The organism is Limnobacter sp. (assembly GCF_043511195.1).
Taxonomy (GTDB): domain Bacteria; phylum Pseudomonadota; class Gammaproteobacteria; order Burkholderiales; family Burkholderiaceae_B; genus Limnobacter.
Map to the genome: position 1 here is coordinate 2,926,729 of NZ_CP121330.1, position 57,671 is coordinate 2,984,399.

The following is a 57,671-nucleotide window of genomic DNA, read 5'->3' on the forward strand; positions in this document are numbered from 1 at the left end:
GTGGTGTCCAACCCCGAGTTTCTGAAAGAAGGGGCAGCGATTGACGACTTTCTGCGCCCCGACCGAATTGTGCTGGGCACCGACAACACACCCACCGGCCAGCGCGCCCTGCGCATGATGAAGTCGCTGTACGCGCCATTCCAGCGCCACCATGAACGTTTGATGTGCATGGATGTGCGTTCAGCCGAGTTGACCAAATACGCCGCCAACGCCATGCTGGCCACCCGCATCAGTTTCATGAATGAACTGGCCAACCTGGCTGAAAAAATTGGCGCCGACATTGAACAAGTGCGTGCGGGCATTGGCTCAGACCCCCGCATCGGCTTTTCTTTTTTGTATGCAGGCTGTGGCTTTGGTGGCTCCTGCTTTCCCAAAGACGTTCGTGCCCTGATTCAGACCGGCGAAGAAGCGGGCGAAAACCTGTCGATTTTGCGGGCGGTGAACCACAGCAATCAGCGCCAAAAGCGTGTGCTGGTCGAGAAGATCATCCAGCGCTTTGGTGAAGACCTTAGCAACATGACCTTTGCCATGTGGGGGCTGGCTTTCAAACCCGAAACCGACGACATGCGCGAGGCCAGCAGCCGCACCATTGCTGCCGAACTGGTGCTTCGCGGTGCGAAAGTGCAAGCCTTTGACCCCGTGGCCAATGAAACCGCCCGCCGCGCCATGGAAGAAGACCTGGCCACATTCAGGCAAGACGGCCCCTTGCTGGGTGAATTTGAAATCGCCAAAACCCAGGAAGAAACCCTGTTCAATGCCGACGCCTTGATTGTGTGTACCGAATGGCGCATGTTCAAAAGCCCCGACTTTTTGATGTTGAGCCGCACCCTGCGCCAGAAAGCCGTATTCGATGGCCGAAACCTGTACGACCCCGCGCTGCTGGCCGACTACGGCCTGATTTACGAAGGTGTTGGGCGCAGGGCCGAACCTGCCGATCAGGGTATGCCCGTGGAGCAAATGCGCTTGGCGTCTTAAAATTTAACGCCTTTGCCTTTATCATTGCGCAAGAGACAAAACAAACAATCATCCACCCAGGACGAGCGCAATGATCAAGGTAGCCATCAGCGGCACAGGGCTTTTCGTACCCAGCCAAACCATCACCAACGATGAATTGGTGGAGTCGTTCAACGCCTACGTGGCGAAATTCAATGAAGAACACGCCTCTGAGATTGCCAGCGGCGAGCTTCAACCCCTGCAGCCCTCCAACTCGGCCTTCATTGAAAGCGCATCGGGTATCAAGCAACGCTATGTGATGGAAAAGGAAGGGGTTTTGAACCCGGACCGCCTTCACCCCTATTTCAAGGAGCGCCCGAATTCTGAACTGTCCATGATGGCTGAAATTGCTGTGGACGCTGGCCGCAAAGCGATGGAAGACGCAGGGCTTACGGCTGCCGACATTGACGCGGTAATTTGTTCCGCATCCAATATGCAGCGCGCCTACCCGGCCATGGCGATTGAAATTCAGGAAGCCTTGGGCATTGAAGGGTTTGGATACGACATGAATGTGGCCTGTTCATCGGCCACCTTTGGTATTGAACAGGCTGTAAACGCCGTGCGCAGCGGCACCGCGCGCGCTGTGTTGATGGTGAACCCCGAAATTACATCGGGCCACCAGGCTTGGCTGGACCGCGATTGCCACTTTATTTTTGGCGACGTGTGCACAGCGGTCATTGTGCAACGCCTTGAAGACGCCAAGCCAGGCAGCTGGGAAGTACTGGGCACCAAACTGGCCACCAAGTATTCCAACAACATTCGCAACAACTTTGGTTTCCTGAACCGCTCGGAAGACGCAGATCCAAACGCACGCGACAAGCTGTTTATGCAAGAGGGCCGAAAGGTGTTCAAGGAAGTGTGCCCCATGGCCGCCGAACACATGAGCACTCATTTGCAAAGTCTGGGCTTGAGCTCGGCCACCGATGTACGCCGCTATTGGCTGCATCAGGCCAACCTGGCCATGAACCAGTTGATCGCCAAGAAACTGTTGGGCAGCAGCGAATTCACGGCCGACAAGGCACCAGTGATTCTCGACGAATTTGCCAACACCGCGTCTGCAGGTTCGGTGATCGCATTCCACCGCCACAAAAATGACTTGACTGGTGGTGACGTCGGCGTGATCTGCTCGTTCGGGGCAGGTTATTCGATTGGCAGTGTGGTGGTTCGCAAGACCTGAACGCTGCATGCTGTGATGCGCGTGCGTGGCCAAGCTTCGGTGTGGGTGCCACATCACCTTGCCTCAGCAATGCTTCTGATCCGGCTTGATGCCTCTGGCTTGGGGCATGCGAAACGCTTAAGCGTCTTCGCATCGATCCTGCGGATCGCCCCTCGCTGCGAAGCCGCCGGGAAGCCTTGCAAAGCCGGCAAGGCGGTGAAGCACCCAAACCTTGCTTTACGCCAGCCTTGTACGCGCCGCAAGTCACCTGCCTATTTGCTAAGCTAGCTCAGGAGGCAATGCCCTCGCAGCGCCGATCAAGAAACCCTGCCCGTTTGAATTCAACCGCCACGGTCGGCCAAAGGCCGGCACCGAGACTCGGCTCGCCCTTTTGCCGAGCGAGGTGAGTCAGGGTGAATCTCAAAAAGGGAAATACAGGTTTTCTGGCGAGAGAGGGCATGCGCTTGGGCTAGCTTAGCGACTGCAAGTAGACCCTCGCCAGCGTAACAAACTGTTCACGCGCCGTATGTCTTATCCAGGTACCGCAAAATGTCGTTGGACTCGTACATCGCCACACCCGTATTCGGGTCGATCAAATAAGGCACCTGCACCTTGCCAGTGTTTTCTGCCAACCAAGTCCGGTTGCGCGTGGTGCCTTTGGGGCCTTTGAACAGCTTGTCGCGGAATACAGGAGGCCCCATATCGGTCATTGCTCCTTTGGGCGCATTCTTCAACAGATACGGAATTTCCAGTTCGCACAAACGGGCACGAACAGGCTTGGAATAGGGGCTGGACTCAAAACTGTAAAGCACCAAAGGCTCAACTGGCGCTTTGGATGGACGGGCTTTCATGCCCTGAAAACCGCCAATTCGGTACTGAAATGAACTGGCCAGCATCGATGAACCCACTGCCACTTTGCGCCCAAAGCCTTGCTGGCTTTTCAGCTTGCTCTGGTAAGTTTTGGCCAGGTAATCAATGATATTGGCGGACTCGTTCATTACCACGCCCGTGTTCTCATCCACCAGCATTGGAAACTTGGTACCAGGCAGCGCCTCGCGCGCCTCGCCGCGAAACCGCTTGCCACCTGCAGGGCATGGCAAAATCATCACATCCAGATCCATCTCGCTCAAAGCCTCACGCACCAGTCGGCAGTAAGGGCTGATCTCGATGTCATACAGTTTCAATGTTTTTTCTGGTGCTTTGCGGGCACGGGCCGTGATCCCCGTGCCGCGCCAGCCACGCGCTGTGCCAGCCAACAAGTTAAAAATTGCGTCGATATTGGTGTTCATAGAGTGCCTCTGTCTTGGAATTGTTCGAAATTTGTCGTTATTTTGTGCGCGAACGTGTCCGCAGTGTAGACGAAACCCCCTAGCCCGCCGCATTGCTTGTTACTATTTTTTCAAACACACCTGCACCGGAGAAGAAACTTGAAAAAACTGCTGCTGATCAACGGTCCCAACCTGAACCTGTTGGGCACGCGCGAGCCCGGTATTTATGGACACATGACTTTGGCTGACATTGAAAAGGCCCTGAAGAATATCGCTTTCACCGATGGCTTCGAATTGATGACCTTTCAAAGCAATCACGAGGGCGCCCTGATTGAGCGCGTTCACAAAGCCAAAACAGAAGACATCTCAGGCATCGTCATCAACCCGGCCGGTTACACACACACCAGCGTGGCCCTGCGCGACGCCCTGGCAGGCGTTGCCATTCCGTTCATTGAAGTGCACCTGTCGAACATTTACAAACGTGAGAGTTTCCGCCACAACAGTTATTTCTCGGACTTGGCTGAAGGCGTGATCTGCGGGCTGGGCTGGCAAGGGTATGTGTACGCCTTGCGGCACCTCGCGTCCAAGTAAGTAAAGCGGGGGCATGGTGATTTCCGGTTCAATTTTGTAAAGATCAGTTAACAGCTGAACAAACAGCCCCAGACTGTGGTCTGATGGGCACTCAACAAGAAAAACGACACCATGAAGCACCACCTCAAACCCCTGCTGCCCCTTGCATTGGCACTGCTGCTAGGCGCTTGTGCCACCGTTGAGTCCAAGAAGCCAGAAATTGACTCTCGATTTGAGAACGCCACTTTCAAACCCTTGGTCAACCCAAATGCGGTGCAAGCCCCGGCAGATTGGTGGGCAGGTTTTTCCAGCGAACAACTCAACACACTGATGAAACAGGCGCAAGCCGACAACCTGAGCCTTGAAGCCACCGCCGCAAGGCTGCGCGCAGCGCAAGCCAGCCTGGATGCCGCACAGGCCAGCTTCTTTCCTTCTCTCACCCTGAATGCTGGTCGGCAAGAAAACACAGTGAAAGGCACCAGCATTCAGGGGCAAGCCACCAACAACCGCGGGCTGTTTACATCGGCCTCTTTTGTGGCCAGTTATGAAATTGATCTGTGGTCGCGTGTGCGTAACACCGCCCAGGCTGCTCAGTTGCAACTGCAAGCCACACAATACGAACTCGACGCCGCCAGAATAACCATCGCAGGCCAACTGGCCACCACCTGGTCTCAATGGGTTGCTGCAGACCAAACCGTGCGCCTGTTTGAGCAAGAACTGGCCAGTTTCAAGACCAACCTGAAACTGGTGGAATTGCGTTTTCGCCAGGGTAGCGCGCTTGCCTCCGATGTGTTGCAACAAAGGCAACTGGTCGAGTCAGCACAAGGCAACCTGGCTCAGGCCCAGTCCAATCGCGACGTGTTGCTTAACAGCCTGTCACTGTTGCTTGGGCAGCCGCCCAACAAAATCAGCCTGAACCGCGAGAATCTGCCCACCCTGCCCCCATTGCCAGCAACCGGCTTTCCAGCTGAATTGCTTAACCGCCGTCCGGATGTTCAACAGGCATGGTCTACAGTTTTATCCACCGATCGAAACGTGGCGGCCGCCATTGCAAACCGGTTTCCACAACTCAGCCTGCGTGCCAGCTTTAGCGACCAAACCCGGGATTCCGATTTGTTGTTCGACAACTGGGTGCGCAACTTGAGTGTCAACCTGGTTGCCCCCCTGTTCGACGGGGGCGCACGCTCGGCCGAGGTAGCGCGCCAAAAGGCCTTGCTGGATCAAGCTGTTGCCCAATATCAGGAAGCGGCCATCAATGCGCTGGCCGACGTGGACAATGCACTGATTCAGGAAACCCGACAACGCGACGCAATGGAAAGTTTTCAACGCCAGCTTGAGTTGGCTGAACTCAGCTTGAACCGCTTGTTTGCAGGCTACCGCAACGGCACAGTCGATTACCTGGCCATTCTGGATGCGCAGCAAAGCACCAGTCAGCTAAGGCGGAATCTGGTGAATGCACAACAACAATTGGTGGGCTTTCGCATTGCCTTGTACAGGGCTTTGTCGGGCAGCATTCCACAAACTAAAGCAGCAGGGTAGTCATGAGCCAACAAACTTTTTTCAAACGCAAATGGGTGCAAATTGGCCTGGCAGTCGGTGTGGTGACACTGGGTGTTATTGGATCAGAAATGTTGGTGGCTACAGCCCCCACGGCCAGTCGCAAGCCGCCGGAAAAAACTGCACGGCTGGTGACCACCGCACCTGTCAAAGCCGGGGACTACAACGTGACTTTGCTTGGATACGGCATCGTCGAACCCGAGCAACAAATTACTTTGCAAGCCAGGGTTAGTGGCGCAGTGCAAAGCATTGGCCCAAAGTTTGTTCCAGGCGCTTCATTTAAAAAAGGCGATGTGCTGGTGCAGCTGGACGACACCGATTACCGCATTGAATTACAAACAGCCCAGGCTGCACTGGCCCAGGCACAGTCGACTCTCACAACCGAACAGGGTAACCAGGTGGTGGCGCAATCCGATTTCGAATTGCTTGGCATGAATGTCGATGAACGTGAACGTGCACTGATATTGCGCAAGCCGCAGCTGGAAGCCGCCAAGGCCACAGTTCAATCGGCTCAAGCTGGCGTTGATCGCGCCAAAGTCAACCTGGAACGCACTGTGTTGCGTGCCCCCTTCGATGGTGTTGTGGTAAGTCGTGAAGCAAGCGTGGGCGCGCAAGTCAGCGCCACCACCGCACTTGGTGTGCTGGCCAGCAGTGAGGCCTACTGGATCAATGTGGCAGTACCCCAGTCGGATTTGAAATGGATCAAGTTTCCTGAAGGCAAACAGCCCGGCTCCACCGTGTGTGCCAGCGATGCAAGCAGCAGCGAGCAAGGTTGCCACAAAGGCAAGGTGCTTAGCTTGCAAACCAGTGTTCAAGACAGCGGGCGACAAGCGCAGGTGCTGGTGGAAGTACCACGCACGCGCGAAAAAAACTTGCAGCCCTTGCTACTGTCCCAGTATGTCAAAGTGCGCTTCGATGGCATTGAGCTGAACAATGTGTTCAAAATTGAGCCGTCCTCGGTGCATGACAACAAGGTGTGGGTAAACGACGGCGGCGAACTCGACATTCGACCGGTCAACATTGCCTTCCGTTCAGCCGAGTATGTCTTGATCGATCAAGGTTTGAAAAACGACGACGAGATCGTCACATCGAACCTCGGTGCACCCGTGAATCGCATGGCCATTCGAACGAATGAAAGCACGAATGAACGCACCAACGAGGCCGCCAAATGAATGCCGCCAGTCGTCGTCGGGTAGACCGTTCAGGCCCACTGGCCTGGATGACCAAAAACACAGTGGCCGCCAATATCTTGATGTGGGTGTGCCTGATCGGCGGTGTCTTTGGTTTCATGAACATGACCAAGGAAGTATTTCCAGAATTTGAACTCGACCTGGTCACCGTTTCAGTGGCCTACCCAGGCGCCAGCCCTGAAGATGTAGAACAAGGCATTGTGCTCGCTGTTGAAGAAGCCATATCGGCCATTGAGGGCATTGTGGAAGTCAACTCCACCGCCAATGAAGGTGCCGCAAACGTGCTCATCGAGATTGACGAATCGGAAGACGCACAGGCTGTGTACGATCGAATCAAGCAAGAGGTGGATCGCATCACCACCTTCCCTGGCGATGCTGAAGTACCCAATGTGTCGCTGACCGCACGCAAGCGTGGCGTGGTCACCTTGGTGGTACATGGCGACACCGATGAATTGTCACTGCGCAACCTGGCCGAGGAGGTGCGCGATGGATTGTTGCAAAATCCGGGAATCACTCAGGTTGACCTCAGCGAAATTCGTGAACAGGAAATTCATGTTGAAGTACCCGAAGCCCGACTCAACGCCTATGGCTTGACGCTGCAAGGTATCGCCGACAACATTCGGGCCAATGTGGTTGAGGTTTCTGGCGGCAGTATTTCAACTCAAAGCGGCGAGATTTTGTTGCGTGTGTCGGAAAGACGCGATTTTGCCAAAGAGTTTGCGGCGCTCCCAATTGTGTCGCCCGTCAGTGGTACGCCTTTGAAGCTTGGCGACATTGCCAATGTGCGCGACGGCTTTCAGGATGTGGACAAATACGCCACCTTCAATGGCAAGCCATCCATTGAAATTTCAGTGTCACGCATTGGTGAACAAACCCCCATTGGAATTTCCGAAGCCACGCAAGAGGCACTGGAGCGAATTCGCCCCTTGATGCCCGAGGGTGTGGAAATTTCAGTGGTCAGCGATCGTTCAGACACCTACAAACAACGGCAAAACCTGTTGGCCAAAAATGCCATCATGGGATTGATATTGGTCATGGTCTTGCTCACCATTTTCCTGGACTGGAAACTGGCCTTCTGGATCACCATGGGTATTCCGATCGCCTTCCTGGGCGCCATGTTGCTGCTGCCCCTGTTCGGCGTCACCTTCAACATGATTTCCATGTTCGCCTTCATTGTTGCCTTGGGCATTGTGGTGGACGATGCCATTGTTGCAGGCGAAAACATCTACGAGTACCGGCAACAAGGCATGACCCTGCTGGATGCCTCCATTCAAGGGGCACGTGATGTGGCCGTGCCGGTCACCTTCAGCATTTTGACCAATGTTGCTGCGTTTGCACCCTTGCTGTTTGTACCTGGTTTTTTGGGAAAAATATGGGGTGTTATTCCGCTGGTGGTGTGCACGGTGTTTGTGGTGTCGTTGATTGAAGCCACTTTCATTTTGCCGGCCCACCTGGCCAACAGCAAAGAAGGTACGGGCAAATTCCACAACTGGCAGCAAAAGTTTTCCAAAGGGTTCAGCCGGTTCATTGAACTGCGCTACTCCCCGATTGTTCACAAATGTGTGGAATATCGATACCTGTCCATGGGCGTGGGCATTGCACTGATGGTATTGGTCATCAGTTGGCCAGTCAGCGGTCGCATGGGCTTTGAGCTGTTTCCCCAGGTAGAGTCCGATCAATCCGAAGTGCGCGTACAACTGCCCTTGGGCAGCACCAATGAACAGGTCAATCTGGTCCGGGACCGAATTGTGGCCAGCGCCCTGAAAACCGTCGAGGCCACTGGCGGTGAGCGACAAAGCACAGGCATTTACGCCAGTGTGAATGAAAACAGTATTACGATTAAAACCTACCTGACACCGCCAGGTGTACGCCCCGTGCCCACAGCGGAATTCACCGAACAGTGGCGGCTTGATGTTGGCAACATTCCCGGCGTGGAAACCATTCGCTTTGCCGCCGACTCGGGAGGACCCGGCAGCGGGCCAGCCTTTACCGTGCAGTTAAGCCACCGCAATGTCGACACCTTGCGCCAAGCCAGCGAGGCTTTTGCGCGTGAACTGGCCAACTACCCCATTGTGTCTGAAATTGACGATGGTTTTCAAAATGGCAAAGAGCAATTCAGCTTCACCTTGAAGGAAGAAGCGCGCCGTTTGGGCCTAAGCTCCAACGAAATTGGCCGACAGGTGCGCGCTGCGTTTTTTGGTTCAGAAGCATTGCGCCAGCAACGTGGCCGCAACGAGGTCAAGGTGCTGGTGATGCGCCCGGAAACCGAGCGATCGGCACAAACCGATGTCCGCGACCTGTTGGTTCGCACACCACAAGGCACGCTGGTTCCCCTTCACTCGCTGGTAGTGTTTGATGACACCCGCGCGGTGGCCAACATCACCCGTCGAGATGGCCGCAGAACCATCTCGGTGACCGCCAACGTGAATCCACGCAACCAGGCGCAGCAAGTACAAAACGCCACTGTGCAAGAATTGATGCCCAAGTTGATGGCCGATTACCCGGGCTTGAGCTACAGCTTCGCGGGTCGCCAGCAAGACTTCTCGGAGGCCTTGGCTGGTTTGGGTAAAGGCTTTTTGGTGGCACTTCTGATCATTTATGTATTGCTGGCCATTCCATTTAAAAGTTACCTGCAACCATTCGTGGTGATGCTCGCGATTCCATTCGGAATATTTGGTGCCATTGTGGGTCACTTGATGATGGGCTATAGCATCAGCATTGTGTCGATGATGGGTATTCTTGCTTTGGCGGGCGTGGTCGTGAACGACTCGCTGGTCATGGTAGACCACGCCAATGAAAAAGTGCGTGGGGGCATGACACCGTACGATGCCATTTGCACCTCGGGCGTGCGGCGCTTCAGACCGATTATGCTGACCACCATTTCAACCTTTGGTGGCCTGGCCCCCATGATTTTTGAGACCTCGCGCCAGGCAAAGTTCATGATCCCAATGGCCATTTCACTGGGCTACGGAATTTTGTTTGCCACTGCCATTACACTGTTGCTAGTGCCCTGCCTGTATTTGATGGTCGACGATATACGCCGTTTGCTGGGCACCAGCCCGGGCCTTGAGCCCAATGAAATCGATTTGACCAAACTGGAAGAAACCCGCACCACATGAATTCAGGTCTGGACAACACCGAGTTTTTGACCACCAAGGAAGTGGCTGAACTGTTGCGCATCAAGGAACGCAAGTTGTACGACCTGGTCAGCGCACAAGAAATTCCCTGCGTCAAAGCCACTGGCAAATTGCTGTTTCCAAAAGCGGCGTTGATGCACTGGATACGCACCGGAGAATTACAGGCTGCCGACGCAACAACACCATTGCGCCCCAACGTGGTGACCGGCAGCCATGACCCACTTCTGGAATAGGCCATACGCGAATCGGGATGTGGTTTGGCCACGCAGTTTGATGGCAGCTTGGGCGGGCTCGATGTATTCGAAAACAATGGTGCCGTGGCCACCGGCCTGCATGTTTTGAGTCCAGATGACGAGACATGGAACACCCATGCCGTTCAAGCCCGGTTCGCGAAAAACAATGTGGTGTTACTGCGTTGGGCAACACGGCAACAGGGTTTGATCGTGGCCAAAGGCAATCCGAAACGAATTACAAATGTTGCCAGTCTGCCTTCGCTGAATGTAGCAACACGACAGGCTGGCGCAGGCGGAATGATTCTGTTTGAACACCTGCTGCGCGACAAGAATTTGAGCATGGCGCAACTGAATATCACCGAAATCTGCCGAACCGAAAATGACACCATTGCAGCTGTCGCCAGCGGCAAAGCCGATGCTGCACCCGGCTTGCAAGCCTTGGCGCTGCAATTCGGCCTTGGTTTTGTTCCAACGCAGCAAGAAAATTTTGATTTGATTGTGTGCCGGAAAGCCTGGTTTGAACCACCCTTTCAAACACTGATGCAATTCACGGCAAGCGATGTGTTCCAGAAAAAGGCGCAGGAATTTGCTGGCTACAACACCGCGGCGCTAGGCACCGTGGTGTGGAACGCCTAAGCCTTATTTGGGTGCATTGGGAAAAAACAGGGATTGCCCATTCTGTTTGTAAGCTGCAATTGCAGCCTGCCCTTTCGGTGACACAATCCAGTTCACAAAGGTATTGGCCAAATCGCTTTTCACATTGGGGCATTTCGCAGGGTTCACCGCGATCACGCCATATTGATTGAACAGCGTGGGGTCTCCTTCTACTGCGATTCTGAAATTGCTTTTGTTGCCAAACGCGATCCAGCTGGCACGATCCGCCAATACATAGGCTCCCATGCCGACCCCTGTATTCAAGGTGGCGCCCATGCCCGAGCCGGTCTCGCGGTACCACCTGCCACTGGCTGCTTTCACATCCACATTGGCCGCCTTCCACAATTCAATTTCTTTTTTGTACGTGCCGCTGTCATCGCCCCGCGAAGCAAACAAGGCCTTCTTTTCGGCGATTGCCTTGAACGATTTCACGGCCTCCTTGGAGCCCACCACACCAGCCGGGTCATTGCCAGGGCCCACCACGACAAAGTCGTTGTACATCACATCCGTGCGCTTCACACCATAACCGTCGGCCACAAACTTTTCTTCAGCCGCCTTGGCATGAACCAGCACCACATCACCGTCACAGTTCTGGGCATTTTTCAAAGCCTGTCCTGTACCCACTGCAACCACACGCACCGCAATGCCTGTCTCTGCCTTGAAAACTGGCAACAGGTGATCAAACAAACCCGAGTTCTGGGTCGAAGTTGTAGACTGCACAAGGATGAACTTGTCGGCGGCGTGTGCCTGAACCAACAGGCCACTGATCAGCACTGCAATGGCCAGCCTGAGTTTTTTTGGCACGTGGGTCTCCTCGTTTAAATCAGTAACTCGCCAGCAAGGTAAGCCTTGGCCTCTCGGCTGGCGGGGTTCTTCAAAAATTCATCCGCTTGTTGAGTGGCGTGCACTTCGCCTTTGTGAACAAACACAATTTCGTCGGCCAGGCGAGCTGCCTGCCCTTGGTCATGCGTCACCACGATCACCTTCACACCACACTGGCTGGCACGCAGCACAATGTTTTCGATCAAGGCTGTGGCTTGGGGATCCAGGCTGGCGCTGGGCTCGTCCAGGATCAACAACCCGGGCTTGGCAGCCAGGGCACGCAGCAAAGTAAGCCGCTGTTGTTCACCACCAGACAATTTTCGCGCTGGCGATTTTGCAAGGTGCTGCATACCCCCCAACTCAAGCAAAGCATTTGCACGCAGGTGGCGCTGGCTTCGATCACTACCAGCAATGGCCAATGCATGCCACAAGTTGGCTTCCACGCTGCGACGCAACAGCACAGGGCGCTGAAATACAAAACCGATTTGATCGCGGGGTGTTTGATTCAAGCCACTGAAGTGAACACATCCTTTGCCGGGCTCAATCAGGCCTGCCAGCAGTCGCAAAATCAGGCTTTTTCCTGCGCCGTTGGGACCCATGATGGTTGTGATGCCCGGCCCGTCGATTTTCAGGTTCAGATCACTGAAAATGCGGTGTTTGCCAAACGAAAGGTGCACCCCCTCGAACTGGATCGGTAAAAAACCCGAGAAAGGTTTCTGCGGGGCAAGTAACGCCAGGTCGCTGTTCATCTTAAGCATAGGCCCTCTTCTGTGCGCCCTGCTTTAAAAGAAACAGGCCTGCATTGATGAGAATAGACAGCACAATCAGAATAATGCCCAGACCAAGCGCCAGGGCCAATTCACCCTTCGAGGTCTCAAGCGCAATGGTGGTGGTCATGACACGGGTTACATTGGCAATGTTGCCCCCCACAATAATCACGGCCCCCACCTCGGCCAGCGCACGGCCCAGGCCAGCCAACGCACTGGTCAGCAAGGAATAGCGTGCATCCACAATCAGGGTCCAAATGGTCTGAATGCGGCTGGCATTCATGGCGCGCAACATTTCGTCGTATTCGCCGTACAGGTCTTCGATCACTTGCCGGGCCAATGCCGCCACAATGGGGGTGACCAGCACAACCTGCGCAATCACCATGGCTGTGGGGGTGTAAAGCAATTGGAGAAACCCCAAAGGCCCTGCCGCTGATAAAAACAGGTAAATGACCAAACCCACCACCACCGGTGGCAAACCCATGAGGGAATTCAGAAAAACCACCAGCACCATTCGCCCTGGAAACCGGCCAATGGCCAAAGCAGCCCCGATTGGAAAACCAAGCAAACATGCAATGGAGACGGCTGTGAACGTGACTTGAAGCGACAAAGCAATGATGTCGATCAACGTGGGGTCAGCTTGCCCGATCAGGGTAAAGGCTTGTACAAAGGCTTGAGAGAAATCTTGCATTTATATGCATTTTTTACGGAATAAATGCAGTTTAATGCCAAATGGTGCGTGATGTCATTGGTACAAACACCAGCGGGGAGAAAAAAGGCAGAGGACGAATGGTCCGAATCCGGGAATGTCCCCTGCCGAAACCAGCTGATCCGATGCTAGTCAGATCAGCCAGTGCTTGGTCAATTCAGGGTTACTGCAACAGGCTCAGGACGTTGTTGGGCAACTGGTTGGCCTGGGCGAGCATGGCGGTGCCAGCCTGCTGCAAGATCTGTGAGCGGGTCAGTGCTGCCGTTTCCTTGGCAAAGTCTGCATCCATGATCCGTCCACGTGCGGCTTGCAAGTTGGTGCTGGACAAGTCAGCAAACGAGGCCACCTGCTCCAGTCGGCTTTGGCCCGCACCCACCACAGCACGAATGCCGGTGATGGCGTCAATCGAGGCGTCCAGCGTGGTGATCGCAGTGGTGGCGTTCGCTACCGTGTCCACACCATTGAGGTTGGCCTGAATGCTTGCAGCGCCGTTGGTCATGATGGTGCTCAGGTCATTGCCTGCAGCCAGACCATCGTCAGTCAAATTCAGTGCCAGGGTGTCGGAAACCGCGTTGCCGGTGCCCACCTGGAAGCTCAGTGTTTTGTTGGCGGCATCAAACATGTTGTTGCCGTTGAAAGTGCTGCCGGTCACAATGCGATCCACTTCGTTGGCCAGCTCCGCGTATTCGCGGTTCAGGTTTACACGGTCGGTGTCGTTCAGGGTGCCGTTTTTGGCCTGCACTGCGAGTTCACGCATACGCTGCAGGTTGTCGCTGATCTTGCCCATGGCGCCGTCGGCTACTTGCAACAGTGAAATGCCGTCGTTGGCGTTGCGGGCGGCCACATCGTAGCCCTTGATCTGGGCTTGCATGCGCTCGGCAATGGCCAGGCCTGCTGCGTCGTCTTTGGCGCTGTTTACACGAAGGCCTGAGGACAGGCGGGCAATCGCGTTGTTCAAACCCATGCCTGAACCAGACAGGTTCTTTTGGGCGGTCAGTGAGGCTACGTTGGTGTTGATTCCTAGCATGATATTTCTCCAAGCAATTTATTGAGTTAGGAGCTAGTCGCCTTCAGTGTCGTGCACTGTCGTGCGCTGCTCATGATTCATTAACGCTTGGAAAAAATGATTCTTTAGGGCTGAAGTGAAATTTTTTTCACCCCTACCCTTTCAGGCGAAGACTCCATGTTTTCAAGGCCAATAACTGGGCAGCCAGGTTTGACTTGATTTTCTCGTCGGTCACATTACCGTCTGCATCGAATCCGCCTGAAAATGCGCTGGCAAACACCTCGGGTTTATTCAAGGGATGCAAATCGAGATACACGCACACCTGCCGCAAGTGGTACTGGGCACGCGCCGTACCCATGCCGCCGCCTGCGCCACAAATGGCCACTGGCTTGCCTGCCAGCAAAGCGTTGTCCGGGTAGCGCGAAGCCCAGTCAATCGCATTTTTCAGGGCCGGTGCAATTGAATAGTTATACTCAGGGCAGGCCAGTAACAAGGCATCGGCTTGTTTCACCTGGTCAAAAAAGGTTTGAACAGCAGCCGGTCTTTCCGCAAGGTCAGCATTGAAAAAAGGCAGGTCGATCAAATTGGCGAAGTGCATTTCCATGCCATCGGGCAACTGCCCCGCTGCCGCGCGCAACAAACCCGTGTTGCAAGACTTTGCACGAAGGCTTCCTGAAATACCCAGTACGCGAATGATGTTACTCATGGTTGTGCTCCTTTTGATTGGACGCGATCAGTCTTTTTTGGGCGGAATGGCGTAGGTACCTACTGCATGCGCCACAGGTTCGGGCAAGCCCTCAGAGTACACAGACACTTCGCCAATTGCCAAAGTTTTGCCAACCTTGATCAACTTGCACACGCCGATGATGTCGCGGTCTGCCGAGGGTTTTCTCAAAAAGTTGATATTCATATTGGTGGTCACCGCCAAAGGCACAATGCCGATTCTCCCCAGAATACCTACGTACAGCGCGCAATCAGCCACCAAAAACATCACAGGCCCCGACACCGTGCCACCGGGGCGCAATTCCGCCTCCGTGATCTTGTGGCGAATCGTGGCAGAGTCTCCGTCTACATGTTCAACCGTGATTTTGCTTTGCGGAAATTGCGTGTTGATGAACTTGTTCATCATTTCTTTGGTGATCAAACTTTGTCTCCGTGTTGTTGATTATTCAGTAAAGTGCAAGTCCTATCAGTGCACACGCACCCAGTACTTGCATCACCGAGCGTTTGAAATAAAACAGTGCAAGCAAGGCGGCCATGGTGAGCGAAAAAGCGCGCCAGTCAAACTGGCCATTCAAACCTTCCGGCCACCACACGTGATAGCCAAAAAACACAGCCAGGTTAACAATTACACCCACTACCGCAGCAGTAATGGCCACCAGTGGCGCCGTGAATTTCAAATCATCGTGCGTGCTTTCAACCAGTGGGCCACCCGCCAGAATAAACAAAAACGAAGGTAGAAAAGTGAACCAGGTCACCAAGGCCGCAGCCAGTGCACCGGCGATGAATGCGTTGTCGGGACCGAAAGCGGCCTGCACATAAGCACCCCCGAAGCCCACAAAAGCAACCACCATAATCAGTGGGCCCGGCGTGGTTTCACCCAAGGCCAAGCCATCGATCATTTGCGTGGGGGTAAGCCACCCATAATGGCCTACCGCGCCTTGGTACACATAAGGCAGCACTGCATACGCACCGCCAAAGGTCAGCAATGCTGCCTTGGTGAAAAACCAGCCCATTTGCGTGAAGGTGTTTTGCCAACCCAGGCTTGCGGTAAGCAAACCCATGGGCACCAGCCACAGCAATGCACCCACTGCCACCACTTTGGCCAAATGAATTTTGCTGAAACGGGCATGTTCGGGTGTTGGGGTGTTGTCGTCAATTAATGCGGCACCGTACGATTTTTTAGCACTTGCATGGGTGCCGCTGCCATTGAACTTGGCAGGGAAAAACTTTCCACCCAGAAAGCCGATGATGGCCGCCGTGGCCACGATAATGGGGAACGGCACGTTCATTGCAAAAATGGCCACAAAAGAAGCCGCTGCAATTGCCCACATCCAGTTATTCTTCAAGGCACGCGAACCAATTCGATGGGCCGCATGCAACACAATTGCGGTAACCGCTGGCTTGATGCCATAGAAAATGCCAGCGACAAGCGGCACATCGCCATACGCGATATACACCCACGACAACACAATCAAAATAAACAGGGATGGCAATACAAACAAAGCGCCCGCCAGCACCCCGCCCCAGGTGCGGTGCATAAGCCACCCAAGGTAGGTGGCCAACTGTTGAGCCTCGGGGCCAGGCAATAACATGCAGTAATTCAGGGCATGTAAAAAGCGCTTCTCGGAAATCCAGCGGCGGCGTTCAACCAACTCCTCATGCATGATGGCGATTTGCCCGGCAGGTCCGCCAAAACTGATAAAACCCAGCTTCAGCCAAAACCAGAAAGCCTGCATCAAGCTAACAGGTGCGGGGGGTTGATCAAGATCAGTCATTTGAGCAGCAGGTGTGGACATTGATCAGCAAGGTCATTGATTGGACGGCTAATCTTATCTCATAAAAAACCCCCAGGACCGTCACGAGTCACTGGGGGCCACACTACTCACACTACCTTAATCAATCACATTTCAAACCTGTATATCCGCTTTCACCTGCCGATAAGCCTTCACATCAAACTTGGACATTTGCGCGGCATACTGCGTAGCAAAACCGGGGAACATGGTGGCGTTAAAACCATCTTCAGTTAAGTACCAGCTTTTACAACCCGAATTCCAGTTGGTTTTGGCCAGTCGCTTTTGAATGTCGGCATTGTGTTTGGCCTGCACATCGGGCTTTACGTCGAGCATTTTCAAGTTCGTATCCAAAATGGTGCGAATGCCTTTCACCGCATAGGCAATTTGTTGCTCCATGTACACCAAGGCCGAGTTGTGGCCAGGGCCGCTGTTGGGCCCAAACATGATGTACAGGTTGGGGTAGCCGCTCACATTGATGCTTTTGTATGCCTGCGCACCGCGCTTCCATTCGTCTGCCAGATCACGCCCGCCCACACCCTTCACAGGATACGGCGTACCACTTTTCGGCACATCAAACCCGGTGGCAAACACAATGCAGTCCACTCGATGTTCAATGCCTTCAGAGGTACGTATGCCCTTCTCCACGATATTGGCAATTGGCCAGGTAATCAGTTCACAGTTTTCTTTTTGCAGCGCCGGGTAATAATCATTGCTCACCAAAATACGCTTGCAGCCCAGTTTGTAATCAGGCTTCAATTGCCTGCGCATCCACGGGTCGGGTACTTTGGATTTCAAAAACGCCTGTCCCAAACGCTCGCCAAGCCGTGTCACCGGTGAACTCCAGATCACCGCCAAGGCCATGCTTTCGTGTGTCCAATACAAAGCCTCACGTATGGCTTTTTGTGTAAACGGCAACTTGGCAAAAACCTTCTTGCTCAACTCCGATGTTGAGAAATCCGGGCGTGGCATTACCCAGGCTGGCGTGCGCTGAAACACCTTGAGCTTGTCGACTTTTTTCACCAGCTCCGGAATGATTTGAATGGCACTGGCACCCGTGCCGATCACAGCCACCCGCTTGCCGGTGAAGTCGTAGTCGTGGTCCCACTGTGCACTGTGAATTTTCTTGCCTTTGAAATTTTCAATGCCACGAATTTTCGGAAAGCTGGCATTGGCCAAAGGCCCACTGGCCATGATCACGGTTTTGCCTTTCCACACGCGCCCGTTGTCGGTGTGAATCATCCACACGCCCTGCGTATCATCCAGCTCTACACGCGTTACGTTCTGCTGATACTGAATCAGCTTTTCCAGGCCAAAGTCATTCACCAGGCTGTGCACATACCCCAGAATTTCCTTGCTGCCGGAATAACTGCGTGACCAATTGGGGTTGGGCGCAAACGAAAAGCTGTACAGATTCGACGGAATATCACAGGCAGCACCCGGATACTGGTTGTCGCGCCAGGTGCCGCCAGCTTCTGCTGCACGCTCCAGAACGGCCACATTGTGCACACCCGCTTCACGCAGTTTGATGGCTGTGCCCAAACCGGCAAAACCAGCACCGATAATCAGTGTGTCGTACACATGCTGGCCGCCATTGCTGGCTGTTTTTCGGCGAGTGCCCGCACCGGCTCGTGCCGTGGTTCTTGCACCCGGCTCGGCTTTCAACGCTTGCGCACGCGGCTTGTTGGGTTTCAATTGTTCAGTTGTCATAGCGAATTCCAGTTCAGTTACGCGGTGGTGTGCCAGGTCAGTTTGTTCACCCAGCTTGGCACTTGTGGCAACCAGCTTTTCGGGATGTAGTTCGACGCTTTCACAGCGGCATCCACAGGCACGTGGTACAAACGGTTTTTGCGGTTAATCACCCAGTTGCCATGCATGCGCATCACTTGGTACCAAGGGTTGCGTCGGCCTTCCGGTGTTTCACCACCGTATTTCTCGAACTTGGCCATGGCTTCATACAGCCGTTCTTCCTTCAAACCCATGGTCACAATGTTGTCGCGCATGCGGTTCAGCAAGGGGAAATAAACCGCCACGCCCAACAACAATTTGGGGTTGATGGCCGTGGCAATTGTTTCCAAAGCCAGGCGGTACATCGGGCCGTGCCCCATCATTTCAAGCACATGGAAATCCACACCAAGGTGGCGTGACTCGTCAGCATTGATTTTCTTGAACACTTCATGACACACGGGGTCTTTGACTTCATCCAGCAAAAACTTGCACAAAGCGCCATCCAGCGTCACTTCCAGCATGGGAATTACGCTTCCCAGTACGCTCAGTGGCATGTCGTCGCTGTATTTGTCCAGCCAGTCAATTGTCAAACGCAAGTTGATGTTGGGCTCAGGAATTTCCCCTTCTTCCAGCATGCCCCAACGCTGCATCAAAGCCAGTTCGGCATTGGCGTGGCGTTGTTCTTCTGCATGGAACCAGGTGTAAATTTCCTTCAAGGTGTCATTCGGTGCTTTCTTGGCCATGGCCGCAAAACCACGCGCACCAATGTGCTCAATCCAGGTCAGGTCGGCCATGAAGGCCTTCAGCTTGGGCCACTGTTCATCCGAAATCATTTCGCGACCAGGTGCATCCCAATCAATGTCAGCCAGGGCCCATTGATTTTCCTTGATACGGCGCAGTGTTTTTTCAAGATCAAGTTGAGGCATTTTGTGTACTCCTTAAAAAGCTTTGGCGGCCACACGGGCCAATAAACCAGCACCGCGCGTGTAACTGCGGGGCATCAAGCGCTTCATGCGCCAAATCATGCGGGCATCGAGTTGGGGCAACACATACAACTGCCCTTTGTCCAATGCATTCAGTGTTTCTTTCACAACCCCGTCGGCAGACACACCGGTCCACTCCATCAGCTTGTTGGCGAGCTTGCTGGAAGCGGCATCAATGCGGCCGTCGTTCGTAATATTGGTTTTTACAAAGGTGGGGCACAGTGCGGTCACATTCACGCCCGTGCCGGCCATCTCCGCAGCCAGCGTTTCGCTCAGTGCGAGCGCGCCCGCTTTGGTCACGTTGTAGGCACTCATCAACGGTGCAGCAGCAAAACTTGCCGTGGAAGCCACATTGATGATGCCGCACTTGGTAGCCGCACCCTTTTTGCGCAAACGCGGGGCAAACACATGGCAACCATGAATGACACCCCACAGGTTCACACCAATGGTCCACTTCCAGTCGTCGATTGTGGTTTCACCAATCGGCTTGCCACCGGCGCCAACACCTGCGTTGTTCACCACCAGATCAATGGCGGTGTTCTCATCGCTGCCGCCGAACACCCTTTCGGCTTCTTCAGCCAACGCCTCCACATCCTTTAATTTGCTGACATCGCATTTCACGGCCCAGGCCTGTGACACAAACACCAGGTCGGGGTTTTTCAGCTTGCCTGCCACCAGGTCCATAATCAGGTCCACAGTTTCCTGTGCACGTTCCAGGCTAATGTCGGCACACACTACACGCCCGCCCCGCCGCACAATTTCAAGTGCAAACGCGCGGCCTATGCCGCTGCCTGCACCGGTGACCACCGCATTGGCGCCCTTGGTTATTTTCTTTCCGAACATGTGTAAATCCTGTTGCGCTTGACATAGCGACCGTGACATTGAACAATGTCATATTAAAACGAACGTTTGTTCGGATTCAATTCGGATATTTCCCATGACCAGAAAACCCAAACAGACTCGCTCCCAGAACACGGTAGAAACCATTGTTCAAGGTTCCTTCATTGCCTTGGCCAAACATGGCGCAGAAGGCGCAACCACGCGGCAAATCGCAGAATATGCCGGTGTGGGTGTGGGCTCGATTTATGAGTATTTCGAGAACAAGGAGGCAATTTTCAGCGCCATGGGAGAACGCTTTTCAAGAGAACTTGTTGGGGTTATTCAAGGCGCAACAAACAACGTTGTTCGGCTTTCGCTACGCGATGGGGTGTATGAATTGATTGCGCAGACCGCTGATTTCCTGAAAAAAGACGATGAGCTGTATTTGCGCTGTGCCCGGGAATCGGCCTTGATGGAGAAACATGTGCCTTTCGGCCCTATTTACAGAGCGTTGACCGATCTGTTTGTTCAACATGCGATCAAGCATCCCGAAATTCTGCGCTTGAAGAACTTGCAAACCATGACGTACATCTTCATCAACAGCGGCATTGCAACCATGATCCGCTACCTGAACCACCCCAACCCGGGGTTTTCTTTTGATGACTTGGCCAAAGGTTTGGCCGACATGGCCGGTCATTACGTAGAACGGGAACTGCAAAGCTGAGTGGCTCCAAATTGGCTATCGTTAACTATCGTTAAATTCGCTACCATGCACTGGGTTAGAGAAAAAGTGCAGGAGCCACCATGAACCTGTCGGCAAGCCTGTATGTGGTTGACGATGAAACCCTACAAAGAGAAGCACTCACAACCCTTCTGCAATTGGAAGGCTATGAAGTCTTGAGCTTCTCGAATGCCAACGACGCATTGCATGCACTGCGCGAACAGCCTTGCGAACTGCTGCTGACTGATTTGAAACTGCCCGGCTTAAGCGGCACCGAACTGATTCGCCAGGCCAAACAAATCATCCCCGACCTGAGCGCTATTTTAATGACCGGCCATGGCAGCATGGAAACTGCGGTTGAAGCAATCCAGATCGGTGTGCTGGACTACGTTCTCAAACCATTCAAATTCGCTGAAATTTTACCCATGATTCAGCGCGCACTGGAAAACCGGCGACTGCGACAACAAAATGCCGCTCTGCTCAACAAGGTCACCACCGCCAACCAACGTTTAACCGAACTGAATGCAGACCTTGACAGCTTTGCAGCGCGCGTTGCTCACGACTTGAATTCGGTGATGCACCTGATTCACGGTCATGCAACAAGTTTAAGCAATCGATCCAGTACCAGTTTCACGCAACAAGACTGGCTGCACATTCAGCGGATCAGGGAAAGCAGCGACAGGGGCAGCAAACTGGTTTCAGATTTACTGGCTTTTGCGCGCCTCGGCGATTCTGAACTGCACTTTAAAAGCGTGAATCTGGCCGATGTGGTGTCGCGTGCAAGAATATTGTCCGAGCTGGAAAGTGACGGCCCCCGCCCCAACTGGCGAGTCAAACCCTTGCCTGTTGTGCAAGGCGATGAGGCGCTGCTTGAACAGGTATTTCTCAACCTGTTTTCAAATGCATTGAAATTCAGCAGCAAGAAAACACACCCTGAAATTCAGGTGGATGTACTTGAATCCGATGAGTTACTGACGCTCTCGGTCAAAGACAACGGCGTTGGATTCGACCCCGAACTTGCAGGCAATCTGTTCAAGCCGTTTCAACGCTTGCACAGCCTTCATGATTACCACGGGCACGGCATGGGCCTTGCCAATGTTAAAAAAATAATTGAACGCCACCATGGCTCCATTCAGGCCTACAGCAATCCGGGGGCGGGTGCAGAATTCCGAATTTGTTTGCCACGACAGGGAATTGGCTCTGCACCACATCCAGCCGATCACAAAGTCGATGTGCTGAATCATGTTGCGGGCTCCACGGATGAACTCATGGAACAGCAACATGCGCTGGATGCACTGAAATTCAGCATGGCGCTTCAACGTCTGGGCGGGCAAGTTGGCAAACTGGGTGGCTGGGCAATCGACCTCATCAACAATGATGCGGTGTATTGGTCTGAAGAAACCTTTCAGCTGCTTGAGCATGATTCAGATCAGATTCCCAATCTTGAACAAGGCATGAACCTGTACGTGGGTCGCTACAAACAAGTAATTGCACAGGCCATCGGCAATGCAAAAACCAAAGGCGAAGCGTTCGATATTCTGGTTCAAATGAACACTTTCAAGAATCGACGAATCTGGGCAAGGATTGCGGGCGAGGTCATGAAAGATGCGGACAACAAACCTGCCCGAATTCACGGTTGCATTCAAGACATCACGGATCAGCGCAAGAAAGACGTGATGATGGAAAGAATCAATGGCGCCCTGCTGGCACAGAACCACATTAATCAAAGACTCTCTGCATTTGACAGCGCACAGGCCATGTACGAGGAAATTTGCGAAGCCGCCCCCAAACTGGCCAAGATTCCACTGGTGTGGGTGGTGCAGTTCAAACGAGACACACTTGAATTCACCGTGGCCGCCAAAGGTGGGCGCGACACAGAATTTGTTTCCACGGTCATGTCCAAACTCACACTGAGAGCTGATTCGCCCCTGCTTCAGAAACTGCGAACCGGCCAGGTATTTGTCGTGGACGATCTGCGCAATGAGCCCATCGCCAAAAAATGGCTGGATGAAGCACTGGACCGAGGTTTCGAGTCCATGGCGATCATCCCGCTGCACCTGAACGGTCGACTGCATTCCGGACTTGTCTACATGAGTGATGAACCCCATTTTTTCAGTGGCGAAATGCTTCATGTACTCGACACTGTGTCGCGCAATCGCTCCATGGCACTGGACAATCTGGTCAATGGCATTGAGCGAGCCAAAACCATGGAAAGCCTTCGTCTCTTGCAAACCTGTCTTGAACGCCTCAATGACATGGTATTGGTGACTGACGCAGAATCAATTGATTCAGACGGAGTGAAAATTCAGTACGTGAACCAGGCATTTCTGGAGCGCACAGGCTACACCCGCGAAGAAATTTACGGGCAATCGCCTGCGGTACTGGGGGGAGCCGAAACCCAGCCAGAGGCCAAAACCAGAATTCGCGAGGCCTTGGCCCGCAAAGAGACTGCGCGGGAAGAACTGATTACCTACACAAAAGACGGTGAAAAAATGTGGGTGGACGTCGAGATCGTTCCGATGATTGACTCACTGGGAAAATGCACACACTGGATCGGCATTCAACGCGACATCACCGAACAAAAACTTCGTCAGGATGCCTTGCAAGAAAGTTTGTCGATGTTTCGCTCGCTCACCCGTGTCACCACCGATTGCGTGTGGGACTGGGATCTTGAGACCGACGAGCTTTGGTGGAACGAAGGCATGCAAAACCTGTTTGCGCATCCAAGAGAGTCGCTTGAAAAAGACTCGCGCTCCTGGACAAGACTCATTCACCCAGAGGATCTTGAACGCGTTTTGAACTGTGTTCGCCAAGTGATCGACGGGCAAAGTGACATTTGGCAAGATGAATACCGCTTCCGGCATGCAGATGGGCGCTGGCTGGATGTAATCCATCGCGGTCATGTCATTCGCGACACCGCCTCGGGCAAAGGCATTCGCATGGTGGGCGGCATCACCGACATGAGTCGCATCGTGCAATCCAAACGGGAAAGTCAGGCGCAACTGGCTCGCATGCAACTGCTCAACCAGATCACGAAGGCAATCAGACATCGTCAAAGCCTGGATTCAATTTACAACGTGGTGGTCAATCATGTGGAGGAACGTCTGCCCTCTGACTTCAGCCTGATGGCCACCTACAACAGCGCAAGCAACACCCTGGTTGTGCGATCGGTCGGCGAGCGCAGTCAGGCTTTGGCCGACAAGTTGGGGCTTTTTGTTGGTGCACAAGTCAAAGGGCATGGAATTCATCTGGAAGCGGCACTTCAAGGCAAACGGGTTCACAACGACAATATGGGTGAGTCTCGGGGACCGATTGGCGCAGCCATGAATACCTTGGGCAATCTGCACAGCCTGATTATCAACCCATTGATGAAAGGCAACGAGGTGCTTGGCATTCTCGTGATCTCGCGGATCGAGATCGCTTCATTTTCCGGCGAGGAAATCGAGTTCGTCGATCAATTGAGCGAACACGTGGCAGTGGCTTTGTCACAAGTCGAGTTGCTCAATGAACTGAAAGAAGCCTACCGGGAACTGCAGTCCACACAGAACATGGTGCTACAACAAGAACGCTTGCACGCGCTGGCGGGGATGGCCAGCGGCATTGCACACGACATCAACAACGCCATTTCCCCAGCCACGCTCTACCTTGAATCGTTGCTGGAGAATGAAAAACTGATCAGCGAGAAGGGTTTCAAACAGCTGCGCATTGTTCAAACTGCAATTGACGATGTCAGCAACACCGTTGACCGCATGGGGCGTTTTGCCCGGTCAAAAAACGAGCAGGAACCCACCAGCAGCAGCGATGCCAATGACATGTGCCTGGAGGCCATTGAGTTGACCCGGCCGCGGTGGGGAGACATGGCACTTCGAAATGGCATTACCATCAACATTGTCCATGAATTGACCAATTCCCTGCCAAGGTTGGCTGTGTCTGAAACCGAGTTGCGCGAGATCCTGACCAACCTGATTTTGAATGCCGTGGATGCCTTACCTCAAGGGGGTCAAATTCAACTCAAAACGGCATTTGAAGAAAACGATGGCAAGCCGCAAATTGTAGTTGTGGTTCAGGACAACGGCATTGGCATGACTCAAGAACAACAGACACGTTGCTTTGAGCCGTTTTTCACCACCAAAGGTGAGCGAGGCACGGGGCTCGGATTGTCAATGGTGTATGGCATCGTGCAAAGAGCCGACGGATTCATGGATATTCGCAGTGAGCTCAACAAAGGCACCGCAATTCATTTGTACTTCCCTGTGCTGGCCAAGGACCACAATGACACCGTTCAAGCGAGTCATTCGGAATCCGATTCAAACACCGCTCGCCCCTTGAGCCTGCTGCTTGTCGATGACGATCCCAACGTACTGGCCGCCATGACGGCAATTCTGGAAATGTCAGGGCACCTGGTTCAATCGGCCAACAGTGGCTCGTTGGCTACGCAACTGTTCAATCAGGCTGCCCGAAAAGGCGAGGATTTCGACGCACTGATTACCGACCTGGGCATGCCGGAAATGGATGGCAAAGAACTGGCCGAAATGATCAAATCACTAAGTCCGACAACGCCTGTATTGATGCTGACAGGCTGGGGCAAACAAATGTCGCTGAACAACGAGGAAGTGCCCCAAGTGGACATGATCATGGCCAAACCACCCAAACCCGCCGAACTGGAGTCTGCATTGCGCAAGCTTTGCCGAAAGTAAGTACCTGGTGTAAGCCAGGTGACAACATTTACCCCCTATACTGCTGGCACAACAACACGACACCGGAGACCACGCATGCGCCTTATGTTGCGCCACTTCAAACACGCCACCTTACTGATCTGTGCTGCAATTCTTGCAGCCTGCAGTCCGCCTGCACCAGACTCCATGGAGAAAATGGCCAACGGCAATATTGTGGAAGTTCGCGGTCTTGATACAGATCAACTGACGTTTGTCACGCGCAATCGGATCGTGACCCTGTTTGCAACTGACGCATACAACATCATGCGCGAAATGAAGCGGTATTACCCGCAAGAGTTCAACAGCCACCCTGTGTTGGCGGTGCAAGCGGTCACCGAGCTGCAAAACCAGAAAGGCGAAGTGTTCAAGAACCAGCCATTGTTCACTGTGCACTGGCGCAGGCCAGACCTGAACCAAATGGACCTGGATTCCAAGTTCAGCCTGGACACCGAGGAAATACTGCTCTACGCCGACCGTGTGGAGTCGCACAGCATTGTCGGTGATCAAGTATTGATTGAACACTGCTCGGTCACCGGCAACGGCGAAAAACGCAAGCGCTTCTGCGATCAGATCCTTGAAGGGTTGTTCAACAAATAAAAAAGATCCGGGGGAATTATTGAAGCAAGCGCGTTAGCGCCATGGTCACTTTCCCCCCTTTCATGATGCTGGTGTTCAAGGGCTCTTCACGCTCCAGCTTCACCAACCCGACACCGGGCGCATACCATTCACTGTGGTTAATCAGAATTTCCTGATAGCCCGCGCTGGCGTCTGCATAGAACACCATTTTGCCCGTGCCATCCAGGCGAATACATTTCTCAAAAACACCCGCAGGTGTTTCCACGGTCTCATCGAGTGAAGCAACCTCATAGACCAGATCAAAAGGCTTGATACTGGCATTGGCCTCAATAAATGGCGGCATCCAGTGCATCACATACGGGCTGGTGTCCTGCGTCCAGGTGTAACCCACTCGAAGGTTTCGACCCTTGGGCAAGATCAAACGAGCGGTTTTGTCGGCTTGCGGCTTGGTCTGCACAATGACACGTTTGCCAACACGGTAAAAACCATCGGCCCGCTCCTGAATGAAATAATCCGTGCCGTCGGATGTTCTTCGCACCATGCCCTTGATTTCATCGTCTTCGGTTTTGAAGCTGGATTGCCCCACCGTGCGAATCGTCAGGCCTTTTTTGTTCTTGCCGTCGGGCATCACGTAATCAAGTTGGTAATGCCACTGCATGCCTTCGTCCAGCGGAAAGTATTCGCCCCCGCCCACCTTGGAACAAGATGCCAGACCAAGCGTCAAAAAGACCACACTCAAAACTTTCAACATGGCTTACTTCTCCGGCAACTGGGGATCGGGCAAATCCGTGAATTCCAGATCAATTTTCTTGTCTGCAATCCGGTTGTTGTCTCTGGCTGAAGTCGGGTCAAACAACTCGCCCCCCACTTCCCCGATTTGCAGATTTCCGTTGCGCATTTGGCGTTGTGCTGCGTCCAGTTTCACATGCAGTTCTTTGTCGTAGGGCAACTCATACGCACGCGGCGTTTCAGAAGGTCTGTCATTGGCCAGGTCGCTGGCCCACACGAACAAGCGCCCTTTGATGCCTTCGGTTTTGTCGGGTTCTTCAACCACCACCGCATAAAACAAAAATCGCTTGGGCAATTCCGCCTGGCTTGGCCAACCCTGCGCGTTTTGCCAATTGATGTAACTGACCCAATAAAAACCCACCGACACCACAATCAGAACCAGCTTGAGCGACCAGTGTATTCGGCCATACACAAGGGCCAACAGCAAAAGTGCCGCCAGAAAAATATAGGCAATGCCCAAACCCACTAACACTTCATTCATTTTCCGTCTGCCTTCACCAAAGATTTTTCAAGTTGGTTGATATTGCCCACAGTGCCACTGGTGTCAATCGTAAAACGCACCGCAGTGGCCTCATCGCCTTGTTGCTGCAGGTTCACGGTGGAGTAATGCAATACCTTCAATTTCGGGTTCACCTCTGCCACATACACATTCACAGGCACAGGCTGGTTGTTCTCCGATTTGTAATAATGCAAATTGACAATGTATTCACCGGGTGGTCGTCCACGAATGGTCAACACCTCCTGGTTCAATGGATTCACAAAGGTTTTGCCTTCAATTTCCTGAGTGTCATTGGCCAGGCCACGGTCATCACGGTCCAGGTGCAACAGGCCGTCTTGTGGCCGCATAAACCACACCTGCGCACCGGCGGGTCCGGCCGCCCACACATCAATGTCATTGGGGTCGTTGTCCGGCCAACTCACCGTCACCAAAAACTCGGCTTTGGGATCAATAATTCCGCTTTTGGCAGGTGGGTTCAGCAGCAACAAAGCCATCAAGAACAGAAAGGTGAAAATCAACAAGGCGTTGAAGATCAAATCTGTGAACGGGTCCAGCTCGAAGTCTGGTTTGTGATTGAAAAGCGGCATGCTGCTCAGCTCGCTTTCACGTTTCGGTGTGCATAATCCACAGTGGCAGCAATCAGCTTGTCGGCATGGCGATCCAGCATCAAAAACTGCAAGCCCAACAAAATGCTGCCGATCAAGCCAACCAAGGTGGTGTTCATCGCCACGCCCATGCCCTGCGTCATTTGTTGCATCAGGGACTTGATGTCGGATATGTCCAGTTGCTCCAAACCTTCCAGGCTACTGAGCATCATGATGAAACCGACCACCGTGCCCAGCAGTCCCAATTTGATCATCAACCCGGTCACAAACCAGCCCACCTGGTGAGTGCCCCGTGCACGTTCGGCCATCACCTCGGCCATCAACTGACCTTCACTGGGATGCGCCAGCGGATGGGTCAAATAGTCATGGCAAATGGATTGGCCCAATTTGAAATTGCTTGCGCCGAGACGGATCTGCTCGAAGTACTGCCACTGCCGACTCAAGTAAACGCTGCGCCAACCGGCCAGGCCGCTACCCACCACGAAGGCCAACACAATAACCACGCAAATGCGGGTGTTGTCAGTCAGAATGATCCATTGGAACAAGCCCTTGTGCCAGGTCATGTAAAAACCAAACGCAGTCAGGCTGATCAGCAGCACCCACAGCAAAAACAGGGTGTGTGTTTTGTTGGTGTTCAATGCGAATAGTCCCTTGGTTGTTGTTCGTCTGTCCCAGTTTGCAACAGTTCAAGAGACTACAAGCAAGCCGTATTCCAGCCAGTCGGATCAGAAAGCAAACGGCTCCGTCTGACGGAAGATTCGCTGAATATTCAGTTGATGGGTTTCAAGTGCCTTGGCATTGACGTTGGGGTCGGTTTGCACATACACCGAGTTCTTGAATTCACCAATTTGTGCACTGATTTGTTGAATCAACTCGACCTCGCTGACCCCTTCCTCCAAACCGTACAAGACCAGTTGCTGAACCCGCACAAAGTAGTTCAGATTGCGCTCGATCCAGTCGGGCCCCAAAGCGCCAAATGAGGTCAAAATAGTCTCATCGGATCGCATACGGGCTTTAAGCCGTCCCAGAAAATTGATACGTTCCACCACGTTGCCGTCGTATAAATCGGGAATGTCCCGATTTTGCACAGCAGACCCCACCCACCAAAGTTTGAGTTCCTGATTACGCAACACCAACGCCTCTTCGGTTTCAAGATCCTTGTACAAACGGAATGTCCAAGAGACCCAATCGTTGTGCAACACACCCAAGTGGCCGGTTTTTGTTCTTAAAATACGACCCGGCACCAAAGATTCTGTACCCTTCACAGAGCCACTGCCCATGCGCTCAGAAAAATTCTCGATGCATGCCGGGCAACGGGCTTGCATCAAGTCTGCCGTGCGCTTGCCCGCCACCAAGCGGCTTGCAAACGACTCACCTTCGCTCAATGTGGCAGCGAAAGCGGCGCGAAATCCAACATTGCCCAGCACATGCTCGGGCTTCGGTTGGGTATTCAGAATCCAGATCGGTTTGGTTCCAAATTTGGAACGAATGGCTGCCGCGGCACTTTCACCGACCGCTGCAGTGGCTCCCGAATCAATCACCATCAAGGCTTTTGGAGAATCCACCACCACAATTGACAAGGCAAAATCTTGTCCTTCTGCAGGCAGGCTTTGGCCTGCGCAAGTCCACTCGTACACAGTGGCGCGGTGCTGCTGCCAACAGTTTGCAGGCTGGGCATGCAACAGCGGCGTTGCAAACAGCAAAGAAACAACAAGGATAAAATTTCGAACGTTCAAATGCATGTGAAAGCAAAGCCTGAATCAACACAACCCCGAAAGGATATCCGATTCAGGCGTCGCCTCAAAATATTAGAACCGCAGACTCAGGCCCACCCACGCATTTCGGGGGGTTCCGGGCGCCAAAAAGCTTTCATACGTAATATCGCCCTCGTCTTCAACCAAAGCACCATTGCGGTCAAATACATTGCCACCCAGCACTGCGCCGTTGAAATACTCACGATCGAATACATTGTTCAGCCGGGCAATCAAAGTGAGATTTTTGCTCACCTCGTGATTCAAACCCAAATTGAACACGGCAAAACCCGGAGTTCGACCATTGTCCCGAAATTCAACAGGCCCCTCGCCAGGAATATTCACCACACCTGCCTGGTGCTGATTGTTCTCGTTACCGCGGGCGAATTGCTCACTTTGTGCCTGCATGTCCACAAACAGCGTAGTTGTATCGCTGGCCTTGTACCCCAATGACAACTTCACATTGTGCTCAGCCAAGCCCGGAATTTTGTGACCAGGCCGTACCTGAATAAATCCACCTTCAACCGCCGGGTCACCATTCAAATCCACCGCACTGCTATTGCCCTCGCTGGCCAGTCGCGCTGCGCTCTGGAATGTGGCATCCAGGTACTGGTAACTGGCACCAAAATTCCAGACTGGGGTGTCAAGATCAAAATCCAGTTCAACGCCTTGCCGACGGGTTTTGCCGTAGTTCTGAAAAAAGCCGCCAGAACCTGCGCCATCGGTCACAAACAAAATATCGTTTTTGTTGTCGGCCTTGAACACATTGAAGGAAAAACCATACTGGGTGCTGCCTGTTGCCCAGCGCGTCCGATAACCGCCCTCCACGGTGGTGGTAATAACCTGCTCAAGAAACGGGTCTGCCGCCATGGCATTGGGCAACAAGCAAGGGAATTCAGGATCAGAACAGGCCAGCTCAACCGGCGTTGGCACGCGGTTGCTGGTGCCTGCACTGGCATACCAGGTGCTGTGTATGGCAGTTTGGTAGGCAATACCGACCGAGGGATTGAATCGCCTGTAAGTGTAGTCATTGTTCAGGCCCGGGCTGGCCTCGCCCTCTTCGTTGATCAACACAGGCTTTAAACGATCCGTGGTTTTAACCGAGGCATGGTTGTAGCGGCCACCGAGTAACAGGGTGGTTTTGTCATTCAGGGTCCACACGTCTTGCGCATACACGCCAAACTGCCGGTTATTGGCCTCCACATTGACCTGTTCAATCGGCGCGTACAATTCCCGCACTGTGCGATCTGCATTGAACACGCCCAAGGCATAGCTGCGCCGAAAATCCGATTTGCCAAATTCAAGCTGCGTTCCCACCAACACCTTGTGTGCGCCCATGGGTGCCAGTGCGTATTGCAGGCCCAAGCCAACCACGTCCTGATTCAATACACCGCGGTTGTTTGCACCGGGGCAATTGGCGCTGTCGGGATCCATGGCAGCGGGGTCGTTTTCATCAAAGGTAACCGTACCGGGTGCATAAGCGGTGGCAGCAGGTGCACTGCAAGTAACGTTGTAAGTGCCTGGGCCCAGATTGCCTTCCACTTCGGCACGGTCTGGCTCAAACTCCGCCACACCGAAGCGGTAATCTTCGTTCTCGTTGCCATCGCCATTGAAGGTGGTCGATTTTGAGCTGCGATAATACGCATTTGCAGTCAACTCCGCACCGCTTTGCAAATACCGGGTGAAGTCCACTGCAAACTGACCGCCAGTGTTTTGGGTATTGTCAAAGTAGGTGTAAGACTGCGCGCGGCTTTGCTCATAAAAACTGCGCGGCACCACACCATTGCCGTTCAAGTCTGATTCGTAAAGCGACAAGCTGAAATTGGTTTGTGTGTCGCCCGACAGCACCCCAATTTTGCCGAACAACTGCATCACTGAACTGGGCGACAACACACGCCAGCCATCTTCCCTGAATGAATTGAAGTTCACATAGAAGTCACGTTGTGTCGGTTCATCCACCCAGCCCTTCTGCGCACCAAAGCGGGTGCGTCCGAAATCACCCAGCTCTGCATCCAGTTGCGTACCCTGAAAATCCCGACCGCTTTTGGTTTGCATCACAATGGCCCCACCCAGTGAATTCAAACCGAATTGCGGCATGGTGCCCGGCAGCACGGCCACCTCTTTCAGGGCCGATTGCGGTATGGCATCAAAGCGCACCACATCGCCAAATGTTTCGTTTTGCCGTACACCGTCCACATACACCGACAAACCAGGCGGCGTGCCCAACAAGGGGGTCACAGAAAATCCGCGATACGTCACATCGGACTGATAAGGATTGCCCTGATTGTCTGTGACCTGCACACCATTGATACCGCGAAACAGGCTTCGGCTCAGCGACTCCCTGTCAGCGTTCTGTTGAAAGTCATCGGCCTTCTTGACACTGAACGGGGCCTGATCAACGGGTATGGAAGAACCCGGCAAAGGCGTGGTCGAGATCACCTCAACCTCTTGCAGTTGCTGGGCACTGACAGAACCGAACATGGAAAAACCGGAAAGTGCAACGACCCCGAGGCACCCAAAAGAATGTTGACGCGCAAACATGCATAGCCCTTTTAATTGGAATTGTTTTTTGAAGTCACGCGGTCAACCTGCTCTGCGCACCATGGAGAATGGCCAGGCAACCACGCGACTTGTTCCCTATATATTCTTGAAATTTTCCAGGTTTCAACAGGGAAGTTTTCCCGAAAAGGATTTCCCCCCTTCAACACCCGCAATTTCTGGTGCACATTGTTGCTATTCATTCAAGGTATTCAATCCATGCGTTTAAGCGAGTTGCTGGTTAGACGATTGCTCACCTGGCTCGGCCTGTGGGCCGTGTTCTGCGTATTGGTGGTGTTCGCCATGGGTCGGCTCGATGTAAAAACCGAATACGCTGCAGCCTCTGCACTGGTCGACGACTTGCACCGGGGTCTGTCTAGCGCCGAGCCTCTGGGCAATATCGCGCTGCAACGCCTGCGCCAACAACTGGCCGAACGCAAAGCAGAACAGGAACGCAGGGAAACACGGCGGGAACTCTATTTAATTAGCGCCATGTTGCTGCTCATGGCTGCGGGCAGCGGTGTGGTGGTTTGGTATTCCCTAAGACCCGCCTTGAACAAACCTTTGCAGCAATTGGTACAGGGCTTGCGCGACTATGAGGAAGCTGAACGCGACCCGAGCTTGCCGCCGCCGGGCTTGAAGATTTCAGACGAATTCAGGATTGAGGAATTCAAACGAATTCACGACAGCGTGTCCCAACTGATCAACACCCTGAACGCTGAGCAGAAAAAAAGCCGTGATCTGTTGAATCGCGTGGTTGACCTTCAAGAGCGCGAACGACAAGCGATTGCCCAGGACCTGCATGATTACTTTGGCCAATCGCTAACCTCGATCTCGGTGAATTCTGCTTTTCTGGTCAAAAGCACTCAGGCACACACACAGGAAGCAGCGAAAGCAGTGCACGATCAAGCACAGGAAATGATGGGCTGGCTGCGCAGCTCGCTTCGCGAATTGAAACCGCACTTGCTTCTGGAGGTTTCTTTGCGCGACGCGGCACTGGACCTGCTCGACAACTGGGCCAAACGCCACGGCTGGTATGTGGACTTCGCCTGGGCACCCAATACGCCCACACTGCCCAAAGAAGCACCGATTGCTGTGTACCGCACCTTGCAGGAAGCGCTCACCAACGCCGCCCGCCACGCCAGCACCAAGAAAGTGAAAGTGTTGGCGGGTTTCGATGATCAAACCCGGGAATTCATTTTGATTGTTGAGAATGACGGACTCGCCGCAAAGGGTCCGATCACGCCTTCATTGGGACTCACCGGCATTCGCGAAAGAATGGCCAGCCTGCAAGGCCGCGTGTTCTGGAACATCGAGGAGGACAGGTTTGTGTTGCGTTGCCATGTTCCGGTCGCAGAGAAAAATCATGCCGCTTGAGTCAAAGATTATTTTGGTAGACGACCATGCCGCCGTGCGCGCAGGCTACAAACGCTTCATCGATTCAGAGCACGATTTACAAGTGGTGGGCGAAGCCAACAACGCCGAACAAGCCTTTGCCTTGCTGAAAACCCAAGCGTGCGACGCCTTGGTACTGGACATCAGCATGCCCGGGCAAAGCGGACTTGAACTGATCAAGCGCGTGCGTTTGAAATGGCCACGGTTGGCTTTGGTGGTGCTGTCCATGCACGACAGCCCGGTGGTTGCCACCAAAGCGCTGGAACAAGGCGCACGGGCGTATGTGACCAAGTCCAGCGAACCTGATGAACTGATTCAAGGCATTCGCATGGCATTGGGCGAGCAAACCTTTGTGTCCAGCGATGTTCAAAGCCTGGGCATGATCGCCCCGCACTTTCCCCAACACAGCCAGGATAGCCCCCAGGATCTTGCAGGGGAAACAACCGATTCAACGGGAGCCACCCCCGGGGGCCTCACCCCCCGAGAAGTCGATGTGGTGCGACTGCTGGTGGAAGGAAAGACCATTGACCAGGTGGGGCTCAGCTTGGGAATCAGTGGCAAAACCGTGAGCAACAACCTGTCACAAATTCGTCAAAAGCTGGGTGTACAAACAGACTTTGAACTGGCTTTTTGGGCCTGGAGTCAAGGTTTCGGCAGAAAACCGCCCGGCTTCGGTGAGTAAACACACTCACGTTTTCCTCATTCGTATTTTCCCGTATTTTGCGGAAAAACTGGCCAGTTTGCCTTGCAACCTGCGACGTTCTCGGGGATATTCATTGCACAACCAAAATACGACAACACTTTCTCAGGAGGAATGACGCATGATGCTTCGCAAAGCGAAAATTGCAATTCTGGCCACGGCCATCACCGGTTTGGCGCTTGCAACAACCCCCGCCCGGGCCGAATTCATTAACATTCTGACTGGCGGCACTTCAGGCATTTACTATCCAATCGGGGTAGCCTTGTCCAAGGTTTATGCTGACAACATTCCAGGTGCACGCACGCAGGTTCAATCCACCAAAGCCTCAGTAGAAAACCTGAACCTGCTGCAGCAAGGCCGTGGTGAACTGGGAATTTCGCTGGGCGACTCAGTGAAGCTGGCCTGGGAAGGCAACGCTGAAGCTGGCTTCAAGGCACCGCTGAACAAATTGCGTGGCATCGCAGCCATTTACCCCAACTACGTTCAAATCGTGGCATCCAAATCTTCGGGCATTACCAGCCTGGCTCAACTCAAAGGCAAAGGATTGTCAGTGGGCGCGCCTAAATCAGGTACAGAACTGAACGCACGCGCAATTCTTGAAGCCGCTGGCATGAGCTACAAAGACCTGGGCAAAACCGAATACCTGCCCTATGCAGAATCAGTTGAATTGATGAAGAACCGTCAACTGGACGCAACCCTTCAATCCGCTGGTTTGGGCGTAGCCTCATTGAAAGACCTGTCCACTTCCATGGAAGTGAACATGGTGGCCGTGCCTGCTGACGTGGTGAAAAAGCTGGGTGCCCCCTATGTTGAGGGCACTATTCCTGCAAACACTTACGTTGGACAAACACAAGACGTACCCACCGCAGCTGTGGTGAACTTCCTGATTACACATTCGGAAGTGTCCAATGAAACGGCCTACCAAATGACCAAACTCTTGTGGGAAAACCTCGAGGCACTGCGCTCTGCCCACAAGGCAGCCAATGCAATCAAGTTTGAAAACGCGTTGCAAGGCATGCCCGTGCCATTGCACCCAGGCGCTGAAAAGTTTTATCGTGAAAAAGGCCTGATCAAGTGATCGTGGTGCCAATGCAGTAATTCAAGAAGTTGCCACACCCCGCCGGGGTGTGGCTTACAACCTCAGTTCTCTAGAGGCCCTTTCTGGGCTTTTTGTCTATGTCCAATATTCCCGATTCTACTGCCGCCGAAAACACATCTGGTTTTCATGACCCCACGTCCGCTGGTTTTACCCAGTCATTGGAAGGGCGACTGCTTTTCTGGATTGCAGTGGTGTTCTCCGCTTTTCAAATTGCCACTGCCGCACACCTGATCGATTTCCCAAGTCAGGTGCAGCGTGCATTTCACGTGGGTTTCTTGTTGCTACTCACCTTTCCGCTGATTGCCATTCAGAAACACACGGCAGTCAAGGCACTGGGGTGGGTGTTGGCACTCTCCGCAGTGGGTGTAGCGGCATATCAATGGTATGAATACACGGAACTGTTGCTGCGCGCCGGTGACCCCACAGAATTGGACATCTATCTGGGTGTCATCGCGATCGCGACTGTGTTTATCGCCACCTGGGTGCTGATGGGGCCAGCGCTACCGATCATTTGCGGCGCTTTTTTCGCCTATTGCCTGCTTGGCCAGTACCTGCCTGCGCCGTTTGATCACCGTGGATACGACTTTCACCAGGTGATTGAACACATGGCCTATGGCACCGAGGGCATTTACGGCATCCCGACTTATGTGTCGGCATCCTATATTTTCCTGTTCATTTTGTTCGGTGCTTTTCTTGAAAAAGCAGGCATGATCAAACTATTCACCGATTTCGCGTTGGGCCTGGTAGGCCACGCACAAGGTGGCGCAGCCAAGGTGGCTGTTGTGTCTTCGGCACTTATGGGGACGATTTCTGGCTCAGGTGTGGCCAACGTTGTGACCACGGGTCAGTTCACCATTCCCTTGATGAAACGATTTGGCTACCGCGCAGCATTCGCAGGTGGCGTTGAATCAACCGCGTCCATGGGTGGTCAATTGATGCCCCCCGTCATGGGCGCTGTGGCCTTCATCATGGCGGAAACGCTGGGTGTTGCATATTCCGAAATTGTGAAAGCTGCCATCATTCCGGCCATTTTGTACTTCTTTGGCGCGTTCTGGATGGTGCACCTGGAAGCGGGCAAGCATGGTTTGAAGGGACTTGAGAAAAAAGATCTGCCTAATCCCTGGAAAGCCGTGAAAGACCAGTGGTATCTGGTAATTCCGCTCATCGCCCTGGTGTGGCTACTGGTGGGCGGTTACACACCACTGTTTGCAGGTACAGTTGGCCTGGCCTTCACCGTGGTGCTTATTCTTGGCGCGTCAATTGCCATCGGCTTGCCCAATATGGCCATTCGCGTGCTGTTCTGGATTGGCTTGGGTGTGGTGTGTGCAGCATTCCTGCAATTCGGCATCTGGGTAATTGCCAGTGCCATTCTGGCATTGATTGCAATCAACACCTTCAAGAAGGGTGGTCGTGAAACACTGGCGGTCTGCCGCGACTCTTTGGCTGATGGCGCCAAGTCAGCCCTGCCTGTGGGTGTGGCCTGCGCAATGGTGGGTATCATCATTGGTACCATGACACTCACAGGTGCCGCCAATACCTTTGGTCAATTTGTGGTCAGCGTGGGTGAGAACAGTCTGTTCCTGTCGCTGGTGTTGACCATGATCACCTGCATTGTATTGGGCATGGGTATTCCCACGATTCCAAACTACATCATCACCTCCAGCATTGCCGGCCCAGCGCTTGAGCAACTGGGTGTGCCACTGATTGTCAGCCACATGTTCGTGTTCTACTTCGGCATTCTGGCTGACCTGACACCACCTGTGGCGCTGGCCTGCTTCGCAGCAGCCCCGATTGCCAAGGAGCGTGGACTGACCATTTCCATGGAAGCTGTCAAAATTGCAGCCGCAGGTTTTGTCATTCCGTTCATGGCGGTTTACACGCCTTCATTGATGTTGCAAGACGGTGGACAACTGGCCAGTGAAATCGGTTATGTACCCGCGGTCATCTACATCGTGTTTAAAACCGTACTCGCGATCAGCTTGTGGGGCGCGGCAGTCATTGGGTTCTTGGGTGCGAAATTGCCAGTCTGGATCCGAGTGCTGGGCATGGTAGCTGCTTTCACCCTGATTGCAGCTTTGCCTGCTACAGACGAAATCGGCTTTGCACTGGCAGTTGTGTTCGGCTACCTGGCCTGGCGCAACATGCGCGCCCTGAAAGGTAAGTTGCAAACTGCATGAGTGTGTGTGTATTCATCGCAGGGAAATCAGTGGCATGCCTGGTAGGTCTGCTGTTTTCCCTGAGCTGGACACACTCTGTCGAAAAAACCGAATGGGTAGAGCACTGGCAAACTCAAAATGAATTGCTGGTTCTGCAAGAAACATTTGTGAAAGGCAGCGGCGCCGGAATAGACCCGGCACCGAATGCTGTGCTTGACGATGGCTGGTATCGATGGAAACCGCAAACCGCTGTGGTTGTGCCGTCAATTTCTTTGGCCAATTCTGAATTGACTCCCGACAATTGGACGCTTTGTGCTCTTGATGCGGTGACGCGGCGGGCTGGTGAATGCATTGACTTTGCGAAGTTTGAAGATCGAGGCGTCGAGTCGTTTACCATCAAGGTGAGCAGATAGCCTACTGTCTGGCTTGCTCAGGCGCATACCCGTTGCCTGGGTTGCTCAGGTGCGTACCCGTTGCCTGGCTTGCTCAGGCGCATACCCTCTCTCGCCAGAAAACCTGAATACCCCCTTGTTATTGATTAACCGCCCTAAGCGCACCCGCTAAACAGCGGGCGGGCTGCGCTTTCGGCTTTGCCGAACGGACGGTGAATTCAACACCAAGGGCAGGTTTTCTTGATCGGCGCTGCGAGGGCATTGCGGCCTGAGCGCGCTGGCAACTGCACTGGCAACACGCGGGCGTTGTGGTGCGCAAGGTGAGGCTTGGGTACGGCACCGGCTGGCCGGCTTTGCAAGGCTTCCCGGCGGCTTCGCAGCGCGGGGCGACCTGCAAGGTCGATGCGAAGACGCTTAAGCGTTTCGCATGCCCCAAGCCAGAGGCATCAAGCCGGATCAGAAGCATTGCTTAGGCCAGCCGGTGCCGCACCAAACCTCGCCAAACGCCAAACGCCAAACGCCAAACGCCAAACGCCGAACGCCGAGCACCAGCCTCAGCCCCCGCCCCGCAAAGTATGCATCTGAAACTGCTTCGAAAAATGTGCCCTTGCATCCGCAGGCACACCTTCAGAAAACGCCAGTGTGACTTCCATGCGTTTCAAACGCACCAAGGCAATCACACGGTCGGGCAATTCCTTCCAGGCAATACGCGCGGTACCACCTTCCACGGTGTAATCCGCATGTGCATCTTCTTCCGAGGTCATCGGAAAAATTGCAGCAATCATCTGCAACCACCGGCGCAGTTCTCGCTCGGTGCAAGACATATCAAGTGCTTTGTCAGTGTTAAAAATTGCCATTACAGCTTAGCCTCCAGCAATGGGTGGCCAAATGGCCAACACATCGTCAGGACTCAATACTTTGGTGGCTCGATCACCCGGATCCACATACACACCGTTGACCAACACCAGGTGTGTCAGTTTTTCAGGCAAGTGAAATTGATCGATGATTTGCTGCACGGTGCTGCCAACATTGACTTGCAAACGAACCGCGTTGTCGCTGCGGTTCGCTGGCAAATAGTCGGTCAGTGTTGCAAAGAGTTTGAAGGTAATTTCCATGTACTTTGTGACTGAGCGCAAGCCAAATAGGCTTCCATTAATCGGGTTGGATCTTCGAGCAAATGATCTTTCCATTCACCCAAGTGGATTTTGCCCTGAATCAGACCCCGCATGACGCCAACATGGTTCGTTAGCCCAAAACTGGTTGCACCAATCAGCACATCGTCTAAAAACTCCAAACGTATGTAAGAAAATTCTTCCTTGTTTTGCAACTCAACGCTTTGTCCACCCTCTGCGCCCCACCACTGGCCAAACGAGGCAGCGATCAAGCCAAGGGTGTCCAATACGTTCATGGCCAAACTGCCCTGCGTTTGCGTGCCCTGCCCCATCATGTTCTGGGCAGCAATGCGTGCATCGTCTGCAGCAGCCGGTTGGATCATGTTCACGGTTTTTTCACCCGTGGAGAAGTCTCGAACCTGGGCCACGTCGCCTGCGGCATACACGTCTTTAACATTGGTTTGCATGTGATCGTCTACCAACAAGCCCTGATCAACTTCAAGGCCGCTGCCTTCCAGAAAATCCAGGTTGGGCTTTACACCCGTGGCAGAAATCACCAAGTCAATTTCCAATACCTTGCCATTGGACAATTTTGCGCGCAAGGGTGCGCCGTCTTTTGCAGCCACAGCGGTGCCAAAACCAATTGCAGAACCAATCTTGCTGATTAAACCCTGCTGCTCGGCCTGGCTGCCCACTTCAATGGCTTCCACTTTCGTGGAGCAATGCACATCCACGCCTTCCTTGATACACCAGTCGCGAATCATCGTACCCGCGCCTTCGGTCATCATGCGGGGCACCATGCGGTTGCCCATTTCGACCACGGTCAGCTTCACGCCGCGCAATGCAAGTGCTTCCATGATGATGCAGCCAATAAAGCCTGCACCCATTTGCAACACACGTGAGCCGGGCTTGGCCAGTTCGATAATTTGCCGCGCGTTTTCCAAAGTCCAGCAAGGGTGTACGCCGGGCAAATTCACACCGGGAATGGGTGGTGAAATTGGCCGAGCACCCGTTGCAATCAGCAACTTGTCGTATTCAAGTACGTCGCCATTGTCGAGCACCACTTTTTTACCTGCGGTGTCCAGCTTGGTGGCGCGTGCGCGAATTTCTTGAATATTCTGCTTCTTGAAATGATCAGGATCTTTGCGAAGGTAGGTGCCCTTCTCGCCCACCTTGCCAATCAGCAGGTAGGGAATAGCCATGCGGGAGTATGGGGGTTCCGGTTCGGCACCCACCATCACGATTGAATCGCGAGGCCGCTGCTTGCGAATTTGCTCGGCAGCGACCACCCCCGCAGGCCCGTTACCCAAGATAACGTGCCGTGTTGGAGTGATTACAGTCATAGCCCCAAGCGCTCCAGTGTTGCCGAGGTTGGGCGCCCTTCGGTGTCCCAGCCACGCAACTCAAAGTACTCAGGCAGCATTTTGTCGATGCCGTTGACCAAGCCTTTCGCTGGGCCCACCTTGGCAGCGTCTTTCTTCAGGCGTGCTGACAGGACATCATCAGCCTTCGTGAAACCGGCTTCCAGGTTGAACTGGCGTTCCATGTTCCAGATGCGTTCACCCATGGTTTCCAGATTGGCCATGTCGAATTCATCGCCACAGGCCGCAGCCACTTGGGGCTGCACGTCGGCCAATGTCCAGGCAAAGCTGGTGAACACGCAAATGCCGGCTGAGTCGAACACGGCCGTTGCATCCTGGAATGCCTTCACCAAGGCGGGCTTTCCATCGGTCACCAAAGGATCGGTTTTCACGGGAATACCCAGCACTTCAGAAGCAACCGTGTAACCACGCAAGTGGCAGGCACCACGGTTGGACGTGGCATAGGCCAGGCCCATGCCCTGAATACCGCGAGAATCGTAGGCTGGGAATTCCTGACCTTTCACACTCATCGACAGTTCAGGGTGGCCGTACTTGGCAGTCAGGCGCTTCGACCCTTGCCCAATTTCAATACCGAAGCCCACACCATTGCAGGTGTCTTCACTTAATTTCACCAAGGCTTGGGCTGAACCAAACGGCGCCTTGCAGCCCAGTTGTGCTTCGGTCAACACACCCATCTCATACAATTCCATCACTGCGGAAATGGTGGCACCCAGAGAAATCGGGTCAATGCCGTGTTCGTTGCACAGGAAGTTCACATAGGTCAGCGCTTCCAGATCGTTTACGCCGTTCGATGAACCCAAGGCCCAAGCTGCTTCGTATTCCAGACCACCGGAAGCACCGTGGTACTGGGGTTTGTTTTCTACGGTGAAGTGGGTTTCATCAATTTTTGAAATGCGACCGCAAGCAATGGTGCAACCAAAACAAGCCTGGTTGGTGACCAGGTTGGCCTTGCCGTCCGTTTTGCGTGGCTCGTGCATTTTTTCGCCAGAAATGTCTTTGGCGCCGTCGAAGATCACATCACGGTGATTGTTGGTGGGCATGGCACCCATTTCATTGATCACGTTCATCAACACCTGCGTGCCATAGGTGGGCAAGCCTGTGCCGGTCACTGCGTTCTCTGCGAGAATTTTTTTCTTCTCGTAGGTCACCTTCATGAATTCCTTGGGGTTGGAAATATTGCCCACACCCTTGGTGCCGCGAACAGCAATCGCTTTCACATTTTTGGAGCCCATTACAGCGCCCACGCCTGAACGGCCAGCTGCACGGTGCAGGTCATTCACAATGGCTGCGTACAACACGTGGTTTTCACCGGCCTTGCCGATGGAGCACACGCGCATCAGCGGGTCCTGGTGCTTGGTCTTGATGGCGGGTTCTGTATCCCACACGCTCTTGCCCCACAGGGCAGACGCATCCATCAATTTGGCTTTTTCATTTTCAATCAGCAGGTACACAGGCTTGGGTGACTTGCCTTCCATGATCACCATGTCCCAACCTGCACTCTTCAATTCATTGCCGAAGTAGCCGCCCGAATTGGAACAGGCAATTGCGCCTGTCAACGGGCCTTTGGTAATCACCGAATAACGACCACCGGTGGACGCCATCGTCCCGGTCAGCGGACCCGTTGCATAAATAATCTTGTTCTCGGGCGAAAGTGGATCCACTTTCGCGCTGACTTCTTCAACGAAGTACTTGGTGGCCAAACCACGTTGGCCAAGGTAGCTTTTCGCCCAATCCATTCTCAAGTCTTCAGTGGTACAGGTGCCTTCTGTCAGGTTCACGCGCAGTACTTTACCGGTCCATGCCATTTGTATTACTCCCTTCTCTCTGTTCTTCTGAATTACGCGTGAGCCTGGTTGCTCAACTTCTCGGCCCACTGCTTCATCTTGTCCAAACCAGTCCAGTTCGAATCCACAAACGTGATTGCACCGGTTGGGCAGGCAGTTGCACATGCTGGGTCGCCGCCGCACAAGTCGCACTTTTGCACCTTGCCGGTCTCCTGAACATAATTCACTGTGCCGAACGGGCAGGCAATCGTGCACACCTTGCAACCCACGCAGGTGTCTTCCGACACCACTTTCACCCCATTGGTTTTGTCCATGGTAATGGCCTCAACCGGGCAGGCGTGCAAACACCAGGCCTCATCGCACTGAGTACAGGTGTAGGGCACTTTTTTGCCGGTGTGATGAAAGTCGAATACTTTGATTCGCGACAGTGAGGTGTTGAACACCTGGTAGTTTTCATAGCTACACGCCATTTCACACTGAAGGCAGCCCGTGCATTTGTCAGGCGTGATGTGAAGAGATTTTTGCATCCCGTTGTTCCTCGCTTCTTTGGTTATTTGTTTTGGGCACTACGTACATGCCTTCTTATGCAATAAGCCTGCCAACTTGAAAACAAAATTTCAACGGCTCTCGGCAACACTTTTCCGAGTTTTTGCACATGGGGTTTTCCCGATGCAACACAGTTGTTTCAAATTGGCACAACTGTTGCAATAAAAAAGCCCCGCATCCTAGCGAGGCTTTTTTTGAACGAATGACCTGAAATGAGTTCAGCCTGATCAGGGCCTCATGTACTTCACGCCGTATTTTTCAAAGATTTTCTGAAGCTCGCCACTCTCCTTTAACTCATTCATGGCCACAGTCAGTTTTTCAGCCAACTCTTTGTTGGTTTTTTTAGTGGCCATGCCCACGGCCCAGCCTTTGGGTGGCAGTGAATTATGCGGCACCTTGGACACGTAATAATCAGCCTTCTTGTCCGGGTGCTGGTGCAAAGCCCATTCAAGCTCGGCCCGGGTGGCCATCACGGCCACCAACTCACCGTTCACCATGGCATCCACTGCTTCTTTAGGGGTTTTGAAGTTCACCAAATTGTCGGCATACGCAGCGCCATCGGCGCCCGCCAACATAATGCTTGGCAAAGCAGCCGCTTCAGCACCAATTTTATTGCCCGCTTCCGAGAAAGGCTTCAGGCTGTCCAGCGTTGGTAACTTCTTCACGTTACGCGCTACGAAAATGTCGTCGCGTGTGTAAGGTGAGAAAAACAAGGCCTGATCTTCTTTTTGCATGATGTATGCATCCACCGGCGCATGCATCAAAATATCGGCAGGCGCGCCGGCCAGGTAGTGCCCACGCGTCACCATATTTCGAATGTCGTCCGAAAACTCTTCATCCTCGGTAAAGGCACGCACTCGCAAACCCAAGCCCAGCTTGGCCGCCAGGGCTTTGGCGATATCAACATCAATGCCTTTCCCTTCATGCGAATAAGGGGCCAAGTAATTGTAGACAGCCACTGTCAACACGCCCGAAGCCTGCACTTTGGCCCAGTCGCTTAACTCTTGCGCAGCCACGCCAAGCTGAATGGAAAAGCCCAGCGCGACAGCACCGAACCATTTGATCAAAGGTAATTCACACGTTGATTTAAACGCATTCATAGGGTCTCCTGATGCCGTGCCTTGGATGCACTTGTTTTTTTGAATGGATACTGAACAGATTGGAGGGATCGCCTTATTCAAGCAAGCGACCCGCTCCACGCGACCTTGAAAATCCAGTTATTCGTATTTACGAGTTTCAACATAAGCCTTGATGGCCCAAATCGCCTCTTGGCTCAGGATGCCTGCAAACGCAGGCATATACACCCGGTCACCTCGTACCTTGCCACCCAGCACTGAATTGCGGAAATAAACATCCATCTCAGCCTTGCATTCTTGCTTTGCTTTCTTGCCTGCAAAAGAATCACACTCGGTGTTCATTTTGCGCAGATCAGGAGAAATACCTCCACTAATGGCCTCCAGACCGTGACAGCGGGCGCAATTCTGGTTGTAAGCTGAGCTGCCCACGCGAATCGCTTCTTTGTCACCGACGTAAGGGTTCGTGTCCAGCATCTCTTCGCCCAAAGGCTTCAAGGTAGATACATCCACAACCTGAGGTGTTACATCACCATGGGCCATTGCCACGGAAGCGGCAATCGAAAAAATTGTTGCCACAAGGGCTTTACGAACTAACATCACAACTCCTGTATTTCTAAGAATGATTCAACACGGGGTAGGTACTGCAATCCCCATGCCACCCTATTCATTTGAATTTGTGAATTAGTTTTACCAATTGTTACAAATCGCCAACCCTATGGCCTCACCGTTTTATCTGTGCTACTTTTTGTCAGAAGGTGTTTCATTCTGAAACACATTGGATTGAGTTGGCACAGTGCTTGCATTGGGCAACATAGCAGCTGAAACATCAATACAACCAAAAACATTCAGCGCTTCAAGTTGCACCCAAAAACATACTTATAAAACGCAGCACCACAAGAAGCAGGAGACATGGATGACTTTCTTATCCGAGCGGGATGGCGGCAGCCTCGCATCCAACGCCCAAGTGATAGAGCTGATCGACCCGGGCACGGAGGGGCACCTCGAATTCATTCGGCGTGCGCACCAGCGTTCCACGGCCGCAGGGCTGGACACCACGTCCAAAGTGGACATTGCCCCGCCACCCGGCAGCGCACTAAAAGAGCTGATTGAAAAGAACAACCGGCTGAAGTCGTGCGCCCTGCCATTCATGGAAACCTTGTACGAACAGGTTGTGAACACGCACAGCATGGTGTTGCTGACAGACGCCAGCGGTACGATCATTGAATCACTGGGCGATGATGATTTTCTGGTCAAGGCGCAGAAAGTCGCCCTGGCACCTGGCGTAACCTGGAGCGAAGAACACAAGGGCACCAATGCCATTGGTACGGCTCTGATCGAGGAATTGCCCACTGTGGTTCACGGCCAGGATCACTTCCTGGACGTTAACCGTTTTTTGACCTGCTCGGCTGCTCCGATTTTCGACCCCAATGGCGTGGCCATCGGGGTGCTCGATGTGACTGGCGATTACCGCAATTACCACCGCCACACCATGGGCCTGGTACGCATGTCGGCGCAAATGATCGAAAACCATTTGTTCAACAGTTCGTTTCAAGACGCGATCATTGTGCAATTTCACCAGCGCGGCGAGTTTCTGGGTTCCGTGGTTGAAGGTGCGGCGGCCTTCTCGCCAGCCGGCAAATTTCTGGCCGCCAACCGGGCAGCCATGGTGCAATTCGGCATGTCAGCCAATGCCCTGAAAAGCCACACCTTCAGTTCACTTTTCGGCATGCCTTTGTCAGCCCTGATCGACCATTACCGCACCTGCAACCCAATCCCCTTGATTCTGTGTTTGCACAATGGCAACCAGGTCACAGCGCGAGCCAGTTTGGGCAGTGTGGGCCGAGGCCGTATTTTCGACTCGGTGGGTTTGGTCAAAAACAATTGTGATGCGGCTGTGCTGCAAAACCCAACGCCGACCGCGCAGAAAGCCAACACAACCTGCCAGAAAAGCCATCACCTTTCCAGCCTGAAGTACCTGAACACAGGCGATCCACAGGTGGCAAAAATCATCGAAAAAGTGGGCAAGGTCATCGACAAAGACATCCCCATTTTGATTCTGGGTGAAACGGGCACAGGCAAAGAAATTCTTGCGCAAGCCATCCACAACGATTCGCCCCGGGTGGACAAACCATTTGTCGCAGTCAATTGCGCATCGATTCCTGAAACGCTGATTGAATCCGAGTTGTTTGGCTACGAAGACGGCGCATTCACCGGTGCAAAAAAGAAAGGTTCACAAGGCCGTATTTTGCAAGCCAACGGTGGCACTTTGTTCCTTGATGAAATCGGTGACATGCCCATTTCTCTGCAAGCACGCTTGTTGCGTGTATTGCAGGAACGCGTGGTTACACCGCTTGGCAGCCAGAAAAGCATTCCGGTGAATTTGCAGGTTATTTGCGCCACGCACCGCAACCTGCGCGATCAAATTGCAACGGGCCATTTCCGTGAAGACTTGTACTATCGCCTGCACGGTTTGGTGGTTCGTCTTCCCGCACTGCGCGAGCGCACCGACTTGCAAAAAATCATTCAACGCATTCTGGAAAATGAATCGCACAACCCGCGCATTCGCGTGTCTCCGGAAGTAATGAAAGCGTTTACCACGCACGCATGGCCGGGCAATATTCGGCAGCTCACGAATATTTTGCGCACCGCCAGCGTAATGACTGACGAAGCCGAAACCATTGAGTGGGACCACCTGCCAGATGATTTTCTTGATGAGTGGCGTGCCCTTCGACTGGACGCCAAAGCCAATCAAGCCGAGCAAGTGCCCGTTGAAACCGAAGAGCGCCAGCAAGTGCCTCGCGCCTCAACGTCAGCAGCAGTTACACGCCCACAGTTCAGTGTGCGCAGTAATTTCTCAGTGCAATCCAAAATAACGCCTCACGCTCAAAGCAACTCACCCGTGTTTGCGGCAAAAAGCAAACCCAGCACTTTTGAAGTGCAGGTTCATCATCGGTCAGGACCCTCAGCCAAGAGCAACGGTCTTGATCACACCTTCAGCAAGTTCAGGGAAGGTCGATTTGACAGCTGGACACACAGTTCAAAACCCGCCAGCAGGGAAGAGCCCATCGGTGCGCTGCCCCAGTCACCGCGCTACAAAGAAGATACCTTCGACACGCGTGCCTACGATGCGCGGGCGCAAGGCTACTTGGGTTCCAGGCAAGCCACTGCAAGGGCTCAGGCAGACAATCCAATTAATCTGGACGACCTGGAATCACGGGCCATTCAAGAGGCACTGGAAACCTGCAGGGGCAACGTTAGCGCAGCCGCCCGCATGCTGGGAATTTCAAGAAACACCATATACCGGCGCTTGAATTCGAAGTAAAACGCGTCTTTCATTACACGGCACTGTGCCTTCAAAAAACCACCCCATTGTCGGGTGGTTTTTTTTGGCACAAAGCAATTGAACAGCTGTCACAAAACTGTCATTCACCTGCTCCAGCCGCACACAATTCTGTTTCAAAGCGCACCGTTTGGCGCAAACCAACTGCACTGCCCCATCTTGTCATCAAAAGCCCTACATTTTAATTTATGTTATTAAAATCAATAGCTTATGCACTGGCATGTCTTTTGCCCTAGTCCCCTCAAGCCAGTTCTACTCTGCGGTGTGCTGGCGAGCTTTAGAAGACAAACAAGCAACAACCTTTAAAAACTAAAACTGGAGGGTTGATCTCATGATCAGCAAAAAATTAGTAGCAGCTTCCATCTTGGCAGCAATGGGGACTTCGGCACACGCAATCGGTTTCAAAGCCGGTGATTGGGAAATGGACATTTCTGGCTCTGTAAACGCCTACTACAACACAACAAGCTGTGACAATGCCGGCGCAGCGGCCGATGGTGCTTTGCCACTTTGCGGTTTCACAGGAACTGGCCAAGATCGCACAACCATTCAAAACGGTCTTTTACCTGGTTTCATCATTTTCTCAGCATCAACCAAGCAAGCCGGTTACGACCTGAAGGCCGTGATCTCCATTGACCCAGGTACAACCAACACAGGCAGCTCTGCATTCTCTGGTGGCGTGGGCCAAACGGTTGGGGATCAGCGCCGCGTATTCCTGCAATTCGGCAACGAAACAATGGGTACGATCAAGGCAGGCCGTGACATTGGTCTGTTTGGCCAAAACGCCATTCTGAACGACATGTCTTTGTTGGCAGTAGGTGGTGGTTCTGGCTACAACGGCGCACTCAACACAACACTGGGTGGAATCGGATCTGGTTATATCTACACTGAATTTCAGCCCCAAATCACATACACGGCACCAGCAATCGGCAACCTAAGCTTGTCGGGCGGCGTATTCCAGCCCAAAGAAATTGGTGGCGCGGAAAGCGATTCCCCAGGCATGCAGGCAATGGCCAGTTATAGCTTGGGCGACAGTGGCAAACTGTGGGCTGCTTTGATCAACCAGTCCCAATCTGGCGCTGCAGGAGCTCCTGACGCAGACCTGACCGGCTTCGAAGCCGGTGGTACGCTGAACTTCGGCGCGTTGTCACTGACCGGCAACTACTTTACCGGTGAAGGACTGGGCACCACACTGATCGGCTTCGGTGGTCGCGACGTAAACAACGCCGAGCGTGATTCAGACGGTTACCTGCTACAAGCTACATACAAAGTTGGCAACACCAAGTTTGGTATCAATTACGGCTCGTCCACACTGGACGCCACAGCTGCTGACCGCGCAGCCAATGGCATTATGCTGGACGAAACCAACCAGACGGTTCTTGGCGTTTACCACAACTTGACACCAAGCCTGACCATTGCAGGTGAATACATCAGCAACGAACAAACCTACCAGTTGGGTGCACCCTCAGCCAAAGGCGAATCCAACACAATCGCTGTAGGTGCAATCCTGTTCTTCTAATCGTTAACCACCCTCCGTTAACGGTTATCCTAAGGCGCGAGCTCACAAGGTTCGCGCCTTTTTGCATTGTGTTTCAAACTGCAACAGGTTGAACACCAAAGCAGCCTCATTTTCCACATTGTAAAAATACCGACCGGCTTGCATGTACGGCACGGGAATTGCTATTTATAACTCGAGGACGAACAAAACGGCGCAAGCCAAGTTCTTCACCCAAGCCATGTGCCAAGGTGCATTTTAATAAAGCAAAAGGAGGATATTTCATGCAGTGGACTACACCATCATTCGTTGACATGCGTTTCGGTTTCGAAATCACCATGTACATTGCGAACCGTTAATTTGACGGTTCGCACAGCCCCGGATAGCCTTTCAGGCTGGCGGGGTTTTTTTTACCCCTGAAAAAAGCAATTATGAAAATCAAAGTTCTGGGATCCGCAGCAGGCGGAGGGTTCCCGCAGTGGAACTGCAACTGCAACAACTGCCAAGCCGTGAGGGCCAAAGCGCCCGGCTACACCGCGCGCACCCAGTCGTCGATCGCCATATCCGATGGGTCTGCAAACTGGATTTTGGTCAATGCCTCGCCCGACATTCTGACCCAGATCAAAAACACCCCGGAACTACAGCCCAACCGCGGCCCACGCGACACAGGCATTTCCGCCGTGATCCTGATGGACGCACAAATTGACCACACCACAGGCCTTTTGATGATGCGCGAGGGCAAAACCCCCATGCGCCTGTTCACCACCCCAGCGGTGTGGGAAGACCTCACCAACGGCCTGCCTTTGGTGCCCACGCTGGGGTTTTACTGCGGCGTGAAATGGACCCCCCTGTGCACCGAGTGCGATGAGCCTTTCTCCATCAGCCCGCTGGACAACATCAAGATCAAATCAATCCCGCTGATCAGCAAGGCACCCCCCTATTCCCCAAGCCGCTATGCACAGCGCCGTGGCGACAACATTGGTCTGTTGATTGAAGACACCAACACCGGCAAAAAAGTGTTTTATGCACCAGGCTTGGGTGAAATTACGCCCAACATCATGCCCTTCATGCAAGAGGCCGATGTACTGATGGTGGACGGCACTTTCTGGACCGAAGACGAAATGGTCACGCAAGGGTTTTCGCAAAAAATGGCGGCCGACATGGGCCACCTGCCTCAAACCGACAAACCCGGCCAACGCGGCTCGGGCATGATCAGCCAGCTTCGGCAGTTTGAAACCCAACGCAAAATTCTGATCCACATCAACAACACCAACCCGATTTTGAACGAGCATGGCGACGAGCGCGCCATTCTGGCCGACAATGGAATTGAAGTGTCTTATGACGGCATGGAGATTCTTGCATGAGCAACAACAAAGCCTGGAGCAAAAAAGAGTTCGAAGAACGCTTGCGTGCCAAAGGTGACAAGTACCACATTCACCACCCTTTCAACATTGCCATGCGTGAGGGCAAACTAAGCCGCGAGCAACTACGCGGCTGGGTGGCCAACCGCTTTTATTACCAAATTTGCATTCCACAAAAAGACGCCGCCGTGATAGCCAATTGCGACGACCGCGAAACACGCCGGCGCTGGGTGCAGCGTATTCTCGACCACGATGGCTGGGAAGGCAATGCGGGTGGAATTGAAGCCTGGAGCCGTTTGGGTGAGGCCGTGGGCATAGAAAAAGACACCTTGTGGAGCCAGCAACTGGTGCTGCCTGGTGTACGCTTTGCCGTAGACGCTTACGTCAATTTCGCACGCCGTGCGCCTTGGCAAGAGGCCGTGTGTTCGTCGCTGACTGAAATGTTTGCGCCTGAAATTCACAAACAACGCTTAAGCAATTGGCCCAAAGACTACAAATGGGTTGCGCCGGAAGGTTTGAATTATTTCCGGTCACGGATCAGCCTTGCACAGCGCGATGTAGAACATGGTTTGGAAGTGACACTGAATTATTTCAAGACCCGTGCGCAACAAGAGCGTGCACTGGAAATTCTTCAATTTAAACTGGATGTGTTATGGAGCATGTCAGACGCAGTCGCGCTGGCTTACCCCGACAAACCGGTCAAAACAAAACAGAAGAAACAATGAGCTCCGAGACAACACCAACCCTGCCGCTTCACCCAAAACTGAATCGTCTGTTTCGCCTTCAATACGAGGAGGCGCAAAAAACACATGTGCTGCTCTACCCCGAGGGCATGGTGAAATTGAACCAATCCGCCAGCGAAATCTTGTTGTTGTGCGACGGCTCCCGAACAGTGGGTGAAATTGTTGACGCGCTGGAAAGCAAATTCAGCGCGAGCGGACTGGAAGCCGATGTACGCAGCATGCTGGAAGAAGCAACACGCAGAAACTGGTTGGACGCATGACCAGCGCAAGCGAACAAAGCCAGCGCCCGGCCGGCCCTTTGTGGCTGTTGGCTGAACTCACCTACCGCTGCCCGCTGCACTGTGTGTTTTGCTACAACCCGGTTGATTACAAAACCAACACCAATGAACTGACCACCGGCGAGTGGAAAGAAACCATGAAGCAGGCCCGTGCCTTGGGCGCGGTGCAACTGGGCTTTTCGGGTGGCGAGCCTTTGCTGCGCGAGGACCTTGAAGAACTGGTGGCGTACGGTCATGAACTGGGCTACTACACCAACCTGATCACCTCCGGAATCGGCTTGAAGCCTGCTCGGCTGGATGCCCTGAAATCGGCAGGCCTTGACCACATTCAGGTCAGCTTTCAGGACGCAACCCAGGCCGCGAATGATGCGCTCAGCGACACCAAAACATTTGCCAAAAAACTGGAAATTGCCACCGCCGTGAAAGCCGCTGGCTGGCCCATGGTGTTGAACGTGGTGCTGCACCGTTTGAATCTGGATCACATCGATTCAATCATTGAACTGGCCGTGAAGCTTGGCGTGGAATACCTGGAATTGGCCAACACGCAATACTACGGCTGGGCCTTCCAGAACAAGGCAGCGCTCATTCCCACTCATGAACAGCTTAAGCACGCCGAAGAACGCGTTGCAGCATGGCGCGAAAAACTGGGCAACACCATGAAGCTGTTGTTTGTGGTGCCCGATTATTTCGAAAAAACACCCAAGCCTTGCATGAGCGGCTGGGGCAATGTGTTTCTCAGCATCAGCCCCGACGGCACAGCCCTGCCCTGCCAGGCCGCCCGCATGCTGCCCGGCTTTGAATTCCCGAACGTTAAAACCAGCACGGTTGAACACATTTGGTACAAAAGTGATGGCTTCACGCGCTACCGTGGCGATGCCTGGATGAAAGACCCCTGCCGCACCTGCCCCGACAAAGCCAAAGACTACGGCGGCTGCAGGTGTCAGGCGTATTTGATCACCGGAGACGCCACCAACGCCGACCCTGTGTGCCACAAATCACCCGAACATGAAAAAGTGGTCGCCTTTGTGAACGCCGCACAGCGGCGCGATGATCCCGATGACTACCTGAAAGTTCAAAAGCCTGAACAGCAAAATCTGGCCAATACGGCCGAGGTGCCCGTGGTATGGTATCGCAGCGATCACAACAGCTTGCACCTCAGCAAAAACAGCTCTTGAACTACAACAACACCGCAACCAACACCACCATTCGACTACACGCACAAGGCTTGTCCTTCTCTTGGGGAACTCGGCAGGCGTTAAGCAATGTCAGCCTTGATTTAAACGCGGGTGAAATGTTTGGCCTGTTGGGCCCCAATGGGGCTGGCAAAACCACCCTGATCAGTTTGATTGCAGGCTTGATTGCACCTGATCAAGGCGAACTCTCGGTGCTAGGCTACAGCACGCGCAGGGCTGCAGACCTGGCCCGCAAAAACCTGGGCTTCGTGTTTCAATCGGTGTCGCTGGATCGCTTCATGACCGTGGAAGAAAATCTGTTGTTTGCTGCGGGCCTGCAAGGATTGAACAAGGCACAGGCCAAAGCCAACCTGGCGCATCTCTACTCCGTTTTTCCGATACAGGCGTGGTTAAACCGCACTGTGGGAAGCCTGTCTGGCGGACAGAAAAGACTGGTAGACATTGCCCGCGCCATGGTGCACAAACCGGGAGTATTAATCCTGGATGAACCCACTACAGCGCTCGATGTACCTTCCAAAAACAGTGTGTGGCAAACTCTTAAAACGCTACAGGCCCTCGACGGACTCACCATTTTTATTGCCACGCACTTGATGGACGAAGCCAACAGTTGTGACCGGGTTGGTTTTCTGAACCAAGGGGACCTGAGCTGGCTGGGTACCCCTGCACAGGCACTTGACGAGTTGCCGGATCAAAGCGTAACCAGCGTGCGTACAGCCACCCTGGCAGACTGGTTTGTGTGGAAAATGAACGGCGGAGCCCAATAACCATGTTGATGCATTTTTATTGGGCTGTCATACGCCGCGAAAGTCAGAAATTATTGAAACAACGCGACCGGCTGGCCGCTGCCATGGTGCGCCCTGTACTTTGGTTGTGGATTATCGGTGGTGGCATGCAAGCCTTGGCTGGCGGCGACTACACAGCGCGTTTGTTGCCCGGCATTGTGGGCATGACCCTGCTGTTTGGCGGCATGGTCGGGGGCTTGAGCATTGCTTTGGACAAAGACGCAGGCACCATGCGCCTGTTGGTAACAGCCCCTGTAAAAACCTATCACATACTGATCGCGAAAACCCTGGGCGCAGCCATTGGCGCGCTGGTGCAAATGGGCCTGCTGATCACGTTACTGCTGGCACTTGAAGGCCTTTATACCTTGCTGTTTCCGCTCGGGTTTGATTTGCAGAATGTATTGCCCTGGGTGGGTCGAACACTTTGGCCACAACTTCATGTGCTGCTGCCCGGTGCTGCATTGGCTGCATTGACCTGTGCCGCCTTGGGTGTGTTGTGCGGTACTTTTGCAAAAAGCATTGATGGCTTTGCAGTCATGATGAACTTCGTGATTTTCCCGGTGTTCTTTTTCAGTGGCGCCTTGTACCCCATCGAACCCATGCCTGCGCTGGCACGCTGGGTGGCCTTGCTCAATCCTTTTTCTTATTGCGTCGACCTGCTTCGCCACGCTTTCAGCAGCCATGCTGAATTTGGATTGATGTTCGCCACCTTGGTACTTCTGGGCGCTACGGTTGCCATGTTGATTGTGGCCACCTGGAAGTTTTCACAAAGTGGTGCTGCCGTACCGTTAAATCAGTAAAATACTATTTTAAAGTAGATTTTATAGAGAATAACTCTATAAAAATTAAGCACGATCGTTCGTATTTTTACTTACAATGTCCTCGCAAATTTCCATTCTTAAAACGGACCCAAGAGGACGACATGAAGCAATTCCCGTTTCAATTCAAAATCATCTCCACCGCCATTGCCACTCTGTGCATGACAGGTTCAGTGCAAGCTGGCGGTTTTGCGCTCAATGAGCAAAATGCCAGTGGTGCTGGTGTGGCCTATGCAGGCAAAGCAGCGATTGGTGAAGATGCCAGCGCGGCCTGGTTTAACCCCGCCAGCATGAGCCGCCTGAAAGAACGCCAAGTGGTGTTGGGTGGGCATTACATTGACCTGAATGGTGAAGTCAACAATGAGGGCAGCACTGCCGCCCCTGGCCGCCCCCTGGGCAGCAGCACAGGCGAGTTCGGCGATGAAGGCTATATCCCCAACTTTCACCTTGTCATCCCGTTTAACGATCGAATCAACTTCGGCTTGTCCGTGGCCACACCCTTTGGCCTGAAAACAGATTTTCAACCCAACTGGTATGGTCGCTTTCAAGGAGTTACTTCTGACATCAAATCAGTGAACATCAACCCGTCTGCCTCGTACAAAGTGAATGAGCAATGGTCCGTCGGTGCAGGTGTTTCTGCGCAAAAGCTTGATGCCAAACTAAGCTCACAAATCAACTACGCGCCTTTTGGCGGCACCGAAGGTTTGACGACCATTGCGGGTGATGGTTGGGGCTACGGCTTTAACCTGGGCGTGATGGGACAGGTAACGCCTGCAACACGCGTGGGCGTGGCTTATCGCTCATCGATTGAGCAAGACCTGGAAGGCAACGTCACTTTCGAGAACGTTGCACCGGCCGTTGCTGGCCTTTTTGCAAACAGTGAACTCACTTCCAAAATCCGCCTGCCTGCCTCGCTGGCTATTTCATCGGTAACTGAATTAACACCCAAATGGCAACTGTTGACCGACGCCACGTGGACTGAATGGAGCACCATTCAGAAGCTGGACTTTCAGCGCCAGAACGCACCAGCGGGTGCTGCGCCATTGACTGTGCAAGACTATGAATGGAAAAACAGCTGGCGCTTTGCGGTGGGTGGTATTTACAAATACAGCGACACCATTAATTTGAAAGCCGGCATGGCTTACGACATTACACCGGTGCCGGATGAGCGCCGCAAAGTTCGCCTACCGGATGAAGATCGCATCACTTTCGCGGTAGGTTCGCAGTACAAGTTCGACAAAGCCACCACATTCGATGTGGCCTTTCAGTATGTAATGCCCAACAAGGCAAAAATCGACAGCACTGAAGGCAACCCGGCTGCTGGTCAACAAACGCGTGTATTGGGCACCGCAGAAGGCGATGCATTCATTATTTCCGGTCAAGTGTCATACAAGTTCTAAAAACAGCTCGATGTGTCAAAAAGCCCGGATTCAAACCGGGCTTTTTTTTATAAGTACCCCGACGGCCCGCCGTAAGGACTCAGCTTGACCAAGCGATTACTCAGCCGAAACGCCACATACCAGAAGAGAAGGTTAAAGGCACAGAGCCCCACTGCATAAGGTATGGGCACGTCTAACAACACGTGCGAGAACGACAATGGGAAGGCGAACAGTAGCGCTCTTCTAGGCCACGTTCGACCATGCGTGTAAAGCTGCCGCAATGTAAGGAAGGAATAAAGTGATAGGGCAAAAATACCAATCTGCATCCCCCACCATTCAAGACTAAGCCAGAGATTGTCAACTACCGCCAAGAAAAAAGTTAAGGTGATTACGCTGCTAATGAAATAAAGCGAAAGCTGATACAAAGTTTTCGTGTCGGGCTTCATGATGTCAAATCAACCAGGTAAATGGTAATTTCTTTAACATTCCCGTCCAAACTACTCGACAAAAATGACAAACCTGCAGCAATCGAATCTTTCAAACTTCTGAGCGCACCCGCAGAGATCTCTTGCTTCGAATAACGCTTAGGTTCTTTGCCACTGCGGATTAGCTTTTTAAGTTCGCCATTGGATACATCTGGCCTGCGAAGTTTAATCATCTCCTTGGTCAATAGGGTTGATTGTTGCCTATTGATATTACCTGTTAAAGCAGCAGGAATATTCACACCGGCATTACTCAAAACCTTGACTGCTCGCCGAGCGGCGATAGCAGATGCACCCACACCCAAAAGCGACACACCGTCTAAAACTTGTAACGTGGTTTTGTATGCCGGCATTTGGTCTAAGCGTTGATTTACCCCTGGAGAAATCACTGAATTGAGAGTTCTCATGAATGAATTTGCGCAGCTTGCGCCTGTCGCTAGAGTTGCTGCTCCACCAACCACTGACACAGCCACACTGCTTCCGCCGGTAAAAGGTGCAACAGCCCCACCCCCCAACGTCACAATGCCTGCAACCACCGCCGCTGTGCAGTTAATCGCCGTCATTGCACCTTCAGCTAACACTTCCCTGCCGGAAATTTCAGGCTTACCGGTTTTCACGTCGATCACGATGTATTGGTTTTGAACTGGTGCAGCGTGAGGTTCACGAAGTACAGCTGCACTGCCATCAACGGCCAGCACCACACCCAGTGGTCGAAGCTCGATGACGGAATTGGAAGATTGAAGAACTTTCTGGCGAATTGCGGGTGAAATGACTTCAGACATAATTGAGCATCAGGGATGAAAACCCACGATTATCAATCTGCCATCGGGAAAACCAAAAAACAGGGTTTTTGGATCACTCACTATGAGGATGGACGAAAAAATGCCCGGCACATGGCCGGGCAGAAAAGACGCATTCGTTTAGGAGACTCACAAACCGCCACAACTTTTTCCGACTCCCAATCATTGCCAGAAAAAGGTCCCAAGGAGCAATTTGTTTCAACCGTCTGCGTCATAAGTTCGCTGCGGAGCAGGCAGAAAACTCAGGGGTGAAAATGACAACACTTCTAAAACGCTCTACTACTTCACTACTCATCAAACCACCCCACACGGGGCGGCTTGATGTACTTCACAAACCGATTACTTCATCAGCTTGAATACCCACACGGAACCACCTTGTTCAAGGTAGTTCACTTTGCTGGCCACGTCTCCGCCCCACAAGGGAACAGCGCCGCCCCAACCAGACACTACAGCCACGTACTGCTGACCGTCTTTGCCTTTCCAGGTTACGGGAGGTGCAACCACACCAGAACCTGTCTGGAACTTCCAGACTTCCTTACCGGTTTTCGCATCAGCCGCCTTCAGGAAACCTTCCGGAGTACCCCAGAACACCAGGTTACCGCCAGTGGTCAAAACACCGCCCCACAAAGGCGCATTGTTCGTGATTTCCCACTCAATCTTGCCGGTCTTGGGGTTCATCGCACGCAGGGCGCCGATGTAGTCAAAGCCTGGCAATGTCTTGATGGTGAAACCGGCGCCCAGGTAAGCGGCACCTTTCTTGTAGGTGATAGGCTCGTTCCAGATCCCCATGCCCCACTCGTTGGCGGGAACATAGAACAGACCTGTGTCAGGGCTGTAAGCCATTGGCTGCTGGTTCTTTCCACCCAAAAATGATGGTGCAGAGAACACGGTTTCGCCTTTCTTGCCGTCCATCTTGGTGGGGTCACCAGGGCGGTTGGCCGGGTCGAAAATCGGGCGACCTGTTTTCAGATCAATGCCTTTGGCCCATGTGATTTTCTTCACGAATGGGAAGGCATTTTCCAGCTTGCCGGTGGTGGCGTCGTTCACATACATGAAACCGTT

The 57,671-nt window shown here is 53.2% G+C and carries 54 protein-coding genes (2 of these 54 only partly in view); 27 read left to right on the forward strand and 27 right to left on the reverse strand.

Annotated features, from left to right (window positions below):
• Both P0D43_RS13925 and P0D43_RS13930 read left to right on the forward strand, forming a co-directional pair.
• Positions 1–975: the 3' portion of a UDP-glucose dehydrogenase family protein gene (locus P0D43_RS13925; protein ID WP_394672703.1), read on the forward strand. It extends 444 nt beyond the left edge of the window; only the last 975 of its 1,419 coding nucleotides appear in the window; its start codon lies off the left edge, out of view; the stop codon is at positions 973–975.
• A gap of 70 nt (positions 976–1,045) precedes the next feature.
• On the forward strand, positions 1,046–2,170 hold the full coding sequence (locus P0D43_RS13930) for a beta-ketoacyl-ACP synthase III (protein WP_341237446.1): 1,125 nt from the start codon (positions 1,046–1,048) through the stop codon (positions 2,168–2,170).
• 494 nt (positions 2,171–2,664) lie between these two features.
• Here P0D43_RS13930 and P0D43_RS13935 read toward each other — a convergent pair whose 3' ends face one another.
• On the reverse strand, positions 2,665–3,438 hold the full coding sequence (locus P0D43_RS13935) for a glutathione S-transferase N-terminal domain-containing protein (RefSeq protein ID WP_394672704.1): 774 nt from the start codon (positions 3,436–3,438) through the stop codon (positions 2,665–2,667).
• Between the two features lie 138 nt (positions 3,439–3,576).
• Between P0D43_RS13935 and aroQ the strand changes: the two genes are divergently transcribed.
• The 6 genes from aroQ (at position 3,577) to P0D43_RS13965 (ending at position 10,740) form a co-directional block, all read left to right on the forward strand.
• The gene (gene aroQ / locus P0D43_RS13940; protein ID WP_159569762.1) at positions 3,577–4,008 is read left to right on the forward strand and encodes a type II 3-dehydroquinate dehydratase; all 432 of its coding nucleotides are present in this window, start codon (positions 3,577–3,579) and stop codon (positions 4,006–4,008) included.
• 111 nt (positions 4,009–4,119) lie between these two features.
• Positions 4,120–5,526: an efflux transporter outer membrane subunit gene (locus P0D43_RS13945; RefSeq protein ID WP_394672705.1), complete on the forward strand. Its 1,407-nt coding sequence runs from the start codon at positions 4,120–4,122 to the stop codon at positions 5,524–5,526.
• Positions 5,527–5,528: 2 nt separating this feature from the next.
• The gene (locus P0D43_RS13950) at positions 5,529–6,716 is read left to right on the forward strand and encodes an efflux RND transporter periplasmic adaptor subunit (protein WP_394672706.1); all 1,188 of its coding nucleotides are present in this window, start codon (positions 5,529–5,531) and stop codon (positions 6,714–6,716) included.
• Positions 6,713–9,853: an efflux RND transporter permease subunit gene (locus P0D43_RS13955; protein ID WP_394672707.1), complete on the forward strand. Its 3,141-nt coding sequence runs from the start codon at positions 6,713–6,715 to the stop codon at positions 9,851–9,853. Before P0D43_RS13950 ends, P0D43_RS13955 begins: the two co-directional genes overlap by 4 nt.
• Complete coding sequence (locus P0D43_RS13960) at positions 9,850–10,104, forward strand: helix-turn-helix domain-containing protein (protein ID WP_394672708.1); 255 nt, start codon at positions 9,850–9,852, stop codon at positions 10,102–10,104. Before P0D43_RS13955 ends, P0D43_RS13960 begins: the two co-directional genes overlap by 4 nt.
• A gap of 3 nt (positions 10,105–10,107) precedes the next feature.
• On the forward strand, positions 10,108–10,740 hold the full coding sequence (locus P0D43_RS13965) for a substrate-binding domain-containing protein (RefSeq protein ID WP_394673732.1): 633 nt from the start codon (positions 10,108–10,110) through the stop codon (positions 10,738–10,740).
• Positions 10,741–10,743: 3 nt separating this feature from the next.
• Here P0D43_RS13965 and P0D43_RS13970 read toward each other — a convergent pair whose 3' ends face one another.
• From P0D43_RS13970 to P0D43_RS14015, 10 genes are all read right to left on the reverse strand, one after another.
• The gene (locus tag P0D43_RS13970; protein ID WP_394672709.1) at positions 10,744–11,562 is read right to left on the reverse strand and encodes a substrate-binding domain-containing protein; all 819 of its coding nucleotides are present in this window, start codon (positions 11,560–11,562) and stop codon (positions 10,744–10,746) included.
• 14 nt (positions 11,563–11,576) lie between these two features.
• A complete protein-coding gene (locus tag P0D43_RS13975; protein WP_394672710.1) occupies positions 11,577–12,338 on the reverse strand; it encodes an ATP-binding cassette domain-containing protein in 762 nt (253 codons plus the stop codon).
• Positions 12,331–13,038, reverse strand: coding sequence for an ABC transporter permease (locus tag P0D43_RS13980; protein ID WP_159569750.1), 708 nt, complete (start codon positions 13,036–13,038; stop codon positions 12,331–12,333). The genes P0D43_RS13975 and P0D43_RS13980 overlap by 8 nt, the downstream gene beginning before the upstream one ends.
• Before the next feature lie 181 nt (positions 13,039–13,219).
• On the reverse strand, positions 13,220–14,083 hold the full coding sequence (locus tag P0D43_RS13985; RefSeq protein ID WP_394672711.1) for a flagellin: 864 nt from the start codon (positions 14,081–14,083) through the stop codon (positions 13,220–13,222).
• A gap of 133 nt (positions 14,084–14,216) precedes the next feature.
• Complete coding sequence (locus tag P0D43_RS13990) at positions 14,217–14,768, reverse strand: NADPH-dependent FMN reductase (RefSeq protein WP_394672712.1); 552 nt, start codon at positions 14,766–14,768, stop codon at positions 14,217–14,219.
• A 27-nt stretch (positions 14,769–14,795) separates the two neighbouring features.
• A complete protein-coding gene (locus P0D43_RS13995; RefSeq protein WP_159572417.1) occupies positions 14,796–15,206 on the reverse strand; it encodes a PaaI family thioesterase in 411 nt (136 codons plus the stop codon).
• A 25-nt stretch (positions 15,207–15,231) separates the two neighbouring features.
• Positions 15,232–16,581, reverse strand: a complete 1,350-nt coding sequence (gene chrA, locus P0D43_RS14000; protein ID WP_394672713.1) for a chromate efflux transporter — start codon at positions 16,579–16,581, stop codon at positions 15,232–15,234.
• A 111-nt stretch (positions 16,582–16,692) separates the two neighbouring features.
• Positions 16,693–18,285: a flavin-containing monooxygenase gene (locus tag P0D43_RS14005; RefSeq protein ID WP_394672714.1), complete on the reverse strand. Its 1,593-nt coding sequence runs from the start codon at positions 18,283–18,285 to the stop codon at positions 16,693–16,695.
• A 17-nt stretch (positions 18,286–18,302) separates the two neighbouring features.
• The gene (locus P0D43_RS14010; RefSeq protein WP_159572411.1) at positions 18,303–19,229 is read right to left on the reverse strand and encodes a ferritin-like domain-containing protein; all 927 of its coding nucleotides are present in this window, start codon (positions 19,227–19,229) and stop codon (positions 18,303–18,305) included.
• Between the two features lie 12 nt (positions 19,230–19,241).
• Positions 19,242–20,129 carry an SDR family NAD(P)-dependent oxidoreductase gene (locus P0D43_RS14015; protein WP_394672715.1) on the reverse strand — a complete coding sequence of 296 codons (888 nt, stop codon included), beginning with the start codon at positions 20,127–20,129 and terminating at the stop codon, positions 19,242–19,244.
• A 94-nt stretch (positions 20,130–20,223) separates the two neighbouring features.
• On the opposite strand from P0D43_RS14015, the gene P0D43_RS14020 reads away from it, so the two are divergent.
• The 3 genes from P0D43_RS14020 to P0D43_RS14030 all read left to right on the forward strand — a co-directional run bounded on the left by P0D43_RS14020 (position 20,224) and on the right by P0D43_RS14030 (position 26,138).
• Positions 20,224–20,829 carry a TetR/AcrR family transcriptional regulator gene (locus P0D43_RS14020; protein ID WP_394672716.1) on the forward strand — a complete coding sequence of 202 codons (606 nt, stop codon included), beginning with the start codon at positions 20,224–20,226 and terminating at the stop codon, positions 20,827–20,829.
• An 80-nt stretch (positions 20,830–20,909) separates the two neighbouring features.
• On the forward strand, positions 20,910–25,523 hold the full coding sequence (locus tag P0D43_RS14025) for an ATP-binding protein (protein WP_394672717.1): 4,614 nt from the start codon (positions 20,910–20,912) through the stop codon (positions 25,521–25,523).
• 75 nt (positions 25,524–25,598) lie between these two features.
• Positions 25,599–26,138 (forward strand): hypothetical protein, encoded by a 540-nt coding sequence (locus tag P0D43_RS14030; protein WP_394672718.1) that lies wholly within the window; start codon positions 25,599–25,601, stop codon positions 26,136–26,138.
• 16 nt (positions 26,139–26,154) lie between these two features.
• Here P0D43_RS14030 and P0D43_RS14035 read toward each other — a convergent pair whose 3' ends face one another.
• The 6 genes from P0D43_RS14035 to P0D43_RS14060 all read right to left on the reverse strand — a co-directional run bounded on the left by P0D43_RS14035 (position 26,155) and on the right by P0D43_RS14060 (position 32,242).
• Positions 26,155–26,868 carry a hypothetical protein gene (locus tag P0D43_RS14035; RefSeq protein ID WP_159572401.1) on the reverse strand — a complete coding sequence of 238 codons (714 nt, stop codon included), beginning with the start codon at positions 26,866–26,868 and terminating at the stop codon, positions 26,155–26,157.
• 3 nt (positions 26,869–26,871) lie between these two features.
• Positions 26,872–27,387 (reverse strand): hypothetical protein, encoded by a 516-nt coding sequence (locus P0D43_RS14040; protein WP_159572399.1) that lies wholly within the window; start codon positions 27,385–27,387, stop codon positions 26,872–26,874.
• Positions 27,384–27,992: a hypothetical protein gene (locus tag P0D43_RS14045; RefSeq protein ID WP_159572397.1), complete on the reverse strand. Its 609-nt coding sequence runs from the start codon at positions 27,990–27,992 to the stop codon at positions 27,384–27,386. Before P0D43_RS14045 ends, P0D43_RS14040 begins: the two co-directional genes overlap by 4 nt.
• 5 nt (positions 27,993–27,997) lie before the next feature.
• Positions 27,998–28,648 (reverse strand): MotA/TolQ/ExbB proton channel family protein, encoded by a 651-nt coding sequence (locus P0D43_RS14050; RefSeq protein ID WP_341237458.1) that lies wholly within the window; start codon positions 28,646–28,648, stop codon positions 27,998–28,000.
• 87 nt (positions 28,649–28,735) lie between these two features.
• Positions 28,736–29,752, reverse strand: a complete 1,017-nt coding sequence (locus P0D43_RS14055; RefSeq protein ID WP_394672719.1) for a hypothetical protein — start codon at positions 29,750–29,752, stop codon at positions 28,736–28,738.
• 66 nt (positions 29,753–29,818) lie between these two features.
• Positions 29,819–32,242: a TonB-dependent receptor gene (locus P0D43_RS14060; RefSeq protein ID WP_394672720.1), complete on the reverse strand. Its 2,424-nt coding sequence runs from the start codon at positions 32,240–32,242 to the stop codon at positions 29,819–29,821.
• A gap of 249 nt (positions 32,243–32,491) precedes the next feature.
• Between P0D43_RS14060 and P0D43_RS14065 the strand changes: the two genes are divergently transcribed.
• The 5 genes from P0D43_RS14065 to P0D43_RS14085 all read left to right on the forward strand — a co-directional run bounded on the left by P0D43_RS14065 (position 32,492) and on the right by P0D43_RS14085 (position 38,062).
• Positions 32,492–33,676 carry a histidine kinase gene (locus tag P0D43_RS14065; protein ID WP_341237461.1) on the forward strand — a complete coding sequence of 395 codons (1,185 nt, stop codon included), beginning with the start codon at positions 32,492–32,494 and terminating at the stop codon, positions 33,674–33,676.
• Positions 33,666–34,376: a response regulator transcription factor gene (locus tag P0D43_RS14070; protein WP_341237462.1), complete on the forward strand. Its 711-nt coding sequence runs from the start codon at positions 33,666–33,668 to the stop codon at positions 34,374–34,376. Before P0D43_RS14065 ends, P0D43_RS14070 begins: the two co-directional genes overlap by 11 nt.
• Positions 34,377–34,515: 139 nt before the next feature.
• Positions 34,516–35,472 (forward strand): TAXI family TRAP transporter solute-binding subunit, encoded by a 957-nt coding sequence (locus tag P0D43_RS14075; RefSeq protein ID WP_341237463.1) that lies wholly within the window; start codon positions 34,516–34,518, stop codon positions 35,470–35,472.
• 98 nt (positions 35,473–35,570) lie between these two features.
• Positions 35,571–37,670 (forward strand): TRAP transporter permease, encoded by a 2,100-nt coding sequence (locus tag P0D43_RS14080; RefSeq protein WP_394672721.1) that lies wholly within the window; start codon positions 35,571–35,573, stop codon positions 37,668–37,670.
• A complete protein-coding gene (locus P0D43_RS14085) occupies positions 37,667–38,062 on the forward strand; it encodes a DUF1850 domain-containing protein (RefSeq protein ID WP_394672722.1) in 396 nt (131 codons plus the stop codon). Before P0D43_RS14080 ends, P0D43_RS14085 begins: the two co-directional genes overlap by 4 nt.
• A 197-nt stretch (positions 38,063–38,259) precedes the next feature.
• Here P0D43_RS14085 and P0D43_RS14090 read toward each other — a convergent pair whose 3' ends face one another.
• The 8 genes from P0D43_RS14090 to pedF form a co-directional block, all read right to left on the reverse strand.
• Entirely contained in the window at positions 38,260–38,400 is a 141-nt protein-coding gene (locus tag P0D43_RS14090) for a hypothetical protein (RefSeq protein WP_394672723.1), read from the reverse strand.
• 195 nt (positions 38,401–38,595) lie between these two features.
• Positions 38,596–38,898 carry a hypothetical protein gene (locus P0D43_RS14095; RefSeq protein ID WP_159572379.1) on the reverse strand — a complete coding sequence of 101 codons (303 nt, stop codon included), beginning with the start codon at positions 38,896–38,898 and terminating at the stop codon, positions 38,596–38,598.
• Positions 38,899–38,904: 6 nt separating this feature from the next.
• Positions 38,905–39,156 (reverse strand): MoaD/ThiS family protein, encoded by a 252-nt coding sequence (locus P0D43_RS14100; RefSeq protein WP_341238282.1) that lies wholly within the window; start codon positions 39,154–39,156, stop codon positions 38,905–38,907.
• Positions 39,123–40,496, reverse strand: coding sequence for an NAD(P)/FAD-dependent oxidoreductase (locus tag P0D43_RS14105; RefSeq protein WP_394672724.1), 1,374 nt, complete (start codon positions 40,494–40,496; stop codon positions 39,123–39,125). Before P0D43_RS14105 ends, P0D43_RS14100 begins: the two co-directional genes overlap by 34 nt.
• A complete protein-coding gene (locus P0D43_RS14110) occupies positions 40,493–42,340 on the reverse strand; it encodes an aldehyde ferredoxin oxidoreductase family protein (protein ID WP_394672725.1) in 1,848 nt (615 codons plus the stop codon). Before P0D43_RS14110 ends, P0D43_RS14105 begins: the two co-directional genes overlap by 4 nt.
• Positions 42,341–42,372: 32 nt before the next feature.
• The gene (locus P0D43_RS14115; protein WP_008251418.1) at positions 42,373–42,846 is read right to left on the reverse strand and encodes a 4Fe-4S dicluster domain-containing protein; all 474 of its coding nucleotides are present in this window, start codon (positions 42,844–42,846) and stop codon (positions 42,373–42,375) included.
• A gap of 246 nt (positions 42,847–43,092) precedes the next feature.
• Positions 43,093–43,965, reverse strand: coding sequence for a substrate-binding periplasmic protein (locus P0D43_RS14120; protein WP_394672726.1), 873 nt, complete (start codon positions 43,963–43,965; stop codon positions 43,093–43,095).
• Between the two features lie 117 nt (positions 43,966–44,082).
• Positions 44,083–44,538, reverse strand: a complete 456-nt coding sequence (gene pedF, locus P0D43_RS14125) for a cytochrome c-550 PedF (RefSeq protein ID WP_341238291.1) — start codon at positions 44,536–44,538, stop codon at positions 44,083–44,085.
• Between the two features lie 316 nt (positions 44,539–44,854).
• Between pedF and P0D43_RS14130 the strand changes: the two genes are divergently transcribed.
• The 10 genes from P0D43_RS14130 to P0D43_RS14175 all read left to right on the forward strand — a co-directional run bounded on the left by P0D43_RS14130 (position 44,855) and on the right by P0D43_RS14175 (position 55,348).
• Positions 44,855–47,263 (forward strand): sigma-54-dependent Fis family transcriptional regulator, encoded by a 2,409-nt coding sequence (locus P0D43_RS14130; RefSeq protein WP_394672727.1) that lies wholly within the window; start codon positions 44,855–44,857, stop codon positions 47,261–47,263.
• A gap of 349 nt (positions 47,264–47,612) precedes the next feature.
• A complete protein-coding gene (locus tag P0D43_RS14135) occupies positions 47,613–48,797 on the forward strand; it encodes a porin (RefSeq protein ID WP_394672728.1) in 1,185 nt (394 codons plus the stop codon).
• Positions 48,798–49,057: 260 nt separating this feature from the next.
• Positions 49,058–49,132, forward strand: a complete 75-nt coding sequence (gene pqqA, locus P0D43_RS14140) for a pyrroloquinoline quinone precursor peptide PqqA (protein WP_083797182.1) — start codon at positions 49,058–49,060, stop codon at positions 49,130–49,132.
• Positions 49,133–49,204: 72 nt separating this feature from the next.
• Positions 49,205–50,137 (forward strand): pyrroloquinoline quinone biosynthesis protein PqqB, encoded by a 933-nt coding sequence (pqqB, locus tag P0D43_RS14145; RefSeq protein WP_341238270.1) that lies wholly within the window; start codon positions 49,205–49,207, stop codon positions 50,135–50,137.
• Complete coding sequence (gene pqqC, locus P0D43_RS14150) at positions 50,134–50,859, forward strand: pyrroloquinoline-quinone synthase PqqC (RefSeq protein WP_394672729.1); 726 nt, start codon at positions 50,134–50,136, stop codon at positions 50,857–50,859. Before pqqB ends, pqqC begins: the two co-directional genes overlap by 4 nt.
• Positions 50,856–51,137: a pyrroloquinoline quinone biosynthesis peptide chaperone PqqD gene (gene pqqD, locus P0D43_RS14155; protein ID WP_394672730.1), complete on the forward strand. Its 282-nt coding sequence runs from the start codon at positions 50,856–50,858 to the stop codon at positions 51,135–51,137. Before pqqC ends, pqqD begins: the two co-directional genes overlap by 4 nt.
• A complete protein-coding gene (gene pqqE / locus P0D43_RS14160; RefSeq protein WP_394672731.1) occupies positions 51,134–52,330 on the forward strand; it encodes a pyrroloquinoline quinone biosynthesis protein PqqE in 1,197 nt (398 codons plus the stop codon). The genes pqqD and pqqE overlap by 4 nt, the downstream gene beginning before the upstream one ends.
• Entirely contained in the window at positions 52,327–53,112 is a 786-nt protein-coding gene (locus P0D43_RS14165) for an ABC transporter ATP-binding protein (protein WP_394672732.1), read from the forward strand. The genes pqqE and P0D43_RS14165 overlap by 4 nt, the downstream gene beginning before the upstream one ends.
• Positions 53,113–53,114: 2 nt before the next feature.
• Positions 53,115–53,930, forward strand: coding sequence for an ABC transporter permease (locus P0D43_RS14170; protein WP_394672733.1), 816 nt, complete (start codon positions 53,115–53,117; stop codon positions 53,928–53,930).
• 122 nt (positions 53,931–54,052) lie between these two features.
• A complete protein-coding gene (locus P0D43_RS14175; RefSeq protein ID WP_394672734.1) occupies positions 54,053–55,348 on the forward strand; it encodes an OmpP1/FadL family transporter in 1,296 nt (431 codons plus the stop codon).
• A 421-nt stretch (positions 55,349–55,769) separates the two neighbouring features.
• Here the strand turns inward: P0D43_RS14175 and P0D43_RS14180 are convergent, their stop codons facing one another.
• Complete coding sequence (locus tag P0D43_RS14180) at positions 55,770–56,591, reverse strand: hypothetical protein (protein ID WP_394672735.1); 822 nt, start codon at positions 56,589–56,591, stop codon at positions 55,770–55,772.
• 15 nt (positions 56,592–56,606) lie between these two features.
• Between P0D43_RS14180 and P0D43_RS14185 the strand changes: the two genes are divergently transcribed.
• Positions 56,607–56,861 (forward strand): hypothetical protein, encoded by a 255-nt coding sequence (locus P0D43_RS14185; protein WP_394672736.1) that lies wholly within the window; start codon positions 56,607–56,609, stop codon positions 56,859–56,861.
• 87 nt (positions 56,862–56,948) lie between these two features.
• Here P0D43_RS14185 and P0D43_RS14190 read toward each other — a convergent pair whose 3' ends face one another.
• Positions 56,949–57,671, reverse strand: the end of a protein-coding gene (locus P0D43_RS14190) for a PQQ-dependent methanol/ethanol family dehydrogenase (protein WP_394672737.1). 1,023 nt of this gene lie beyond the right edge of the window; the window shows 723 of its 1,746 coding nt (coding positions 1,024–1,746); its start codon lies off the right edge, out of view; it ends in the stop codon at positions 56,949–56,951.

Coding starts and splice junctions, on each gene's coding strand:
- P0D43_RS13930 (WP_341237446.1), top strand. CDS start 1,046: ATGATCAAGGTAGCCATCAGCGGCACAGGGCTTTTCGTACCCAGCCAA.
- P0D43_RS13935 (WP_394672704.1), bottom strand. CDS start 3,438: ATGAACACCAATATCGACGCAATTTTTAACTTGTTGGCTGGCACAGCG.
- P0D43_RS13945 (WP_394672705.1), top strand. CDS start 4,120: ATGAAGCACCACCTCAAACCCCTGCTGCCCCTTGCATTGGCACTGCTG.
- P0D43_RS13950 (WP_394672706.1), top strand. CDS start 5,529: ATGAGCCAACAAACTTTTTTCAAACGCAAATGGGTGCAAATTGGCCTG.
- P0D43_RS13955 (WP_394672707.1), top strand. CDS start 6,713: ATGAATGCCGCCAGTCGTCGTCGGGTAGACCGTTCAGGCCCACTGGCC.
- P0D43_RS13960 (WP_394672708.1), top strand. CDS start 9,850: ATGAATTCAGGTCTGGACAACACCGAGTTTTTGACCACCAAGGAAGTG.
- P0D43_RS13975 (WP_394672710.1), bottom strand. CDS start 12,338: ATGCTTAAGATGAACAGCGACCTGGCGTTACTTGCCCCGCAGAAACCT.
- P0D43_RS13980 (WP_159569750.1), bottom strand. CDS start 13,038: ATGCAAGATTTCTCTCAAGCCTTTGTACAAGCCTTTACCCTGATCGGG.
- P0D43_RS13985 (WP_394672711.1), bottom strand. CDS start 14,083: ATGCTAGGAATCAACACCAACGTAGCCTCACTGACCGCCCAAAAGAAC.
- P0D43_RS13990 (WP_394672712.1), bottom strand. CDS start 14,768: ATGAGTAACATCATTCGCGTACTGGGTATTTCAGGAAGCCTTCGTGCA.
- chrA (WP_394672713.1), bottom strand. CDS start 16,581: ATGTCCACACCTGCTGCTCAAATGACTGATCTTGATCAACCCCCCGCA.
- P0D43_RS14005 (WP_394672714.1), bottom strand. CDS start 18,285: ATGACAACTGAACAATTGAAACCCAACAAGCCGCGTGCGCAAGCGTTG.
- P0D43_RS14010 (WP_159572411.1), bottom strand. CDS start 19,229: ATGCCTCAACTTGATCTTGAAAAAACACTGCGCCGTATCAAGGAAAAT.
- P0D43_RS14015 (WP_394672715.1), bottom strand. CDS start 20,129: ATGTTCGGAAAGAAAATAACCAAGGGCGCCAATGCGGTGGTCACCGGT.
- P0D43_RS14020 (WP_394672716.1), top strand. CDS start 20,224: ATGACCAGAAAACCCAAACAGACTCGCTCCCAGAACACGGTAGAAACC.
- P0D43_RS14025 (WP_394672717.1), top strand. CDS start 20,910: ATGAACCTGTCGGCAAGCCTGTATGTGGTTGACGATGAAACCCTACAA.
- P0D43_RS14030 (WP_394672718.1), top strand. CDS start 25,599: ATGCGCCTTATGTTGCGCCACTTCAAACACGCCACCTTACTGATCTGT.
- P0D43_RS14035 (WP_159572401.1), bottom strand. CDS start 26,868: ATGTTGAAAGTTTTGAGTGTGGTCTTTTTGACGCTTGGTCTGGCATCT.
- P0D43_RS14040 (WP_159572399.1), bottom strand. CDS start 27,387: ATGAATGAAGTGTTAGTGGGTTTGGGCATTGCCTATATTTTTCTGGCG.
- P0D43_RS14045 (WP_159572397.1), bottom strand. CDS start 27,992: ATGCCGCTTTTCAATCACAAACCAGACTTCGAGCTGGACCCGTTCACA.
- P0D43_RS14055 (WP_394672719.1), bottom strand. CDS start 29,752: ATGCATTTGAACGTTCGAAATTTTATCCTTGTTGTTTCTTTGCTGTTT.
- P0D43_RS14060 (WP_394672720.1), bottom strand. CDS start 32,242: ATGTTCGGTTCTGTCAGTGCCCAGCAACTGCAAGAGGTTGAGGTGATC.
- P0D43_RS14070 (WP_341237462.1), top strand. CDS start 33,666: ATGCCGCTTGAGTCAAAGATTATTTTGGTAGACGACCATGCCGCCGTG.
- P0D43_RS14075 (WP_341237463.1), top strand. CDS start 34,516: ATGATGCTTCGCAAAGCGAAAATTGCAATTCTGGCCACGGCCATCACC.
- P0D43_RS14080 (WP_394672721.1), top strand. CDS start 35,571: ATGTCCAATATTCCCGATTCTACTGCCGCCGAAAACACATCTGGTTTT.
- P0D43_RS14085 (WP_394672722.1), top strand. CDS start 37,667: ATGAGTGTGTGTGTATTCATCGCAGGGAAATCAGTGGCATGCCTGGTA.
- P0D43_RS14095 (WP_159572379.1), bottom strand. CDS start 38,898: ATGGCAATTTTTAACACTGACAAAGCACTTGATATGTCTTGCACCGAG.
- P0D43_RS14100 (WP_341238282.1), bottom strand. CDS start 39,156: ATGGAAATTACCTTCAAACTCTTTGCAACACTGACCGACTATTTGCCA.
- P0D43_RS14105 (WP_394672724.1), bottom strand. CDS start 40,496: ATGACTGTAATCACTCCAACACGGCACGTTATCTTGGGTAACGGGCCT.
- P0D43_RS14110 (WP_394672725.1), bottom strand. CDS start 42,340: ATGGCATGGACCGGTAAAGTACTGCGCGTGAACCTGACAGAAGGCACC.
- P0D43_RS14115 (WP_008251418.1), bottom strand. CDS start 42,846: ATGCAAAAATCTCTTCACATCACGCCTGACAAATGCACGGGCTGCCTT.
- P0D43_RS14120 (WP_394672726.1), bottom strand. CDS start 43,965: ATGAATGCGTTTAAATCAACGTGTGAATTACCTTTGATCAAATGGTTC.
- pedF (WP_341238291.1), bottom strand. CDS start 44,538: ATGTTAGTTCGTAAAGCCCTTGTGGCAACAATTTTTTCGATTGCCGCT.
- P0D43_RS14130 (WP_394672727.1), top strand. CDS start 44,855: ATGACTTTCTTATCCGAGCGGGATGGCGGCAGCCTCGCATCCAACGCC.
- P0D43_RS14135 (WP_394672728.1), top strand. CDS start 47,613: ATGATCAGCAAAAAATTAGTAGCAGCTTCCATCTTGGCAGCAATGGGG.
- pqqB (WP_341238270.1), top strand. CDS start 49,205: ATGAAAATCAAAGTTCTGGGATCCGCAGCAGGCGGAGGGTTCCCGCAG.
- pqqC (WP_394672729.1), top strand. CDS start 50,134: ATGAGCAACAACAAAGCCTGGAGCAAAAAAGAGTTCGAAGAACGCTTG.
- pqqD (WP_394672730.1), top strand. CDS start 50,856: ATGAGCTCCGAGACAACACCAACCCTGCCGCTTCACCCAAAACTGAAT.
- pqqE (WP_394672731.1), top strand. CDS start 51,134: ATGACCAGCGCAAGCGAACAAAGCCAGCGCCCGGCCGGCCCTTTGTGG.
- P0D43_RS14170 (WP_394672733.1), top strand. CDS start 53,115: ATGTTGATGCATTTTTATTGGGCTGTCATACGCCGCGAAAGTCAGAAA.
- P0D43_RS14175 (WP_394672734.1), top strand. CDS start 54,053: ATGAAGCAATTCCCGTTTCAATTCAAAATCATCTCCACCGCCATTGCC.
- P0D43_RS14180 (WP_394672735.1), bottom strand. CDS start 56,591: ATGTCTGAAGTCATTTCACCCGCAATTCGCCAGAAAGTTCTTCAATCT.
- P0D43_RS14185 (WP_394672736.1), top strand. CDS start 56,607: ATGAAAACCCACGATTATCAATCTGCCATCGGGAAAACCAAAAAACAG.